Origin of the sequence: Jannaschia donghaensis, assembly GCF_001403795.1 — a bacterium.
Taxonomy (GTDB): domain Bacteria; phylum Pseudomonadota; class Alphaproteobacteria; order Rhodobacterales; family Rhodobacteraceae; genus Jannaschia; species Jannaschia donghaensis.
The window spans coordinates 437810-495022 of sequence record NZ_CXSU01000011.1 but is presented as its reverse complement, the minus strand read 5'-3'; the positions used below and the strand labels follow the sequence as shown (position 1 = coordinate 495022).

General features: G+C 65.8%; 51 protein-coding genes and 1 pseudogene (1 of these 52 running past the window's edge). 28 read left to right on the top strand and 24 right to left on the bottom strand.

The window, feature by feature from the left end:
- From JDO7802_RS06905 to JDO7802_RS06890, 5 genes are all read left to right on the top strand, one after another.
- Positions 1-505, top strand: partial view of a tetratricopeptide repeat protein gene (locus tag JDO7802_RS06905; protein ID WP_055083931.1) — the 3' portion only. The gene continues 413 nt to the left of window position 1, outside the view; the window shows 505 of its 918 coding nt (coding positions 414-918); its start codon lies off the left edge, out of view; the stop codon is at positions 503-505.
- Positions 506-532: 27 nt separating this feature from the next.
- Positions 533-1177 carry an LON peptidase substrate-binding domain-containing protein gene (locus JDO7802_RS06900; protein ID WP_055083929.1) on the top strand — a complete coding sequence of 215 codons (645 nt, stop codon included), beginning with the start codon at positions 533-535 and terminating at the stop codon, positions 1175-1177.
- Entirely contained in the window at positions 1174-1362 is a 189-nt protein-coding gene (locus JDO7802_RS06895) for a Trm112 family protein (protein WP_055083927.1), read from the top strand. Before JDO7802_RS06900 ends, JDO7802_RS06895 begins: the two co-directional genes overlap by 4 nt.
- Before the next feature lie 155 nt (positions 1363-1517).
- Positions 1518-1646 carry a hypothetical protein gene (locus JDO7802_RS18685; protein WP_275934850.1) on the top strand — a complete coding sequence of 43 codons (129 nt, stop codon included), beginning with the start codon at positions 1518-1520 and terminating at the stop codon, positions 1644-1646.
- Positions 1647-1689: 43 nt separating this feature from the next.
- On the top strand, positions 1690-2481 hold the full coding sequence (locus JDO7802_RS06890) for a hypothetical protein (protein WP_144430546.1): 792 nt from the start codon (positions 1690-1692) through the stop codon (positions 2479-2481).
- A gap of 210 nt (positions 2482-2691) precedes the next feature.
- Here JDO7802_RS06890 and JDO7802_RS06885 read toward each other — a convergent pair whose 3' ends face one another.
- The gene (locus JDO7802_RS06885; RefSeq protein ID WP_055083923.1) at positions 2692-3897 is read right to left on the bottom strand and encodes a UbiH/UbiF/VisC/COQ6 family ubiquinone biosynthesis hydroxylase; all 1206 of its coding nucleotides are present in this window, start codon (positions 3895-3897) and stop codon (positions 2692-2694) included.
- 85 nt (positions 3898-3982) lie between these two features.
- Between JDO7802_RS06885 and JDO7802_RS06880 the strand changes: the two genes are divergently transcribed.
- A complete protein-coding gene (locus JDO7802_RS06880; RefSeq protein ID WP_055083922.1) occupies positions 3983-5308 on the top strand; it encodes an amidase in 1326 nt (441 codons plus the stop codon).
- 10 nt (positions 5309-5318) lie between these two features.
- On the opposite strand, the gene JDO7802_RS06875 is transcribed toward JDO7802_RS06880, so the two are convergent.
- A complete protein-coding gene (locus JDO7802_RS06875) occupies positions 5319-6281 on the bottom strand; it encodes a TIGR01777 family oxidoreductase (RefSeq protein ID WP_055083920.1) in 963 nt (320 codons plus the stop codon).
- A gap of 195 nt (positions 6282-6476) precedes the next feature.
- Here JDO7802_RS06875 and JDO7802_RS06870 point away from each other — a divergent pair, with 195 nt between their 5' ends.
- Together JDO7802_RS06870 and JDO7802_RS06865 are read left to right on the top strand one after the other, a co-directional pair.
- Entirely contained in the window at positions 6477-7652 is a 1176-nt protein-coding gene (locus JDO7802_RS06870; protein ID WP_055083918.1) for an aminotransferase class I/II-fold pyridoxal phosphate-dependent enzyme, read from the top strand.
- 9 nt (positions 7653-7661) lie between these two features.
- Positions 7662-10400, top strand: coding sequence for a DNA translocase FtsK (locus JDO7802_RS06865; protein WP_055083916.1), 2739 nt, complete (start codon positions 7662-7664; stop codon positions 10398-10400).
- A 108-nt stretch (positions 10401-10508) separates the two neighbouring features.
- On the opposite strand, the gene JDO7802_RS06860 is transcribed toward JDO7802_RS06865, so the two are convergent.
- A complete protein-coding gene (locus JDO7802_RS06860) occupies positions 10509-11018 on the bottom strand; it encodes a hypothetical protein (RefSeq protein WP_055083914.1) in 510 nt (169 codons plus the stop codon).
- Positions 11019-11028: 10 nt separating this feature from the next.
- The gene (locus JDO7802_RS06855) at positions 11029-11982 is read right to left on the bottom strand and encodes a YHYH protein (protein ID WP_245624139.1); all 954 of its coding nucleotides are present in this window, start codon (positions 11980-11982) and stop codon (positions 11029-11031) included.
- A gap of 524 nt (positions 11983-12506) precedes the next feature.
- Here JDO7802_RS06855 and JDO7802_RS06850 point away from each other — a divergent pair.
- The gene (locus JDO7802_RS06850; protein ID WP_055083910.1) at positions 12507-13106 is read left to right on the top strand and encodes a LolA family protein; all 600 of its coding nucleotides are present in this window, start codon (positions 12507-12509) and stop codon (positions 13104-13106) included.
- An 88-nt stretch (positions 13107-13194) separates the two neighbouring features.
- A complete protein-coding gene (locus JDO7802_RS06845) occupies positions 13195-13881 on the top strand; it encodes a type 1 glutamine amidotransferase domain-containing protein (protein ID WP_055084797.1) in 687 nt (228 codons plus the stop codon).
- 51 nt (positions 13882-13932) lie between these two features.
- Here the strand turns inward: JDO7802_RS06845 and JDO7802_RS06840 are convergent, their stop codons facing one another.
- The 3 genes from JDO7802_RS06840 to JDO7802_RS06830 all read right to left on the bottom strand — a co-directional run bounded on the left by JDO7802_RS06840 (position 13933) and on the right by JDO7802_RS06830 (position 17868).
- The gene (locus JDO7802_RS06840; protein ID WP_055083908.1) at positions 13933-15960 is read right to left on the bottom strand and encodes an NADPH-dependent 2,4-dienoyl-CoA reductase; all 2028 of its coding nucleotides are present in this window, start codon (positions 15958-15960) and stop codon (positions 13933-13935) included.
- 559 nt (positions 15961-16519) lie between these two features.
- Positions 16520-17122 carry an enoyl-CoA hydratase/isomerase family protein gene (locus tag JDO7802_RS06835; RefSeq protein WP_055083906.1) on the bottom strand — a complete coding sequence of 201 codons (603 nt, stop codon included), beginning with the start codon at positions 17120-17122 and terminating at the stop codon, positions 16520-16522.
- The gene (locus tag JDO7802_RS06830; RefSeq protein WP_055083904.1) at positions 17119-17868 is read right to left on the bottom strand and encodes an SDR family oxidoreductase; all 750 of its coding nucleotides are present in this window, start codon (positions 17866-17868) and stop codon (positions 17119-17121) included. Before JDO7802_RS06830 ends, JDO7802_RS06835 begins: the two co-directional genes overlap by 4 nt.
- Before the next feature lie 73 nt (positions 17869-17941).
- Between JDO7802_RS06830 and JDO7802_RS06825 the strand changes: the two genes are divergently transcribed.
- The 6 genes from JDO7802_RS06825 to lpxK all read left to right on the top strand — a co-directional run bounded on the left by JDO7802_RS06825 (position 17942) and on the right by lpxK (position 24217).
- Positions 17942-19438: a DUF2125 domain-containing protein gene (locus tag JDO7802_RS06825; RefSeq protein WP_055083902.1), complete on the top strand. Its 1497-nt coding sequence runs from the start codon at positions 17942-17944 to the stop codon at positions 19436-19438.
- A 108-nt stretch (positions 19439-19546) separates the two neighbouring features.
- Positions 19547-20890 (top strand): TldD/PmbA family protein, encoded by a 1344-nt coding sequence (locus JDO7802_RS06820; protein WP_055083900.1) that lies wholly within the window; start codon positions 19547-19549, stop codon positions 20888-20890.
- 22 nt (positions 20891-20912) lie between these two features.
- The gene (locus JDO7802_RS06815) at positions 20913-21662 is read left to right on the top strand and encodes a 3'(2'),5'-bisphosphate nucleotidase CysQ (RefSeq protein WP_245624138.1); all 750 of its coding nucleotides are present in this window, start codon (positions 20913-20915) and stop codon (positions 21660-21662) included.
- A gap of 72 nt (positions 21663-21734) precedes the next feature.
- Positions 21735-21977, top strand: a complete 243-nt coding sequence (locus tag JDO7802_RS06810; RefSeq protein WP_055083895.1) for a DUF4170 domain-containing protein — start codon at positions 21735-21737, stop codon at positions 21975-21977.
- Between the two features lie 6 nt (positions 21978-21983).
- On the top strand, positions 21984-23261 hold the full coding sequence (locus JDO7802_RS06805) for a 3-deoxy-D-manno-octulosonic acid transferase (RefSeq protein WP_055083893.1): 1278 nt from the start codon (positions 21984-21986) through the stop codon (positions 23259-23261).
- Positions 23261-24217, top strand: a complete 957-nt coding sequence (lpxK, locus tag JDO7802_RS06800) for a tetraacyldisaccharide 4'-kinase (RefSeq protein ID WP_055083892.1) — start codon at positions 23261-23263, stop codon at positions 24215-24217. The genes JDO7802_RS06805 and lpxK overlap by 1 nt, the downstream gene beginning before the upstream one ends.
- Positions 24218-24280: 63 nt before the next feature.
- Here the strand turns inward: lpxK and JDO7802_RS06795 are convergent, their stop codons facing one another.
- Positions 24281-24946 (bottom strand): DsbA family protein, encoded by a 666-nt coding sequence (locus JDO7802_RS06795; protein ID WP_055083889.1) that lies wholly within the window; start codon positions 24944-24946, stop codon positions 24281-24283.
- The gene (locus JDO7802_RS06790; protein WP_055083887.1) at positions 24943-25494 is read right to left on the bottom strand and encodes a DUF721 domain-containing protein; all 552 of its coding nucleotides are present in this window, start codon (positions 25492-25494) and stop codon (positions 24943-24945) included. The genes JDO7802_RS06795 and JDO7802_RS06790 overlap by 4 nt, the downstream gene beginning before the upstream one ends.
- Before the next feature lie 44 nt (positions 25495-25538).
- Between JDO7802_RS06790 and mutY the strand changes: the two genes are divergently transcribed.
- Positions 25539-26555 (top strand): A/G-specific adenine glycosylase, encoded by a 1017-nt coding sequence (mutY, locus tag JDO7802_RS06785; RefSeq protein WP_055083886.1) that lies wholly within the window; start codon positions 25539-25541, stop codon positions 26553-26555.
- Between the two features lie 80 nt (positions 26556-26635).
- Positions 26636-27781 carry an alkane 1-monooxygenase gene (locus tag JDO7802_RS06780; protein ID WP_055083884.1) on the top strand — a complete coding sequence of 382 codons (1146 nt, stop codon included), beginning with the start codon at positions 26636-26638 and terminating at the stop codon, positions 27779-27781.
- Here the strand turns inward: JDO7802_RS06780 and JDO7802_RS06775 are convergent.
- From JDO7802_RS06775 to JDO7802_RS06750, 6 genes are all read right to left on the bottom strand, one after another.
- A complete protein-coding gene (locus JDO7802_RS06775) occupies positions 27778-28377 on the bottom strand; it encodes a DedA family protein (RefSeq protein ID WP_055083882.1) in 600 nt (199 codons plus the stop codon). The two genes, JDO7802_RS06780 and JDO7802_RS06775, sit on opposite strands and share 4 nt — an antisense overlap.
- Positions 28378-28439: 62 nt before the next feature.
- Positions 28440-29273, bottom strand: coding sequence for a 3-deoxy-8-phosphooctulonate synthase (kdsA, locus tag JDO7802_RS06770; RefSeq protein ID WP_055083880.1), 834 nt, complete (start codon positions 29271-29273; stop codon positions 28440-28442).
- 1 nt (position 29274) lies between these two features.
- Positions 29275-30054 (bottom strand): 3-deoxy-manno-octulosonate cytidylyltransferase, encoded by a 780-nt coding sequence (locus JDO7802_RS06765; RefSeq protein WP_055083878.1) that lies wholly within the window; start codon positions 30052-30054, stop codon positions 29275-29277.
- Positions 30051-30992, bottom strand: a complete 942-nt coding sequence (locus tag JDO7802_RS06760; protein ID WP_055083876.1) for a KpsF/GutQ family sugar-phosphate isomerase — start codon at positions 30990-30992, stop codon at positions 30051-30053. The genes JDO7802_RS06765 and JDO7802_RS06760 overlap by 4 nt, the downstream gene beginning before the upstream one ends.
- A gap of 37 nt (positions 30993-31029) precedes the next feature.
- The gene (locus JDO7802_RS06755; protein ID WP_055083874.1) at positions 31030-32271 is read right to left on the bottom strand and encodes a glycosyltransferase family 4 protein; all 1242 of its coding nucleotides are present in this window, start codon (positions 32269-32271) and stop codon (positions 31030-31032) included.
- Between the two features lie 2 nt (positions 32272-32273).
- Positions 32274-33578: a UDP-glucose dehydrogenase family protein gene (locus JDO7802_RS06750; protein ID WP_055083872.1), complete on the bottom strand. Its 1305-nt coding sequence runs from the start codon at positions 33576-33578 to the stop codon at positions 32274-32276.
- 166 nt (positions 33579-33744) lie between these two features.
- On the opposite strand from JDO7802_RS06750, the gene JDO7802_RS06745 reads away from it, so the two are divergent.
- Positions 33745-34941 carry a glycosyltransferase family 4 protein gene (locus tag JDO7802_RS06745; RefSeq protein WP_055083870.1) on the top strand — a complete coding sequence of 399 codons (1197 nt, stop codon included), beginning with the start codon at positions 33745-33747 and terminating at the stop codon, positions 34939-34941.
- A gap of 3 nt (positions 34942-34944) precedes the next feature.
- Here JDO7802_RS06745 and xrtD read toward each other — a convergent pair whose 3' ends face one another.
- From xrtD to JDO7802_RS06730, 3 genes are all read right to left on the bottom strand, one after another.
- Positions 34945-36501: a VPLPA-CTERM-specific exosortase XrtD gene (gene xrtD, locus JDO7802_RS06740; protein WP_055083868.1), complete on the bottom strand. Its 1557-nt coding sequence runs from the start codon at positions 36499-36501 to the stop codon at positions 34945-34947.
- Between the two features lie 3 nt (positions 36502-36504).
- Positions 36505-38934 (bottom strand): tetratricopeptide repeat protein, encoded by a 2430-nt coding sequence (locus JDO7802_RS06735; protein WP_187298108.1) that lies wholly within the window; start codon positions 38932-38934, stop codon positions 36505-36507.
- Between the two features lie 105 nt (positions 38935-39039).
- Positions 39040-39759, bottom strand: coding sequence for a sugar transferase (locus JDO7802_RS06730; RefSeq protein WP_245624136.1), 720 nt, complete (start codon positions 39757-39759; stop codon positions 39040-39042).
- A gap of 256 nt (positions 39760-40015) precedes the next feature.
- Between JDO7802_RS06730 and JDO7802_RS06725 the strand changes: the two genes are divergently transcribed.
- The 4 genes from JDO7802_RS06725 to JDO7802_RS06710 are packed head-to-tail and all read left to right on the top strand — an operon-like array spanning position 40016 to position 43884.
- Positions 40016-40909, top strand: a complete 894-nt coding sequence (locus JDO7802_RS06725) for an ExeA family protein (RefSeq protein WP_055083864.1) — start codon at positions 40016-40018, stop codon at positions 40907-40909.
- Between the two features lie 24 nt (positions 40910-40933).
- Positions 40934-42460 carry a GumC family protein gene (locus JDO7802_RS06720; protein WP_055083862.1) on the top strand — a complete coding sequence of 509 codons (1527 nt, stop codon included), beginning with the start codon at positions 40934-40936 and terminating at the stop codon, positions 42458-42460.
- 25 nt (positions 42461-42485) lie between these two features.
- The gene (locus tag JDO7802_RS06715; RefSeq protein ID WP_055083860.1) at positions 42486-43349 is read left to right on the top strand and encodes a CpsD/CapB family tyrosine-protein kinase; all 864 of its coding nucleotides are present in this window, start codon (positions 42486-42488) and stop codon (positions 43347-43349) included.
- Complete coding sequence (locus JDO7802_RS06710) at positions 43321-43884, top strand: acyltransferase (RefSeq protein ID WP_055083858.1); 564 nt, start codon at positions 43321-43323, stop codon at positions 43882-43884. The genes JDO7802_RS06715 and JDO7802_RS06710 overlap by 29 nt, the downstream gene beginning before the upstream one ends.
- Here JDO7802_RS06710 and JDO7802_RS06705 read toward each other — a convergent pair.
- The 3 genes from JDO7802_RS06705 to JDO7802_RS06695 are packed head-to-tail and all read right to left on the bottom strand — an operon-like array spanning position 43881 to position 46977.
- On the bottom strand, positions 43881-44684 hold the full coding sequence (locus JDO7802_RS06705) for a glycosyltransferase family 2 protein (RefSeq protein ID WP_055083856.1): 804 nt from the start codon (positions 44682-44684) through the stop codon (positions 43881-43883). The two genes, JDO7802_RS06710 and JDO7802_RS06705, sit on opposite strands and share 4 nt — an antisense overlap.
- Positions 44681-45844, bottom strand: a complete 1164-nt coding sequence (locus tag JDO7802_RS06700; RefSeq protein ID WP_055083854.1) for a polysaccharide pyruvyl transferase family protein — start codon at positions 45842-45844, stop codon at positions 44681-44683. Before JDO7802_RS06700 ends, JDO7802_RS06705 begins: the two co-directional genes overlap by 4 nt.
- Positions 45841-46977 carry a Coenzyme F420 hydrogenase/dehydrogenase, beta subunit C-terminal domain gene (locus tag JDO7802_RS06695; RefSeq protein ID WP_083481055.1) on the bottom strand — a complete coding sequence of 379 codons (1137 nt, stop codon included), beginning with the start codon at positions 46975-46977 and terminating at the stop codon, positions 45841-45843. The genes JDO7802_RS06700 and JDO7802_RS06695 overlap by 4 nt, the downstream gene beginning before the upstream one ends.
- A 218-nt stretch (positions 46978-47195) precedes the next feature.
- Between JDO7802_RS06695 and JDO7802_RS06690 the strand changes: the two genes are divergently transcribed.
- From JDO7802_RS06690 to JDO7802_RS06675, 4 genes are all read left to right on the top strand, one after another.
- Complete coding sequence (locus JDO7802_RS06690; protein WP_055083852.1) at positions 47196-48533, top strand: oligosaccharide flippase family protein; 1338 nt, start codon at positions 47196-47198, stop codon at positions 48531-48533.
- 158 nt (positions 48534-48691) lie between these two features.
- On the top strand, positions 48692-50608 hold the full coding sequence (locus tag JDO7802_RS06685) for a right-handed parallel beta-helix repeat-containing protein (protein ID WP_055083850.1): 1917 nt from the start codon (positions 48692-48694) through the stop codon (positions 50606-50608).
- Positions 50605-52020 (top strand): O-antigen ligase family protein, encoded by a 1416-nt coding sequence (locus JDO7802_RS06680; RefSeq protein WP_055083848.1) that lies wholly within the window; start codon positions 50605-50607, stop codon positions 52018-52020. The genes JDO7802_RS06685 and JDO7802_RS06680 overlap by 4 nt, the downstream gene beginning before the upstream one ends.
- Positions 52017-52955, top strand: coding sequence for a glycosyltransferase family 2 protein (locus tag JDO7802_RS06675; RefSeq protein ID WP_055083847.1), 939 nt, complete (start codon positions 52017-52019; stop codon positions 52953-52955). Before JDO7802_RS06680 ends, JDO7802_RS06675 begins: the two co-directional genes overlap by 4 nt.
- Positions 52956-52958: 3 nt before the next feature.
- On the opposite strand, the gene JDO7802_RS06670 is transcribed toward JDO7802_RS06675, so the two are convergent.
- From JDO7802_RS06670 to JDO7802_RS06660, 3 genes are all read right to left on the bottom strand, one after another.
- A complete protein-coding gene (locus tag JDO7802_RS06670; RefSeq protein WP_055083845.1) occupies positions 52959-53645 on the bottom strand; it encodes a fumarylacetoacetate hydrolase family protein in 687 nt (228 codons plus the stop codon).
- A gap of 69 nt (positions 53646-53714) precedes the next feature.
- Entirely contained in the window at positions 53715-54719 is a 1005-nt protein-coding gene (locus JDO7802_RS06665) for an NAD-dependent epimerase/dehydratase family protein (protein ID WP_055083843.1), read from the bottom strand.
- 72 nt (positions 54720-54791) lie between these two features.
- Positions 54792-56720 carry a nucleoside-diphosphate sugar epimerase/dehydratase gene (locus JDO7802_RS06660; protein ID WP_055083841.1) on the bottom strand — a complete coding sequence of 643 codons (1929 nt, stop codon included), beginning with the start codon at positions 56718-56720 and terminating at the stop codon, positions 54792-54794.
- A 196-nt stretch (positions 56721-56916) separates the two neighbouring features.
- Between JDO7802_RS06660 and JDO7802_RS18235 the strand changes: the two are divergent.
- Positions 56917-57213: pseudogene (locus JDO7802_RS18235) on the top strand (polysaccharide biosynthesis/export family protein); the annotation flags it as partial.

The window sequence follows — 57213 nt, the reverse complement described above, 5'->3', positions numbered from 1 at the left end:
GGCGGCGGACGAAATGCTCGAGGCGGGCGAAGCCGAAGACGCCCTGCAAACCTACGCAGCCGTGCTGGGCGAGGAGCCCGAGAACGCCGGGGCGTATGGCGGAATGATCCGTGCACATCTGGCCCTGGACCAGATCGACGAGGCCGAGGCGATGGTGGATGCGGCACCGGCCGCACTGCTGGGCACCTCCGACCTCGAAGCCGCCCGCGCCCAGATCGCCCTGGCCCGTCAGGCCGCCAACGCGGGCCCGGTCACCGATCTTACGGCGGCGGTCGAGGCGGACGCCGACGACCACCAGGCGCGCTTCGACCTTGCCGCCGCCCTGCAAGCCGACGGTCAGACGGAGGCCGCCGTCGATCACCTGCTGGAGCTGTTCCGCCGTGACCGCGATTGGAATGACGGGGCCGCGCGCACGCAGCTTTTCATCATCTTCGACGCATTGAAGGCAAGTGATCCGATTGTTCTCAAAGGACGACGCAAGTTGTCTTCGATGATCTTTGCCTGACTGGACCGGAGCGCTAGGTCGCCTTTTATGTATCGATTGAACGACCTCCCCCCGACCATCCCCGTGTTCCCGCTTCCCGGGGCGCTGATGCTGCCGCGTGCGCGCCTGCCGCTGCACATCTTCGAGCCGCGTTATCTTCAGATGATAGACGACACGCTCAAGACCGATCATCGCCTGATCGGCATGATCCAGCCCCGCGCGCAGAAAGCCGGCGACGGACGAGAACTTCAGGCCATTGGCTGCGCCGGGCGTCTAACGCAGCTGTCAGAGACCGAGGACGGACGCTACATGGTCACGCTGGCCGGTGTCTCCCGCTACCGGATCACCAAAGAGGTGTCCGGCTTCCAGCCCTATCTGCAGGCCGACGTCAGCTGGGACGGGTTCGAGCGCGATCTGGGCAAGCCCGAGGTGGACAAGGGCTTCGACCGACCCGCCTTCCTCGATCTGCTCAACCGTTACTTCGAGGCGCAATCCCTGTCGACTGATTGGGACAGTCTCAAGGACGCCGAGGAGGAGTTGCTGATCAATTCGCTCTCGATGCTCTGCCCGTTCGAACAGGAAGAGAAACAGGCCCTTCTGGAGGCCCCCAGCCTGGCCACGCGACGCGAGACGGTCGTGACCCTGATGGAATTCGCCCTGCGCGGCGGCGAGAGCGAGAACATCCTGCAATGACCGATGCAAAGACACCCGACCACAGCGCCAGGATGCTTGAGGCGCTGGTCTGCCCGCAGACGAACGCCACGCTGTCCTATGATGCCGACGCGCAGGAACTGATTTCCAAAGCGGCCCGACTGGCCTTCCCCATCCGCGGCGGCATTCCGATCATGCTGATCGACGAGGCCCGCAAACTCGACTGAAGCACGTCGAATTGCGGATCGCAGCTTGAACGCATCCCATTAGGGGCGCAGGTCCGGTTCGAGCCCATTCTACCTGTTGCCGCGTGCTGCAGGCATGTCCGGTTCGGGGTAAGAGACTGCTAAAAGCGGTCAACCAGTTTCTAGAAGCACCTCCGGTGACAGATCAGTCGCCACCCGACATCCGACCGCAGGCGACGATCTGTGGTGAGGTCTGGATCGTCTGCATCATGTTCGTCATCTCGCTTGGTTGGGGCCGTGCGCGGATCACGGCCTTGATAGAATAGCCCGTGAAAACAGGCAGAAGAGGTATCGATCTTTCACGATCAAATGGGCACCTACAATTCCCCTAAAATTTCTATTTCATTTGAATGCTTTGGAAAACTGGGCCAAAGTGTTTTCCTGGTATTAAGAGGTACCGTCATGCTCACATCGTTACGAAAGCACCCTATACTTCTGGGGTTCCTTCTCATCCTGATGTCCGGATCTCCCGCACTCGCTGCCGACTGCACCGCGCCCGACGCCCAGGAGATCGCTTTCTCGAACGGCTTGTCGTTCTGCGTTCGGGGGGCGGAGCTTCGACAAGCTGGCGCGGTCGAGGGGTTCGATGGCACCCCAAGCTCGATTAGATGGGGGATCGGCGACCTCTTCTTCGGCCCGCGAGGTGGTCACAAGGTTCGCCCCGACACGCCGCCCGACCTCGCCGCCGCCTGGCCGCCGGGCGTAACGACGATCAATATCCTTCCCCGAAAGATACGACCCCGTCCGGAAGGCTTGCCGATCGCATCCGATATTCCAGACATGAGGGTTGAACACGCGGGACGGCCAATCCAGTTGCTCTGGCCTATCGGACTGGACTTCAGAGGGCATGACGCGATCTCCGTCAGCTGTACGGCGATCACGTACTGGTGGATGACGATCGAGAATGCCGAAAGCTGCATCATATACGTGGATGCCGGTACATACGGCATCCGACTGCTCACTCTCACGCAAGCGTACGACAAGAGCGTCGGATGGCCTCGCGTGCTGATGGCCTACGACCGCGCTGCGTGGCAGGCCGCGCTCGACACCGTGGATACCTTCCTGCGACTGACCGCCGCTTCCCCACCAAAGGATCTGTAATGGACCGCTATTTTGTCTCGCGAACCTTCCTGCCTTCTGGCGAACTCGACCCCAGTAGCGAATGGGGCCGCCTAGTGTCTGCATTCAGCGGTTCAGATGGGTCTACCCAATCGGAAAAGCGGGCTTTCGATATAACTTGATAAGGGACAGCTAAGTCCGCACAGCGGACACGCGTCCTTCATAAGCGAGACGCGACAAAAAACTTTTAGTTCAATCCTGCATGAGTCGCGGCAGATCGCCCGAGATACCCGCCGCCTCGGCGATGAACCGGCGGCGCAGGACCGGCATCGCCGAAATCGCGCCCATCCCCAGGTCGCGGCCCAGTCGCAGGATCGGATTGTCGTTGGAAAACAGCCGGTTCACCGCATCCGTCGCAACGCCCATCACATTGGTGTCGAACCGCCGCCAGCGCTGATACCGGGCCAGCACATCCGCCGCGCCGATATCCTCGCCCCGCCGCCGCGCATCCCCCATCACATCGGCCAGCGCGGCGACATCCTTGATGCCAAGGTTCAGACCCTGTCCCGCAATCGGATGGATACCGTGGGCCGCATCGCCAACCAGACCGACCCTGTCCGCAACGAAGGACGTCGCAAGGCTCAGCGACAATGGATAGGAATGGCGCGCGCCGACCAATTGGATGTCGCCCAGAAAATCGCCGAACCGGGGGCGCAGAACGTCCAGATAGGCGTCATCCGGCAAGGCGTTCAAATCGGCCGCCGCGGCACCCGTCTCCGTCCAGACGATGCTGGACCGATCGCCGCGCAGGGGCAGGATCGCCAGCGGACCCGACGGCATGAAGAACTGATGCGCGATGCCCGCGTGGGGAAATTCGTGTTCGACCGCACAAACCAGCGCGGTCTGGTCATAATCCTTGCCCGTCCGCCCGATGCCGGCGCGCGTCGCGACACCGCTCCCGCGCCCGTCGGCCCCCAGCAGAAGGCGCGCGGTGAACGTCTCGCCCGCCTCGACCTCGACGCCTGCCGATGTCGCCCGCTGATCGGTGACGGCGGTGTCGAAGCGCATTTCGATCAGATCGCTGGCATCGCAAGCCGACAGCAGCATCGGGCGCAGATACCGATCCTCGACCATCTGGCCCATGAACGCCTCGCCGATTTCCGACGCGTCGAACGACAGGTGCAGCGGCGACGCGCCTTCGCCCGCGCGGCCGTCGCTGGCCCGGATACCCGTCATCGGCTGGGCCGTCGCGGCCAGAGCGTCCCACAAGCCAAGGTTGCGCATCAATCGCACCGATCCCAGCGCCATGGCATAGGACCGCCCGTCGAACCCCGTCGCATCGAAGGTCGCGCGCGGCCGCGCGTCCAGCACAAGCGACCGAAGCCCGGCATCCGCCAGGGCCAGGGCCGTCACCGGCCCGGTCAGGCCGCCGCCGACGATAATGACATCTGTATCCATGGGTTCTGATATGACCGCCTGCCCGCCATTGTCCAACCCCCACACCCTGTCTAGCGTGGTCCGCGACACTTTGACGGAGGCGACGATGCAGGACTGGCTTTGGGCGACGGCAGCGGACCTGGGCCGGGGCATCGCCGCGGGCGACATCGACGCGGAGGCGCTGTGCGATGTGTATCTGGCCGAAATCGCGTCCCATGCGGACACCGACCGGATCTATGCGCGTGTCACCGCCGACCGCGCGCGCGCCGAAGCCGCCGCCGCCGCCCAGCGCGCGAAGCTGGGCCTGCGACGCGGGCCCCTCGACGGGGTGCCCATCAGTTGGAAGGACCTGTTCGACAGCGCGGGTGTGGCGACCGAGGCCGGGTCCGCTCTGCTCGAAAACCGCGTGCCCCAAGACGACGCCGCCGTGCTGGCCAACGCGACTCACGGCGGCGCCGTTTGCCTGGGCAAGACGCATATGTCGGAGCTTGCGTTCTCCGGCCTGGGCCTCAACCCGGTCACCGCGACGCCGCCAAACCGCTACGACCCCGCCCTGGTGCCCGGCGGGTCTTCGTCGGGGGCCGCCGCATCGGTCGCTCTGGGGTTGGCCCCGGTCGCCATCGGGTCCGACACCGGCGGATCCGTGCGCAATCCGGCCGCCTGGAACGGGTTGGTCGGCCTCAAGACGACGCTGGGCCGCGTCGATGCGCGCGGAACGGTTCCCCTGGTCGAGACGATGGACACCATCGGCCCGCTGACGCGCAGCGTGGAGGATGCGGCCCTGACCCTGGCCCTGCTGGAAGGCGGCAGATCGGCGGACCTGACGGGGGCCACGATTCGGGGCAAGCGTCTGCTGATCCTGGCCGATTATGCAGACACCTCCCGCGACGCGCCCCGCGCCGCGTTCGAACACGCGGTCGACCGGTTCAAGGATGCGGGTGCTACGGTCATGCGCGACACCGTGTCGGCGGTGCAGGACGCGATGGACCTGACCCCGCTGCTGTTCGCGCCCGAAGGCTACGCGATCTGGCGCGATGTGATCGAGGCTGATCCCCACCTGATGTTCGACCGCATCCTTGAACGGTTCCGGCAAGGACGCGACGTGCCCGCGGCCGATGTGCTGGACGCTCATCGCAAACGGGCGGCGGCGCAGGCCGCCTACCTGCGCGCGACCGGGGGGTACGACGCCGTCATCCTGCCCACCGCCGCCATCCTGCCCCCTGACCGGGACCGGCTGATGACGGACGAAGACTACTACGTCAGCGAAAACCTCATGGCGTTGCGCAACACCCGCGTCGGCAACGTGCTGGGCCTGTGCGGTCTGACCATGCCCACGGGCGTGCCGATGTGCGGCGTGATGGCCCTGTGTCCGCCGATGCAGGAGGAGCGGTTGCTGCGTTTGGGGGCCGCGATGGAAGTGGCGTTGGGGTAGCGGGCTGGCGTCAAATGACCTTGCGGACAAGGTCGGACATCGCCACGTCGATGGTCGGGAACGTGAACCGGTAGCCCGACTCGAGCGTCCGTCGGGGCCGGACACGCTGCCCCCGCAAAAGGATCGAGGATCGCTCGCTGCCGACGATCGCGCGGACGATCCACTCCGGGACAGACCAGACGACGGGACGGCCAAGCGCCCTCGCGAAGGCTTCGGTAAAGGTCGCGTTGTCGACGATGCCGGGCGACACCGCATTGTAGCGTCCCTCCGTCTGCGGACGGTCGAGAACGTGCAGGATCACGCCGACCATGTCGTCGACATGTATCCACGGAAACGGTTGACGCCCCGTTCCGATCTTCGCCCCGAGACCCAGGCAGAACGGAAGGCGGATGATCGGAAGGAACCCCCGGCTGCGCCCGATCCGCCAGAGCTTTCCGATGTCGGATTTGCGTTCGATCTTGCCAAGGACGACGCCGATCCGCAGCTGGATATGGCGAATACGGTCCGTGTCGACGCCTTCGGAGGCCGCTTCCCACAGGCCGACCAGCTCCGCGGGAAAATCCATGCCGATCGGCACGGACGTCTCGTCAAGGTCGACCGTCGCCTGATCCACCTCCATCTCGGTCGTCCCGTAGAAACACTTCCCGGCGGTCGACACGAAGACTTCGGGCGGGTTCCGCGCTTCGTTGATGGCGGCTACAAGGGCGCGGGTCGTATGAACACGTGAGTCAATGACTTCGGCGCGATAGGCGTCGGTCCAGCGACGGCGGACATCCAGAATGTGCTGACCCGCAAGGTTCACGACGGCATCGCAGTCGGGCAATCCGGTCTGTGAAAGATCGTCCCAGGTGATGCGGTTCGGCCCGGCGTTGCGGGAAATCCAGGTGACGCGGTCACCCCTTTCGCGCAGCGCGATGGTGAGCATGTCCCCAATGAAGCCGCTGCCGCCACCGATCACGATATGCTTCGTCATTCCATGCCCTTCGGTATCAGTCCCCTAACTGACATGTCGAAAGTGGCGATTTCGAGGAATACCCTGAACCAGACCCCGACCCCAAAGCCACACCCCCGCGACCCGCCGCAGGTTTTCCATAGACCCCTGCCCCGTCCCTTTGCTATCGTGACGGGAAATGGGGCCGTCAGAGCACCCGACACGAGGCTACAGGCAATGAATTCTCCGCAGCGGTTCTCCGAACTGCCCGAATATGCGTTTCCGCGTCTGCGCACGCTGCTGGGCGATCGTGCGCCGGGCGGCAACGCGCCGATCCAGATGACGATCGGGGACCCGCGCCATGCGCCACCTGCGATGGTGGGCGAGGTGATCGCGCGGCACACGGCGAAATTCATGTCCTATCCACCCAACGACGGCGCGCCCGAACTGCTGTCGGCCAGTGCCGGGTGGGTGTCGCGGCGCTATGGCTACGCGGCCGATCCCGACACCGACATCCTCGTGCTCAACGGCACGCGCGAAGGGCTCTACAACACCTCCATGGCGCTCTGCCCCGAGGCGAAGAACGGCCAACGCCCCGCGATCCTGACGCCAAACCCGTTCTATCAGGTCTATGCCGTCGCCTCCCTGTCGGTGGGGGCGGAGCCTGTTTATCTGAACGCGACCGAAGAGACCGGGCATCTGCCCGACTACGACGCCGTGGACCCGGCCCTGCTGGACCGGACGGCCATCGTCTACATCTGCTCCCCCGCCAATCCGCAGGGGGCGACCGCCTCGCTCGCCTATTGGTCGAACCTGCTGCGGCTGGCTGAAAAGCACGACTTCATCATCTTCGCCGACGAATGCTACGCCGAGATCTATCGCGACAAGCCCCCCGTCGGCATTCTGGAAGCGGTGCATGCGACGGGCACCGACCCCGAGCGTGTGGTCGCCTTCCACTCCCTGTCCAAACGCTCCAACCTCGCTGGGCTGCGGTCGGGTTTTGCCGTGTCCGGGCCCAAGAACATCGCCCGCATGAAGCAACTGCGCGCCTATGCCGGTGCGCCCCTGCCCCTGCCGCTGCAGATGGCCGCGGCGGAGGTCTGGGCCGAAGACACCCACGTCGACGCCAACCGCGCGCTTTATGCCGCGAAGTTCGACGCCGCCCGCGACATCCTGCCGAACCACCACATCCCCGACGCCGGGTTCTTTTTGTGGCTGCCCGTGGACGACGGCGAACAGGCGACGCTCAGGCTCTGGGAACAGACGGGCGTCAAAGTCCTTCCGGGCGCGTACCTCGCCCGCGATACGCCCGCCGGAAATCCCGGCAAGACATTCATTCGCGCGGCCCTCGTCGGCCCGCTGGACGAGACGATCGACGGGCTGACGCGCCTGCGCGATTGTCTTTATTCGTAGGAGGTTTCCATGGCCTATCAGGTGCGGCAACGCGATCCCCTTCTGGACTCACGCGTGCAGATTTCCCTGGCCCGGCGCGGCCGCGAAGGCCTGGGCGTTCTGATGATGCTGTTCGGGCTGGCACTTGCCGTCCTGCTGCTCAGCTATCATCCCGACGATCCCAACTGGCTGGCGGCGACGGACGCCGCGCCGCGCAACTGGCTGGGCCTGTTCGGCGCGTCGCTGGCCGCCCCGCTCTATCTGATCCTCGGCTATGGCTCGCTGGGGTTGGCCGCCGGGCTGATGGTCTGGGGTCTGCGTTTTGCCGTCCATGCAGGCTCCGAACGCGCGCTGCCGCGTGGCCTGTTCGTGCCCGGCTGGGTGCTGGCGCTCTCGCTTTATTGCGCGTCGCTCGTGCCCGGACAGGGCTGGACCCACGACTTCGGCCTGGGCGGCCTGTTCGGTGACACGGCTCTGGGCGCGCTGCTCCAGATCCTGCCGATCACCGCGTCGATCGGTCTGAAATTCCTGTCGATGGTGATTGCCGCAGGCGCGGTCCTGTCGGGGGCCTGGGTTCTTGGCTTCACGCGCGAAGACCTCGCCAAGGCCTGGGTGCTGTTCCTGACGGGTCTGGGCAACGCGACGCACCTGATCAAGCTGGCGACCGGGTCCGCCGCGCGCGGGGCCGCCGTCGGCACCCTGAAAAGTGCTGCCGCCCTGCGCGACGCACGCGCGGCGCGCGCCGTCGACCCCTTGGAGGAGGAGGACATCCCCGACGACGATCACGCCCCCAGACGGTCCTTGATGTCGTGGCTGCCGCAGCGCCCGATCACCGACCCCCTGGCGCATGACGACCTCTATGCGGACGGCGACGACCGGGTCAGCGCCCGCACCGCCAGCGCCGTGCGCCCCCGCGTGCGCCGCGCCAATATCGCACAGGCCCTGACCGCCGCGCCCGCCGCCGCCGTGGCCCCCGCCGCACGGGTGGAGCCGACGCTGGCCGCCACCCCGCGCGAAGAAGCGCCCCTTGCCCCGGCCCCCGCCGCCCGCGTCGAAACGCAGGCCCCCGATCTGGCCGAAGACGCCCTGATCGAGCCGGTGACACCTGCCGTGCATCCCGCCTATGCCGCGCAACCGGGCATCCGCCCGGCCCTGTCGCGCAAGGTGGTGCAGCCCACGGTCAAGCCCGCTCCGACCTCCAGACAAGCGAAGGCCGAGGCCCAGCCCGCCCTGCAGTTCGAGGAAAGCGGCACCGCCTACGAGATGCCGCCCCTGAACCTGCTGGCCGATCCGTCCACCGTCGAACGCCATGTCCTGTCGGACGAGGCTTTGGAGGAAAACGCCCGGATGCTGGAGACGGTGCTGGACGACTACGGCGTGAAGGGCGAGATCGTGTCGGTCCGTCCGGGGCCCGTCGTGACGCTCTACGAACTCGAACCGGCTGCCGGCCTCAAGGCGTCGCGCGTCATCGGCCTGGCCGACGATATCGCCCGGTCCATGTCCGCCCTGTCGGCCCGCGTCTCCACCGTGCCGGGCCGCACCGTCATCGGCATCGAACTCCCGAACGAGCGGCGCGAAAAGGTCGTGCTGCGCGAAATCCTGTCGGCCCGCGACTTCGGCGACAGCAGTCAGGAACTCCCCCTTGCCTTGGGCAAGGACATCGGCGGCGCGCCCATCGTCGCGAACCTTGCCAAGATGCCCCACCTGCTGATCGCGGGGACGACCGGTTCGGGCAAATCCGTCGCCATCAACACGATGATCCTGTCGCTGCTTTACAAGCTGCCGCCCGAAGACTGCCGGATGATCATGATCGACCCCAAGATGCTGGAACTGTCGGTCTATGACGGCATCCCCCATCTGTTGTCCCCCGTCGTCACCGACCCGAAAAAGGCCGTCGTGGCCCTGAAGTGGACGGTCGGAGAGATGGAGGAACGATATCGCAAGATGTCCAGAATGGGCGTGCGCAACATCGCGGGCTACAACGGCCGGGTGAAGGACGCGCTCGACAAGGGCGAGATGTTCAGCCGCACGGTCCAGACCGGCTTCGACGACGAAACCGGGGAGCCGGTGTTCGAGACCGAGGAGACGGTCCCCGAGAAGCTGCCCTACATCGTCGTCATCGTGGACGAGATGGCCGACCTGATGATGGTCGCCGGCAAGGAGATCGAAGCCTGCATCCAGCGTCTGGCACAGATGGCCCGTGCCTCCGGAATCCACCTCGTCATGGCCACGCAGCGTCCGTCGGTCGACGTCATTACCGGCACGATCAAGGCGAACTTCCCGACGCGGATTTCCTTCCACGTCACCTCCAAGATCGACTCCCGGACCATTCTGGGCGCGATGGGGGCCGAGCAGCTGCTGGGCATGGGCGACATGCTCTACATGGCCGGCGGCTCCAAGATCACCCGCGTCCACGGCCCCTTCTGTTCGGACGAGGAGGTCGAGGAGATCGTGAACCACCTGAAGTCCTTCGGCCCGCCCGATTACGCGTCCAGCGTTCTGGAAGGCCCGGAAGAGGGCGGCGCGGACATCGACGCGGTGCTGGGCCTGACGGGCGGAAACACCGGCGGCGAAGACAAACTCTATGACGAAGCCGTCGCCATCGTCGCGCGCGATCGCAAATGCTCCACCTCCTACATCCAGCGCAAACTGGGCATCGGCTACAACAAGGCCGCCCGCCTGGTGGAGCAGATGGAGGAAAACGGCGCCGTCACAGCCGCGAACCACGTCGGCAAACGCGACATCCTGCTGCCCGACCCCAACGGCTAGCGGCTGGCATGCCGACTTTCGTCAATGAGCGGGACGGGCTGCTATGCGGACCAAGCTGCCGTTTGGTACAATTGCCGCGCGGGTCCGAGTAGAGGCCGAATTGCCCGATCACTTCGCATCATCCGCACCTTGGATGCGAACAACGGATGCAATGGGTCTGCCGCCTATGGCCCATTCACTGTGATCGTTCGCGTTGAGCGATACTCTGACGGTGTTCTCACCGGGCTGTAACGACGCATCCGGCAGATGATACCAATCGGAATAGATGCGCGCGATTTTGACGCCATTTACGTAAATGTGCGCGTGACCCTCGTTATCCTTGGGAGGACGATTGATGCCGACCGGGGTGAACGTGAAATTGCGGGTCAGGATCTGCACGTTGTAGCCGTCAATCACGTCCGGGAACATCAGATGGGTCACGCCGGGCATGGGCAAGTCAGGCGATATCTCACGCGGGGGATGTTGATGCACGGCCCCCATCTCGGACATCGCCGCCTGTTCCATCGGCATCTCCGCGTCGCGCATATCCGAAGACATATCGATGCGACCCATGGGCAGCAGCGTCATCGCAATGACCGCCACAGCCCCACCGATGACGAGATAGGCGATCTTCTCCACGTGCCGGGCCTTACTGACCTGGGGCCGGCATCGCTTCGCGCAGTTCTTCTTCGCTGATGCCCAGCAGGTCTGCCGCCCCGGCGAAGTCCGGCGGCCGCGACTCGCCCAGGGCATCGATCAGTGCGGCTTCGCTGACGCCATATTGCGCGGCGATTGCGCTAAAATCCGGTCCGCCGCCGCCGGGCCCGGCAGAGGCGGTCACTTCGATCTCTCCGTGATAGCAATCGACCATGTAAGGCGCTTCGTCTGCCGTCAGGTGATAGTGATAAATGCCGTCGGGAAATTCCGGCGTCGGACCGAAATGGCCACTGCACTCATCCAGATCTTCATTGACCACGACGATCCCGCCAACGTCGTAGTTGCTGTAGACCGGGAACCCATCCGAGAGCACACCGATCATCGTCGAATGCTGCCCCGCCCGCGGCATCGCTTCGGCGATGCAGACCGGAATACCATGATAATGATAATCCGTGCCGTCGACGAGCGTGTGACCGTTGCAGTTGTCGAGGAAAGCAACATGGTCATGAACGACCTGATCGTCCTGTGCCGTGACGGCCCGCTCGAAATCCTCGTAGTCGTTGAAGATCTGCGCACCGCTGATGGCAACGCCGATCATTCCAAGCGAGGTATCCGTCGTCGTGTCCGAATAGACGGGCCCCAGGGTGATAGTCGTATCAATGTCGGATCCGGAGAAAAACTCAGCCGAGTCGACCACGTCGAAGAACTCGGCCGGTTTATCCGCAAACGGCTGGTCGGTCGGATCCGATGGGATCAGGTAGCGCTCTGCAAATCCATGGCTGGGAATGCCATCGGATTCGAACCGGAATGTGTTGTCGGCCGCGTCGATCGTGATCGTCACATTATCCGACCAATTTGCCGCCTCGATGGCTGCGGTCGTATCGGCAGAACGGCTCGTATTTTGCGCCGAGAGGGGTGAATAGGTGACGGCGACACCGGCACCCATGACGGATATCACTGCTGCCGCGAACAAACCTCTATTCGACATCTTTCGCGGTCTCCTTTGCAGTGTTCGGCCAGCCGTTCCTCTTCTCAGAAAATCTGGAAAGGCAGCATCTTTCGTCGTGTCGGGTCGTGTCGTGTCAGGAACGGCCTTTCGACACCGTGGCGGATCAACCAAGCCATTCTCTAGCAAACGTAGCAGAGGTCCGTCTGATGGCAACGGCCGCTAAGAATGCGGGCTCGAAACGGATGTTTTCCGCAAGCTGCATGGCGGTCCATGCTTCTCCGCAAGATACCCGAACCGCTGCGCCGCGAAACGTCGCTTTTCCGTGGGCCTCTCAACCTCCTGATCCAGAACCATATCCGCTCCATATCCGACGTAGATCACCCGTGGGTCACCCACGCATCACCCATCGGTTCAAACACGCGCGGCGAACCGCCTGACACGCGGATGACATCGCATAACGGCGGGTAATCCGGCATTCCTTCCCTATATGTCCCCAAACGGACCAAGGAACGGAAAGCCCCATGCGCAGCTTGCTCACCGCCATCGCCACGACATTCACCTTCGTCGCCCCGGCCTTCGCCGAGATTCCGGTGACTGAAATCAGCAACTATCTCAACAGCTTCCAGACCGCGAAGGCCGACTTCACGCAGGTGAATTCCGATGGCTCCATCTCCACCGGAGAGCTTTCGATCCGACGCCCCGGACGCGCCCGTTTCGATTATGCCGCCCCCAACAACGGCCTCGTGATCGCCGGTGGCCAGCAGGTCGCGATCTTCGATCCGGTCTCCAACACGCCGCCCGAACAATACCCCCTGTCCCAGACACCGCTGTCCATCATATTAGCGCAAAACGTGAATTTCGGCCGGTCCGGAATGCTCGTCGCCCATGGCGGGGATGCGACGCAAACGGCCGTCACCCTGCAGGACCCCGAAAACCCGCAATACGGCAACATCCAGCTTGTCTTCACGCCCAGCCCCACGACCCTGCGCCAGTGGGTCATCACCGACGACACCGGCGCGCAGACGACCGTAATCCTGGGCGATATGCAGACCGGTGTGTCCATCGGGGCCAGCCGCTTCAACATCCCGCAGGAAATGCAGCGCCGCGGCTTGTCGGACTGATGCCCGCCTGACGCCGGGTCGCAGGGCGGGAATGGACCCGGACGGCCGCGCGTCGCGTTTGGCTGCGACACCAAATCAGGAGGCCTTCATGGCATCGGTTCTTTTCATTCTGACATCGCACGACAAACTGGGTGATACTGGCAACCCCACCGGATTCTACATCGACGAGATGGCGGCCCCCTACTGGGCACTGACCGACGCGGGGCACGAGGTCACGATCGCCTCGGTCAAGGGTGGCAAGCCCCCGATCGATCCCAATTCCCTGGACGACGATCCCGACAAGCGGCCCGAACCGGTGACGCGTTTCCTGGGTGACGCCACGGCCAGCGCCAAGCTGGAGGATACCCCCGCCGTCGCCGATGTGACGATCGACGGGTTCGACGCGGTGTTCCTGCCCGGCGGACACGGCACCATGTGGGACTTTGCCGACAACGCCGACATCGCCCGCCTGGTCAGCGGTGTCTGGGCCAAGGACGGTGTCGTGGGCGCGGTCTGCCACGGACCGGCCGGCCTTCTGGGGGCGACGAAGCCCGACGGATCGCCGCTGGTCAAAGGCGTGCGCGTCAACGGCTTCACCGACAGCGAGGAAAAGACCGTCGGCCTGACCGATGAAGTTCCCTATCTTCTGGAATCGCGCCTGCGCGACCTGGGGGCCGATTTCGTCGGCAAGGACGATTGGGAGGCGTTTACCGTCACCGATCAGCGCGTCGTGACCGGTCAGAATCCGCAATCGGCCGAAAAGGTCGGCGCGGCGCTGGTCAAAGCGCTGGCGTAAACCCCGCGACAGAATTGGAATCGGCGGGCCCTCGGGTCCGCCGCTTTCGTGTCAAAGCGTCGCCGCCAGACGCGTGCCCTGATCGATGGCGCGCTTGGCATCCAGTTCTGCGGCGACATCCGCGCCGCCGATGACGTGGCAGGGGGTGCCCGCCGCCTCCAACGCGTCGGCCAGGCTGCGGTCGGGCAATTGGCCCGCGCACAGGACGATCGTGTCGGCCTCGATCACCCGGGGGTCTTCCCGCGCTTCGCCGGTCGAGATCATCAGGCCGTCATCGGTGACGCGTTCGTAGTTCACACCACCCATCATCTTGACGTCCTTCATGCGAAGGTTCGCGCGATGGATCCAGCCGGTCGTCTTTCCCAGACGCTTGCCCGGTGCCTCGGCCTTGCGCTGCAGCAGCGTGACCTTGCGGGCCGGGCCGGACGGCTGCGGCCCTTCGGGCGCGATGCCGCCACGATGGTCGGCGGGGTCCGTGACGCCCCAGTCGGTCATCCATTCGGGCAGATTTTCGGTCGCGGAATGGCCGTCGTGGACCAGATAGTCGGACACGTCGAACCCGATACCGCCCGCCCCGACCACGGCGACCCGATCCCCGATGTCCACACCGCCGCGCAGCACATCGATATAGCTGACGACGCGTGCGTCATCCTGCCCTTCGATGCCCGGATCGCGGGGCACGACGCCGGTGGCGATGACGACTTCGTCGAAATCGGCCAGCATGTCGGCGGTCACTTCGGTCCCCAACCGGGTCTTGACCCCCGATATTTCCACCATGCGGGCGTACCAATCGACGAAGCCGATGAACTCCTCTTTGCCTGGCACGACCTTGGCCATGTTGAGCTGACCGCCGATTTCCGCGGCACGGTCGAAGAGCGTGACAGCGTGCCCCCTCTCGGCGGCCGTGATCGCCGTCGACAGCCCCGCCGGACCGGCACCGACGACGGCAATCCGCTTGGGCATTTCGGTCGGGGCGACGACAAGCTCCGTCTCGTGGCAGGCGCGGGGGTTCACGAGGCAGGAGCTGATCTTGCCAGAAAACGTGTGATCCAGACAGGCCTGGTTGCAGGCGATGCAGGGGGCGATGGTCTCGGGCGTGCCGGCGGCCGCCTTGGCGACGAACTGGCTGTCCGCCAGGAAGGGTCGCGCCATCGACACCAGATCGGCGCAGCCGGTGGCCAGAACCTCCTCGGCCACTTCGGGCGTGTTGATCCGGTTCGACGTGATCAGCGGAATGCCGACCTTGCCCATCAGTTTCTTCGTCACCCAGGCAAAGGCGGCGCGGGGCACCGATGTCGCGATGGTCGGAATGCGCGCCTCGTGCCAGCCGATGCCGGTGTTGATCAGGGTGGCCCCCGCCGCCTCCACCGCCTGGGCCAGTTGCACGACTTCGTCGTGGGTCGACCCGTCGGGGATCAGATCGATCATGGAAAGACGGTAGATGATGGTGAAATCCGGGCCCACTGCCTCGCGGCAACGGCGCACGACCTCGACCGGCAGGCGCATCCGGTTTTCGTAGCTGCCGCCCCAGCGGTCGGTCCGCTTGTTGACATGGGTGACGAGGAACTGATTCAGGAAGTAGCCCTCGGACCCCATGATCTCGACCCCGTCGTACCCGGCTTCGCGGGCGCGCGTGGTGGCGGTGACGAAATCGGCGATCTGCTTCTCGATCCCCTCCTCGTCCAGCGCCTTGGGCGGGAAGGGCGAGATCGGGGATTTGATGGCCGACGCGCTGACGCATTCGGGACCGTAGGCATAGCGCCCGGCATGCAGGATCTGCATCGCGATCAGCCCGCCAGCGTCGTGCACCCGGTCGGTGACGATGCGGTGATTGGCTATGTCGTCGTCGGTGAACAGGCCCGCAGCACCGGGAAACACGCCACCCTCGCGGCTGGGGGCCATGCCGCCCGTCACCATCAGCGCCACGCCGCCCCGCGCGCGTTCAGCATAGAATTCGGCGACGCGGTTCCAGTCCTTCGTCTCCTCCAGCCCGGTGTGCATCGACCCCATGATGACGCGGTTCTTCAGCGTCATGTGGCCCAGATCCAGGGGCGACAGCAGATGGGGGTAATTGGTCATGGCGCGCGTCCTCCCGACGTTTGACGCAGGGTCGTGCATGACGCCCGGCGGGGCAAGGTCAACGTCGCGTCGTCAGTGCCAACACCGCCCGCGACCTTTCGCCGTAAGCCACGCGCCTCACGACCACGGTCCCGGTGTATCGGCAGGATGAGCGCCAGGAATGCGGCCAGCACGGCAAGGTCGACCACCTGATTACGGTTCACCGGAATACCGCGGTCGGTCAACGCAACGGGGTCGAAGACCCGTCCCGCCGGTGGGTAACGGTGAACAGATGCATGAACGTCTGGGCAGGATTGGCACCCCAACACAAAAGGCCGATCGCCATCAGAAAGCACAGCGCGATCTGCACGCCGTCCATCGCGTAAACTTGCCGAGCGCCGGACTCACGCCGTCGAAATGCCGGGTCAACCGACCGTATTGGTCCGGCGTGATCAACTTGTGCGCGGTCCAAAGGAAGATGAACTTGCCCAAGCCGAGGCGAAGGATCAAAAGGGCAAGCCCGTCTCGCGTTTCATGTCTTAACTATCGGTCAACGGCGGGGCAGTTGGACGCGCGCATGTCACGTCCCCGTGGACACCATCGCCTTGATCGCCGCCATGTGGTCCGCTGTGCCAACGGCCAGATCCCGCGCCGCCGTCACCGGGTCGATCACCACGCGGTCGACCAGACCGAAAGACAGCGCCTCGGACGCGTCGAGCCGTGCGCCCCCAGCCAGGATCATCTTGGTCCGCGCCGGCCCGATCAGCCGGGCCATGCGTGCGGGGTCCGACGGTTGCGGCAGGAAACCCAGCTTGGCCACTGGATAGAAGAAAGACGCCTGCGGAACCGACAGCCGGAGATCGCAGGCCAGCGCCATGCCGAAGGCCCCGCCCGCCAACGTGCCGTTGAGCGCCGCAACCGTCAGACAGGGCAGCGCTGCTATCGCACCCGACAGATCCTCCCACAAAGCTGAGGTGGCGAGGCCGGCGCGCGCCTCCTCCAGATCGGCCCCGGCGCTGAACACCGACTCCCCCGCGCCTGTCAGGATCAGCAGGCGCACATCACCCGCACCCCGCACGGCGCGGATCAGGTCGGACAACATCGCGGCGGTCAGGGAATTGGCCTTGTCCGGGCGGTCGATCGTCAGGGTCAGGATGTCGCCGTCCCGGTCGGACCGGATCATGCCAGACCGATCCGCTTGCGGATGGACTCGTCGCGCAGCGAAACCTCGGTGCCGCGCAGATCGTCCGCATCCGGCCCGCACATCCACACCAGCGCATCGGCCACCCATTCGGGCGGAATGTGATCTTCCCACTCCAGTTGCGCCACCGGGCCGACGCCCGATGCCTTGATCTCGCGTTGCATCTGGGTGGCGACCGTTCCGGGCGACAGTCCCATCACGCGCAGTCTTTCGCCGTGTTCGGCATGGGCCGCTTCGGTCAGCATCTTGGCCGCCGCCTTGGACGTGCAATAGGCCGACCAGCCGGGCAGCGCGCGGTGCGCGGCCCCGGAACTGATGGTGATGATCGTACCGCCGCCCTGCGCCTCCATCACGGGAAGGGCCGCGCGCAGGCCATGGAAAATGCCTTTCACGTTGACGTCGATGACGCTGGACCAACCGTCGACATCCACCTCGGCCAGCGGCCCGATCGGCTCGATGATGCCGGCGTTGCCGATGATGACGTCGAGCGTGCCGAACGCTTCCACCGTGGCATCGACGGCGCGCGCCATCTCGGTCCAGTTGGCGACGTCGCAGGGGATGGCCAGCGCCGTCTTGCCGATCTCTCCGGCAAGGTCGGCAATCGCCCCGGTGCTGCGCGACAACAGGGCGACATTGGCGCCCTTGGCCGCGAAAGCCCTGGCGGCGGCGGCACCGATGCCGCGGGACGCGCCGGTGATTAAAACGGTCCTGTCTGTCATGTCGGGCATGGTTTTCCTCCGGTTGACCCCTTGGCCGGGGTCCGGTTTGGTGTCTGCAAATAATGTTAAAGGAACCGACCCGATGCTGAAACCGATCATTGCGTTTCCGAAACTGGCCGGAGCGGCCGCGATCGTACTGACGACCGCGCCCGCAGCCTTCGCCGATCTGCAGGCCACCGCGATCTGGGAGGACTGGCAGGATGTCTACAATCGCTTCGGCGGAACGCTGGGGGCAGAATCGGTCGATTATTCGGACGGAACGCTGACGCTGGACGGCGTGACCTACCGGACCGAACTGGGCGGGACCGTCAGCGCGGCAAGCTATGGCACGATCAAGATGGTCGAACAGGCCGACGGCAGCGTCGTCATCGAGATTCCCGCCGAAATGGAAACCGACTCCACAAGCGTGACCGACGGGGTCGAAGTCGAACAGACGATGCGTCTGCGGCACGCGGACCTGTCGATCGTGGCGCGCGAGGATGGCGGGGAACGGATTTACGACATCGCCGCCGACACGATGACCATCGAAGTCGACACCGTTCTGGACGCCGGGGACGGCACGACGGACCCCAATACCGTAACGATGCGCCTTGACGGGTTGGAAAGCGTCTATCGCTCCGGGTTCGGCCCGGATGGGCAGGGCTTTGCCCAGACATACGCCGTCGACGGCGTGGACATCGGCTCCACCTTCGCGAACGGCGACGATGAGGTGACCTTTTCGTATGCAATGACCGGAGTGAGGTCGGAATTCGACGGCACCTACGGGGAGGTGCCGACCGGACCGGTTTTGGGCCTGTCGGACATGAACATCTTCTACGACGGCTCGATCGACCACAGCGGCAGCACCCTGACCGTCGCCGGCACTACCCCCGACGGACCACTCGACATTGCGGGCACGTCCGAGAGCGGCACCATCGAGTTGGACATGAGCCGGGATGCGCTGACCTATGCCCTCGGATCCGTGGGCGGGCAGATCACGGCCCAGGTGCCCGGTTTCCCCTTGCCCGTGGACGTCTCGATGCAAGAAGTCCGCAGCGCCTTCACCCTGCCCATCGGAGCGCCGGGCAGCGAAAAGCCGTTCGGCCTGCAAATCATCCTGCGCGAGCTTGCCCTGGACGAGACGCTCTGGGGCCTGTTCGATCCGACCGGGCAGTTGCCCCGCGATCCGGCAACCGTCGTGGTGGACATGGACGGCACCGCGGTGATGAACGTCGACATGTTCGGCGACCCCGACGCGATGGCGGCGATGACCGGCCCTCCGGGCAGCCTGAAGACCCTGACGCTTAACCAACTGCTGGTCACGCTGGCGGGCGCGGAATTGCGCGGGACGGGCGACGTCGACTTCCCCGAGGAAACGATCATCCCCGAGCCTGTGGGCACGGTGGAACTGGCGCTGGACGGGGGCTTTGCCCTGATCGACCGGATCGTGGCCCTGGGCTTCATCCCGGCAGAACAGGCCGCCTTCGTGAAAGGCATGGCCGGGGCCGTCGCGCGACCCGTGGGCGACGATCAGCTGGAATCGACGATCGAGTTCACGCCCGGCGGCGGCATCACAGCCAATGGAATGCCGCTGAAATAGGCGTCGGCCGCACCCGCATCGACCCCGAAATTTCCGCCGCGACCACGTGGTAGCCTTGTTCCCCTGGGGGTGCGGGGCTACCTGCGGGGGGTGCAAACGAGGTGCCCGATGACTGAACTTTCCGATCTGACCGCGGCGCTGCTCAAGGCGGCCAAAGCGGCCGGGGCCGATGCGGCGGATGCGCTTGCCGTGGACGGGACATCCGTGTCGATCGACGTTCTGAAGGGCAAGTTGGAGCATGCGGAACGCTCCGAAGGGGTGGAGATCGGGCTGCGCGTCCTGCTGGGCAAGCGTCAGGCCTGCGTGTCCGCGTCGGACATCAAACCCGAAACATTGGCGATGATGGCCGAACGCGCCGTCGCCATGGCGCGCGAAGCGCCCGAAGACCCCTGGTGCGGGCTGGCCGAGCCCGATCAGTTGGCCCGCGACTGGGACGTGGCCGCACTCGACCTGGTGGACGACAGCCCGGCATTGTCGCCCACCGACCTACAGGACATGGCCGCCCGTGCCGAAGCCGCCGCCCTTGCGGTGGGTGGCGTCAGCCAAGTGTCCGGGGCCGGTGCTGGATACGGCGATCGACGCATCCACCTTGCCGCCACCAATGGGTTCGAGGGCGGATACCGTCGCACGGGCACGTCGCTGTCCTGCGTGGCGATCACCGGGTCTGGCACGGGGATGGAGCGCGATTACTACGGCGACAGCCGCATTCACCGCGCCGACCTTGACAGCCCCGAAGACGTGGGTCGCATCGCGGGGGAGCGGACGATTGCGCGATCAGGGTCCGCCAAGCCGCCCACCGGGGCCTATCCGGTCATCTATGACGAGCGTGTCGCCGGACAGTTGATCGGTCACCTTCTGGGGGCCGTGAGCGGGTCGGCCGTGGCGCGCGGCGCGACCTATCTGCGCGATGCCCTGGGCGAAGCGGTGCTGCCATCGCATCTGTCGCTTGTGGAAGATCCGCTGATGCCCCGAATTTCCGGCTCCCGCCCGTTCGACGGCGAAGGCCTGCCGGTGGCCGCGCGCGACATCGTGCGCGACGGGGTGCTGATGGGCTGGACGCTGGACCTGGCGACGGGGCGCAAGTTGGGGATGGCCAGTACCGGCAACGGGGCACGCGGCACCTCCTCACCGCCGTCTCCGTCGGTGACGAACGTTCGCCTGACGTCTGGCGATGCCACCCGCGCAGATCTTCTGGCCGACATGGGAAGCGGGCTTCTGATCACGTCGATGATCGGGTCGTCCATCAATGCGACGACCGGCGATTATTCCCGTGGGGCGTCGGGTTTCTGGGTCGAAAACGGCCAGATCGTGCGCCCGGTCAACGAATGCACCGTGGCCGGCAACCTGCGCGATATGTTGATGTCGATTCGGCCCGCGAACGACGCGCGGCTTCACGTCGGTCGCCAGGTTCCATCGCTGCTGGTCGAAGGGCTGACGATTGCCGGCGCATGATCCGAAGGCAGACCTGACCCTGTTGCGAGACGCCGCCCTGGCGGCGGGCGATATCGCGCGTCGGCATTTCGGCAACGGCCCGAAGACATGGGACAAGGGCGACGGGCAAGGCCCCGTCACCGAGGCCGATCTGGAAATCGACACCATGCTGCGCGACAGCCTGCGGGCCGCGCGCCCCGCCTATGGCTGGTTGTCCGAGGAAACGGCCGACGGGCCGGAGCGTCTGGACACCGACACGGTGTTCATCATCGACCCGATCGACGGCACCCGTGCATTCATCGAAGGATCCCGCAGCTTCAGCCATTCGCTCGCTATCGTGCGATGTGGTGTGCCGATCGCGGCGGCGGTGCATCTGCCGATGCTGGACCGGATGTATCTGGCGCATCAAGGCGGCGGTGCGACGTTGAACGGGGCTGCCATCGGGCCGACGGGTCGCGCCGCTCTGGCGGGAGCCACGGTTCTGGGGGCGAAATCGAATTTCGACAACGACCGCTGGACCGGGGGCACCCCGCCGGTCGAGCAGTGCTTCCGATCGTCGCTGGCCTACCGCCTGGCTCTGGTCGCGGGAGGGCGGTTCGATGCGATGATCACCCTGCGCATGGCCTGGGAATGGGACATCGCGGCCGGGGCCCTTTTGGTGGCCGAAGCGGGGGGCCGGATCGCGTCGCAGCGCGGGGCAACCTTGCGCTTCAACAATTCGCATCCGCAACTCGACGGGGTCGTCGCGGGATCGCCCGCGATCGCGGAGGCCCTGCTGGACCGGCTGATCTGAATCGACCTGCGCGGTTTTCGCGGCGCGCCGGACGCGCTAACAGGCGGTGACACAATCCAACAGGAGGCCCCAATGGTCCAACGCCTGCACCTCGTCTTCGGTGGCGAACTGGTGAACCCCAGTTCAACGCAATTCGCCGACATGGACAAGATCGACATCGTCGGCATGTATCCCGACTACGCCAGCGCCTACGACGCCTGGAAGAACGCTGCTCAGCGCACCGTGGACGACGCCCACGCGCGGTATTTCATCGCCCACATCCACCGCTTGCGCGACGAGGAAAAGGAAGCCTCCCCGACGGAAGAGTTGGGCTGACACGCCATGGCAGGTTCGGCCGTCGTTGCCGCCTACCTCGCCCTGACAGGCCGCTCTGCCTTCGGAGAGCGGGTCCTGCGCGGGCGGTTGGCGCGCGGCAAGGAAGATCGGGACCGCCTTGACGAACGGCGGGGCATCGCATCCGTCCCGCGACCCGACGGGCCGCTGGTCTGGCTGCACGCGGCGAGCGTGGGAGAAAGCGTCTCCTTGCTGGAGATGATCCGGCGCATGGGCGACGAATGGCCCGAGCTTCGGTTCCTTGTCACCACCGGCACCGTCACATCGGCGCAGGTTCTGGCCGGGCGGTTGCCGCTGCGCTGCATTCACCAGTTCGTGCCGCTGGACGTGCGACCGTGGATGCGGCGCTTTCTGGATCACTGGAAACCGGACCTTGTGGTCCTGGCCGAAGGAGAGATCTGGCCCGCGCTGCTGACCGAGGTCGCGCGGCGCGGGACCAAGATCGCGATGATCAACGCCCGAATGACCGAAAAGGCCTATGGCCGTTGGCGGTTCGCGCGGGGGGCGGCGCGCGCGTTGCTGACGCAGATCGACCATGTCCAGGCGCAGGACCAGGAGACCGCCGACCGGCTTCTGGCACTTGGACTGCCGGAAGGCCGGCTGGAGGTGACGGGCACCCTGAAGGAAGGGTCCGCCGCCCTGCCCCACGACGAGCTGGAACGCCAGCATCTGGCCAAGGTCCTGGGCGGGCGGCCCAGCTGGCTTGCCGCGTCCACCCACGAGGGCGAGGAGGTCTTGGCCGCCGAAGCCAACAAGGAAGCGCTGCGGTCCTGGCACAAGCTGCTGCTGGTGATCGCGCCGCGCCATCCCGACCGGGCACCGGGCATCGTCGCGGGCCTGCGCGCCGGCGGCTGGAAAGTGGCGCAGCGATCCGCCGGAGAGGAGATCACCTCGGACACGCAGATCTACGTCGCCGACACGATGGGCGAGATGGGCCTGTGGTATCGGCTTTGCCCCGTCAGTTTCGTCGGCGGATCACTGGTCGACATCGGCGGTCACAATCCGTTCGAGCCGGCGGCGTTGGGCAGCGCGATCCTGCACGGGCCCTACGTCGCGAATTTCGCCGACATCTATGCCCGCCTGGCGGCCGCCGATGCCACGCGCGAGGTGACGGGGGCGACCATCGGCGCGGCCGTCGCCGCCACGCTGGAACCGGATGCGGCCGCCCGCATGGCACATGCCGCCTGGAACGTCTGCTCCGAAGGAGCGGACGTGACGGAACAGGCGATGGATCTGCTGCTGGCGATGCTGGACGGCGTCGCCTGATGCGCGCGCCCGGCTTCTGGTCGCGACGACCCGGGGTCGCGTCGATGCTGCTGTCACCGCTGGGCGCGGTCTATGCCGCCGCAACGGCCCGTCGTGTCGCACGGCCCGGCGTGCGGGTCGGCGTGCCGGTCCTCTGCGTCGGCAATCTGACGGCGGGCGGGACGGGCAAGACCCCGACCGTCATCGCCCTGGCCCAACGATTGCGAGACCGGGGCACGCAAGCCCATGTCGTCACACGCGGCTATCGTGGAACCATCACCGACCCCACGCGCGTCGATCCATCCGTCCATGGTGCCGATGACACCGGGGATGAGCCGTTGCTTCTGTCGGCCTTCGCGCCCACCTGGGTCGCGCGCGACCGGGCCGCCGGGGCGCGGGCCGCAGTGGCGGATGGGGCGCAGGTCGTGCTGCTGGACGACGGATTTCAGAACCCGACCCTGACGAAGGATCTCTCGATCGTCGTGATCGACGCCGGTGCGGGGTTCGGAAACGGACGGGTGATCCCCGCCGGGCCTTTGCGCGAACCTGTGGCCACGGGGCTAGCGCGGGCGGACTTCACGCTGACCATCGGGGCGAAACATGTCGATCTGCCGGCGGGGCCACCACGCCTCTATGGGCATCTGGAGCCGCTGAAAACCGGAATGGATTGGAACGGCTTGCCGGTCTTCGCATTCGCGGGAATCGGCCGCCCCGAGAAGTTCTTCGACACCCTGCGCGCTCTGGGTGCGGACGTACGCGGGACCGAGGCGCTGGCCGATCATCAACCCTTGACCCGGTCCCTGTTGAAACGGTTGGGCGAGCGGGCGGCGGCCCTGTCGGCCCAGCCGGTGACGACGGAAAAGGACGCCGTGCGCCTGCCCGCATCCTTGCGCGGGCAGGTCATGACGGTGCCGGTGCGCCTGAAGCTAGACGATTGGGGGTCGTTGGACGCTGCGCTGGCGGACCTGGGCCTCTGACGAAAACGGGCCGGGCACTCAAAGCGCCCGACCCGTCCGTTGCAATGTCGAATAGGGCCCGTCTCAGCCGGCGGCTTCGTCGACCAGCGCCCCGATCTGGTCAAGGCTCATATTGCCGGTGTGCATGTCACCGTTGATCAGGAACGACGGGGTGGACCGCACGTTGTCGGATTCGGAGTTCTCCTCCCACCAGGCGACCAGGCTCTGCGCCTTCGCGGCATCCTGCAGGCAGGCATCGACCGTGTCCTGCGACAGACCGGCCAGCGCGCCGATCCGCTTGAGGCTTTCGGCGACCGAGGCGGCATCGGTCTGACGCGCCCATTCGCCCTGCTTTTGATACAGAAGGTCGGCCACGCCGAAGTACCGGTCGTTGCCCGCACAGCGCGCAACCATTGCCGCCCAGAGGCCGTAGCGGTCGAAGAACACCTCCCGATAGGTGAAATGCACCTTGCCCGAGTCGATGTAGTCGGCCTTGAACTGCTTGAACGTATCGTTGTGGAACGACGCGCAGTGCGGACAGGTATAGCTGGCGTATTCGACAACCTTTACCGGCGCATCCGCATCGCCCAGGGTGACATCCTCGATGGCCGAGGTGCCCTGCGCATTGGCCGCACCGAAGTCGGCCAGACCGGCCACGCCGCCCGTGTCGCCGCCGCGCAGCAGTGTGAAACCGCCGCCCGCGACCAGTCCGATGCCCGCGAGGGTCAGAGCCTTGCGTCGAGTGATCATTGGGTATTCTCCGTCTTCGACCCGTGGGCCCTTTGTTTCGATATGATATTTGCGGCCAGCCGTTCAAGCGACTGACGCAATCCGTCGTCACCCACGTCGGCGGTTTTTTCGCGGGCCTCGGCGATGGCCTGGGGGCCAGGCTCGGCCCGGACCTTTGCCTTGGGCGCGAAATCGACCTGTCCTTCGGCGAACCCCGTCGGCGCGGTCTGCGTGATGTCGACCCGGCTGATCGCGCGATAGCCGTAGCAAGCATTCACGCGGTCGATGATCTGCGGCAGGCGCATCTGCAACATCGGGGCCTGCGCCCCCGTCGTCAGAAGCGTCAGGACCGCACCGAACCCGCCGCGTGGAAAACCGATCTTGACCGGGCGGCAGATGCCGGCGGTGTCCGGCCCTGCGATTTCCGCCCAATGCGTCAGCAGCCGCGTCTCGCTAAACCCACGCTTTTCGCCCATGCGCTTGATGTCCCGCTCCACCAGGGAGGAGACGCGGCGCGCGTTTTTACGGAAACGGGTGGGGGGCAAGGGTTTCTCCTGTCTGGCGTTCATCCTACATCACGGGTCCGGCCAGGGAACAGGGAGCATTGTCACCAATGCGTGATATCAGAGCGCAGGCGTTGCAGGACTGGTATACCCACCAGGCGCGCGATCTGCCGTGGCGCGTCCCGCCAGGATCGAACGCGACGCCCGACCCTTACCGCATCTGGCTGTCCGAAGTGATGCTGCAACAGACAACCGTCGCTGCGGTGAAGGCATATTACGCCAAGTTCACCGAAATCTGGCCCACCGTTCACGACCTGGCGGCCGCCGAAGATGCGGCGGTGATGGCCGCTTGGGCGGGTCTTGGGTATTATGCCCGCGCCCGCAACCTGCTGAAATGCGCGCGGGCCGTCGTGACCGATCACGACGGCACCTTCCCGCGAACCGAGGCTGACCTGCTGACCCTGCCCGGCGTCGGCCCCTATACCGCCGCCGCCATCGCCGCCATCGCGTTCCAGCAGCGCGCGGTCGTTGTCGACGGCAACGTGGAGCGGGTGATGACCCGGCTGGGCGCGATCACGACGCCCCTGCCGGCGGCCAAGCCGGAAATCCACGCGTTGGCCGACATACTGACGCCCGAGGACCGCCCCGGCGACCATGCCCAGGCGGTCATGGACCTTGGCGCCACGATCTGCACGCCGAAGTCGCCGGCCTGCGTGCTCTGCCCCCTGCGCGACGCCTGTGCGGGACGGAAAGCTGGCATCGCAGAGACCTTGCCGCGCAAGGCGGCAAAGGTGCCCAAGCCGGAACGGCGCGGATATGTCTACCTGGCGAAGAACGGCGCGGATTATCTGGTGGAGACGCGACCGTCGAAGGGTCTGCTGGGCGGAATGCTGGCCTTTCCGACGTCCGACTGGTCCGATCGCCCCCTGCCCGCCGCACCGTTCGACGCCCGCTGGCGCGATGCCGGGGACGTACGCCACACGTTCACGCATTTTCATCTGACGCTGAAGGTCATGGCGACGTCGAAGCGCGGCAATCCGGATCGCGGAGAGTGGACGACGCTTGACCCGGCGGCCCTTCCGACCGTTTTCGCCAAGGCGTTTCGCGCGGCGTTCCCCGAACCGTGACGCGGCGTTTCCGCACGGGCGCTTGAGCGAACGATACCCGGTGGAGTATCGTTGGCCCGACCATTCGGGAACGACCGTCCATGACCATCACGACCCTGCCCGACGCCGTCGTGCGTCGCCCGCTAGCCGCCCTTCCGTTCTGGGTGTCGCTGACGCTGATCCCGATCGTCGTGATCGGCGCGTTGCAAGGTGGTTGGTGGGTGGCGCTGACGCCGCTTTATTCCTGGGGGCTTTATTCAATTCTCGATGCCCTTGCCGGGCAGGAGGAGACGAACGCCGACCCCAATATGGAGCGGACGGGCCTGCAGTGGTACCGCGCGATCACGCTGATCTGGGCCCCGGTGCAATTCGTCACGCTTTTCTGGCTGATCTGGTACGTCACACGCGCAGATCACCTGTCGGGGCTGGAAATGTGGGGTCTGTTCTTCGGCATGGGGATCGCGTCGGGCACCGTGGGCATCAATTACGCGCACGAATTGATGCATCAGAAACCGAAGGTCGACCGTTGGATGGCGGACATCCTGCTGGCGATGGTCCTTTATTCGCATTTCCGGTCCGAACATCTGCTGGTGCATCACCGCTATGTCGCCACGCCCCGCGATCCGGCGACGTCGCGCTATAACGAAGGGTTTCCGCGCTTCCTGATCCGGGTGCTGCGCGACAGTTTCCTGTCCGCCGTGCACGCGGAAAAGGCGATGCTGGCCCGCAAGAAGCTGCCGGTGACGGATCGATCGAACCCGTTCTGGCGCTATGCCGCGTTGCAACTGGGGTTCCTGACGCTTGCCGTCATTCTTGGCGGGTGGGTCGGCCTGCTGCTGTTTATGGTGCAGGCGATCACCGCGATCTGGCAGCTGGAGCTGGTCAATTACATTGAACACTACGGCCTGACGCGCCGCCATCTGGGGGACGGAAAATACGAACCGGTGCGCCCGCATCATTCGTGGAATTCGGATCAGAAGGCGTCGAACTGGCTGCTCATCAATCTGCAGCGCCATTCGGACCACCACTACAAACCCGACCGCCCGTTTCCCCTGTTGCAGACCTATGACGCGGACGAGGCACCGCAGCTTCCGGCCGGGTATCCGGTGATGACGGCCGCCGCGATGGTGCCCCCGATTTGGCGACGGATGATGAACCCGAAGGTCCGCGCCTGGCGCAAGCAGCACTATCCCGACATCGAGGATTGGTCGGCCTACAAAACCGCGACGAACCCGCTGCCGCGCTAGGCGGTGCCGCGCCGCTGGACCAGACGCCAGATGTAGTATCCCAGACCGGCGGCCAGCATCACATAGATCATCGGGTCGAGGTATTCGGCGACCCGGTCGTATTGCGATTGCAGAACATAGCCCAGCACCGCAAGGAACCCGACCCAGATCCCCGTGCCCAGGAAGGTGGCGGTCAGGAAGGGCAGCATCGGCATGTGCGCCATGCCCGCCGGGACCGAGATCATGGAACGCGGGCCGGGCAGCATCCGTGCGATGAACACCGCCCAGATCCCCTTGCGCCGGAACCACGCACCCGTCGCGTCCACATCCTGCGGCGTCATCGTCAGCCAGCGTCCGTGCTTTTTCGCCAGCTTGCGCAGCCGGCGCTCTCCGACCTTCCACCCGACCCAGTACCAGAAGACGGCCCCGATGGTGGACCCCAGCGTGCCGACGATGACGACAGCCACCAAGTTGAACGTCCCTTCCGCCGCAAGGAAACCCGCCAGCGGCACCAGAACCTCGGACGGGATCGGCGGGAACACCGTCTCGATGAACATCAGCCAGCCGAAGGCGAAATACCCGCCCCGCGCCAGCAAGGATACGATCCAATCGAACATCGGCTTCTTTCTCTGGTCGGAAATACGTGCGGGTACCAGCGGGGATGCCCCCGCCGGGAACCTCAGCCTTTGCGCAGGTCGTCGAAGGCGCGCAACTCCCCGATCAACTGCTCCATCCGCTCCACGGGGATCATGTTCGGCCCGTCGCTGGGCGCGTTGTCGGGATCCTGATGTGTTTCGATGAACAGCGCGGAGACGCCGACCGCGACGGCGGCACGGGCCAGAACCGGTGCGAACTCCCGCTGACCGCCGGATGTGTCGCCTTGACCGCCGGGCTGCTGCACCGAATGGGTCGCGTCGAAGACGGTGGGGTAGCCCGTCGCCTCCATGGTCGGCAGGCCCCGGAAATCGCTGACCAGAGTGTTGTAGCCGAAAGATGTGCCCCGATCGCAAAGCATGATCGTCTCGTTGCCCGTACTGGCGACTTTCTTGGCGACATTTGCCATGTCCCATGGGGCCAGGAACTGTCCCTTCTTGATGTTGATCGCGCGCATCGTCTCGCCGGCGGCCAGCAACAGGTCCGTCTGGCGCGACAGGAACGCCGGGATCTGAAGGACATCGCAGACTTCTGCCGCCGGTGCGCAATGATCGGGCAGGTGGACGTCCGTCAAAACGGGGCAGCCGAATTCCGATTTGATCTGATCGAGGATGCGCAGCCCCTCCTCCATCCCCAGTCCCCGCTCGGACCCCAGAGACGACCGGTTCGCCTTGTCATAGCTGGCCTTGAAGATGAACCGCGTGCCTGTCGGCGCGCAGGCGGCGGCGATGCGTTCGGCCATCATGCGCGAATGGTCGAGGGATTCGAGTTGGCACGGGCCGGTGATCAGGGCGAACGGCTCCGCCCCGCCCACCTTGATGCCGGAGACATCGATTACCTTGGATTTCAGCGGGTCCATGTCAGGCTCCTAGCACGGCTTCGATACGGGGGACGTCCTCGGGGTTGTTCAATTCCCAGAAGACGCGGCCCCGGGCGTCGACTTCGACGCAGGCGACGGTGGCGCCGTTTTCCATGAACCGCAGCTGCTCCAGCCCCTCCCGCGCCTCCAGCACGCCTTCGGGCCAGTCGACATAGGCCTTCAGGGCTGACGGGCGGTAGGCATAGACGCCGACGTGGTGAAACACCGGCACCGGGTCGGGCACCTTGCCGGGCGCGATGTAGGGGATCACTTCCTTGGAGAAATACAGGCCGTGCAGGTTCGTGTCGAAGACCGCGCAGGTGCCACCGACGCGACCCGCCTTCCGGTCTTCGACGAACATGTCGTAGGTTTGCCGGTCGCAGCGCAGAACCGGGGTCGCGACCTGCGCCGCCTCGTCCGAGCGCATCCGTTCGATCAGCGCTTCCACGAACCACGGTGGGGTCAGGGGCGCGTCGCCCTGAAGGTTCACGATCAGATCGGCATCGACCTGCGCCAACGCTTCGGCACACCGCTCGGTGCCGTTCGCCGCCTGCGGGGAGGTCATCAGGACGGAGGCCCCGAACCCCTGTGCCACATCGCGGATCCGGTCGTCGTCGGTCACGACATGTATGGCATCGACGCCGCCCACCAGTTGCGCCGCGTCCCACGTCATCTCGATCAGGGTCTTCACCGTCCCGTCCTTTTGGCGCAGCTCGGCCAGCGGTTTTCCGGGATAGCGCGTGGAGGCATAGCGCGCCGGGATCATCAGAACGGTCTTCATGCGACACCTGCCCGGAGTAGGTCGTGAATGTGAAGAACGCCGACGGGTTTCGGCCCGTCGCAGACAATCAGCACGCTGATCTTGCGTTCATTGAGCAGCGCCAGCGCCTGCGCAGCCAGCATGCCGGGCGGAACCGTGAGCGGATCACGCGTGGCGACATCCAGTGCGGCGTGATCCATCAACCCGTCCATGTTGCGCCGCAGGTCGCCGTCGGTGATGACACCCATCAGCGCGTCGTCCGCGACGACCGCGCCGATGCCGAACCCGCCTGCCGTCATCGTCAGAAGCGCCTCCGACATCGGCGCGTCCGGGTCGATACGCGGGACATTGGGATGCATCAACCGCTCCACGCGCACCATTTGCGCGCCCAGCTTGCCGCCGGGATGGAACACGCCGAAATCCTCGGGTTTGAAGTTCCGCCGCCGCAGCAGCGCCACCGCCAGCGCGTCCCCCATGGCAAGCGTCAGCGTGGTAGAGGTCGTCGGCACCATCCCGATCCCGCAGGCTTCGGGCAGCGCGGGAATCGTCAGGTGGTGGTCCGAGGCCAGCATCAGGGTCGATCCGGGCTTGGACGATATTCCGATCAGGGGCACCGAGAAGCGGCGCGTATGTTCGATCACGTCGCGCAACTCCGCCGCCTCGCCGGAGTTGGACAGCATCAGCACCACGTCGGCCGACCCGATCATGCCCATGTCGCCGTGACTTGCCTCGGCGGGATGCACGAACATCGACGGCGTGCCCGTCGATGCCAGGGTCGCGGCGATCTTGCGCGCGATATGGCCCGATTTGCCCATGCCGGTGACGATGACCCGACCCGCCAGCCCTTCGATCAGGTCGACGACGCGGGTGAAATCGTCCGGCATCGCCTCCGCCAGCGCGATTAGCGCGTCGGCTTCGGTTCGCAGGACTTCGCGGGCGGTTTCCAGTGCATCACTCATGGCTCAAGCAGATAGGGCCGGGGCTGGCGCGGTGCAACTAGACTTCGATGTGGCGATCCGCCGGGACCAGCGCGTTGATCTGTGCGATGTGCCGGGGCAGGCACCGGGTCAGGAAATCGTACTCCGCGACGACGTGTTTACGCGCCGCCGGGCCCAGGTGCGCAAACTTCCCCGGCTCGGCCAGAACCTCCGTCACCTGACGGGCCAGGGCCAGCGGATCGAGGAAATCGACCAGCAGGCCGGTTTCGCCGTGGGTAATCGCCTCGCGAACGGGAAGGACGTCGCTGGCGACGATGGTGGCTTCCATCGACATGCTTTCCAGAAGCGACCAGGACAGAACGAAAGGCATCGTCAGATAGATGTGGCAGCGGCTGATCTGGATGATCTTCTGATACGATTCGTAGCTGACCTGCCCCAGAAAATGCACGCGGCTCCAATCGATCAGGTGACCGACCTCCCGCTCCAACTCGGCGCGGAAGCCGCCTTCCGCCTGACTGGCCTTGCCATAGGATGCACCCGATCCCCCGACGACAAGGACCCGCGCGTTCGGCCGGGCCTTCTGGATTTCCGGCAAGGCGCGCATGAAGGTGTGGAAGCCGCGCGTCCGCTCCATGTTGCGGGCCAGATAGGTGAACACCTCGTCCTCACGGCTGATTTTGCCGACGCGCCCCAACTCCAGCGTGACGTCCGGGGCGGGCTTCAATTGGTCGGTGCGAATACCGTCGTGACAGACATAGAGCTTGTCGTGGAACGATTTCGGGAATGTATCGCGCTGCCATCTGGTCGGCGACAGGCCGCGATCGACGACCTGGATGTTGGTGTTGGGAACGGCGTTTCGTGCTTGCAGCAGGAACGGCGTCGCTTCGCCCGCCGGATCCTCGGGGTCATAACCGACCGGCCCGCCTTCGTTCAGATAGTAATATTCGAAGAACCCCAGGATCGGCACATCCGGCAGGACCTGCTTCATGAACAGAAGCTCCCCCCACCCGGTGTGACCCAGAATGATATCCGGCACGAACCCCTCGTCGCGCAGACGCGCGGCCGCTTGGGCAGCGCCGTAGCCATAGCCTGCCGCCTCCTCCCATGTCTTCGACAGGCCGTAGGCGTCCTTGGACGGAACATGGTGCGAGGTGTAAACGACCTTCCGGACACCGGGCATGTCGGGGAAATTGCGCCGCTGCGTCAGGAAGACGAGGTCATGCCCGCCCTGATCGATCAGCCACGTCAAAAGTTCCCGGTACTGGCCGGGCATGTTCTGGTGAACCAACAGGATCTTCATGTTCAGCGCCCCACGGCCTCGTATGCTTCGAAACCGGCCTGCATCACGTCCGATCGTTCGTAGATATTGCGCAGATCGGCCATCCGCGCCACAGCCATCGCAGCGGAAATCCGGTCGAGGTTGAGGGCGCGGAATTCGTTCCATTCGGTCATCAGCACCAGAAGATCGGCCCCCTCGCAGGCGGCATAGGGATCGTCGTGCCATTGCACCCCGGGCAGCAGCGCCTCCCCTTCGCGGAATCCTTCGGGATCGACGACGCGCACGCGTGCCCCACCCCCGACCAACGCGGGTACGATGGTCAGGCTCGGGGCTTCGCGCATGTCGTCGGTGTTGGGTTTGAACGTCACCCCCAGGACGGCGATCGTCTTGCCGTTGAAGGTGCCGTCGCACAGGTCGCGTAGCTTTTCGATCATGCGGGCCTTCACACCCGCATTCACGCGCATGACGGTTTCGGTGATCTGCATCGGCACGGCATGTTCCTGACCGATACGGGCCAGCGCGGCCGTGTCCTTGGGAAAACACGACCCGCCATAGCCCGGCCCTGCGTGCAGGAACTTGGCCCCGATGCGCCCGTCCATGCCCATTCCCTTGGACACCTTCTTGATGTCCGCGCCAACCTTTTCGCACAGGGCCGCGATCTCGTTGATGAAGGTGATCTTCGTGGCCAGGAAGGCGTTGGCCGCGTATTTGATCATCTCTGCCGATTCCAGATCGGTGACCATGACCGGAAAATCGCGCAGATAGAGCGGGCGATAGATATCGGACATCACGGCGCCGGCCTTGTCGGTCTGAACGCCGACGACGACGCGGTCGGGACGCATGAAGTCGTCGATCGCGGCCCCTTCGCGCAGGAATTCCGGGTTGGACGCGACATCGAAATCGGCATCGGGCGCGGCGGCGCGCACGGCGTCGGCCACCTTGCGGTTCGTGCCCACCGGAACGGTGGATTTCGTGACGATCACCGCATAACCCGTCAACGCCTGTCCGATTTCAGCGGCGGCAGCCATCACATAGGTCAGATCGGCATGACCATCGCCCCGGCGGGTCGGGGTGCCCACGGCGATGAAGACGGCCTCGGCCCCGGCGACGGCTGCCCGCAGGTCGGTCGTAAAGGTCAACCGCCCCGCATTCACGTTACGCGCCATCAGATCGTCGAGGCCCGGCTCGAAAATGGGGACCTTCCCGGCCTCCAGCATCCGGATCTTGGCGGGATCCTTGTCGACGCAGATCACCTCGTGCCCGAAGTCCGAAAAGCACACCCCCGACACGAGGCCCACATACCCCGTGCCGATCATCGCAATACGCATGGCAGATTCCCGTCCTTCGTCTCAGTCGCGCGCGTCTTGACGACCGATCGTGGCAGGGTTGTGGCGACAAGGCCATGGACGTTCGGTAATTCCCCCCGATCCCTTGCGTTTGTTGCCACCGCACGGTCCCTTGCATGCAAAATCGCGCCCCTCGAGAGGCCATGGCATGAGCAGCTTTCCCACACCCCGCCGCGTGTTGATCGTGGTCGAGAACCTTCCGGTCCCGTTGGATCGTCGCGTCTGGCTGGAGGCGACATCGCTGACCGCCGCAGGCTATGAGGTTTCGGTGATCTGCCCCATGGGACGCGGCTGGGACCAGGCCTATGAACTCATCGATGGCGTCCATATCCACCGCCACCCCGCCCCGCCCGAAGCCCATGCCGGGGCCGTCGCCTATGCCCGCGAATATCTGCACGCGATCCGGCACTGGTTCCGGCTGGCGCGGGTCGTGCGGCGCGAACGCGGGGTCGACGTGATCCACGGCTGCAATCCGCCGGATCTGATCTGGCTGCTGGCTCTGCGTTATCGCCTGGCCGGGGTGCGGTATCTGTTCGACCACCATGACGTCTGCCCCGAGTTGTTCGAGGCGAAGTTCGGCAAGCGCGGCCTGCTCTATGGCGTCATGCGGTTGTGGGAACGGATCACCTTTGCCTGCGCGCAGGTCTCGATCGCCACGAACGAGAGTTTCGCCCGCATCGCCCGCGACCGCGGCGGCATGGCGGCGCCGGACGTGTTCGTGGTGCGGTCGGCGCCCCGGATCGAAAAGTTCCTACCGGGCCCCGGTGACAACACCTATCGCAAGGCCGGCACGGTCCTGGGCTGGATCGGGATCATCGGCCAGCAGGAGGGGCTTGATCTGATGGTGGAGGCCATGGGCCACCTGCGCGAAGCGGGCCACCCCGACGTGCATGTCGTCGTCGTCGGTTTCGGCCCGCATCAAGACGTGATCGAGGCGGAGGTGGCACGCGCCGGGCTGACGGATCATTTCACCTTCACCGGTGCGCTTTACGGCGATGACATGCTGGGGGCGCTCAATGCGATCGACATCGGGCTGGCCCCCGACCCGAAGAATGCGATGAACGACATATCGACCATGAACAAGGTCATGGAATACATGACCCTGGAAAAGCCCCTCGTTCAGTTCGACCTGACCGAAGGGCGGGCGTCGGCGGGCGACGCGTCGCTTTATGCGCGGGCCAACGATCCGAAGGATTTCGCAGCGAAGATCGCCTGGTTGATCGACCACCCCGAGGAGGCGCGCGCGATGGGGCGACGGGGGCGGGAACGGGTGCTGACGGCCCTCAGCTGGGATCATTCCGTCCCGAACCTTCTGGCGGCCTACGACCGCATCTTCGACAAATAGGCGTCAGTCCGGGATCAGCGGCGTCAGCGCGGGCAAGGCTGCCTGCGCCATCTGCTGAAGGCGCGCTTCGGCCGCGGCCTCCGTCTCCTCGGGGTGGAGCGGCGTCGTGAACCGCACCATCATCCCATCGCTGCGCCCTGTCAGCAGCCCGTCGCGCACGGCCGAGAACTTGGCCTGCCAATCGCTGGTCAGGCGCGTGCCCCGCTGCTCGAACCAATAGATCACCATCTGCTTATCCAGGCCCTTCTGGATGATCGCACGGTTCACCGCAAAGGTATTGCCCCCCGCCGTCAGGCGCGATTGGGTCAACGAAGCGATTTCCCATCCGGCGGCGGGCAGGCAGATTTCGGGCGAATGAATCCCGGTGCCGTCGGCCTGCCGGGCGTACCAGGCGACGAACATGCCGACGGGTGTAACGGCGGGCCCCCGACTGAAATCGGCAGCCATATAGTCGCTGGCCGCAAGGATGCGCGTCACTTCCGGGTCCAGAAAGGCGCGCTGGCCCTGCCAGTCGCCGACGGCCATCGGAAAGGCGGCAAGCCGCGCCTTCGGATCGATCTTGGGCCCGTTGAATTGCAGGTTGAGGATCGTCACGACAATCGTAAGCGCCGTCAGCGCGATCAGCGGCACGGTTCCCCCGATGCCGCGAAGACGCGCCGCCTGTCCCGCCAGACCGCCGGTTTCGAGGTCGAGGACCGCCCCCCCCGTGCGCCGCAGCCGGGCAAGACCCCAAGCCAACAGCAGCAGGATCGCGATGCACAAGCCGAACACGACCCACCCCTCGAACACATGCAGGAATCCCTGGGCCTGCGCGATGCCGTAGCGGTCGACCAGGATGCCGATGATTCCGATGCGGACAGCGTTCAGCAAGATGGCAAGCGGGGCCGCCATGGCGAACAACCCGACGCGGTGCGCCATCGGGCCGCGATAGAGAATGGCGGTCAGATAGGAGAACGACAGGATCGGGAATAGGTACCGCAGGCCGGAACAAGCTTCGGCGACCTGCAACTGCCAAACGCCCAGATCGATGATCTGACCGTCCAGGAGGACCGGGACACCGGCCGCGTCGACCAGCGCGACGCCGATCTGGGCGGAGATGCCCTGCAGCGCGGTCGACAGCTTCCAGTACAGGACCTGCGGCAGCGGCAGCATGAAGACGAGGTGGAAGACCGACGCCCAGTGCCGCCGACCGCGCGCCCAACCCATCGCGATCAGGACGACGGCCATCGTCCACAGGATGATCGAATAGGTCACCAGATCGGGGATGGATGTGCGCGCGCCCGCAAGGGCAAGGACAAGTGCGAAGATCCCCAGCATCAGGCCCGGCCAACGGCGGGGTGCCGCGTCGGGTGCTGCGGGCCGATCGCGCATTTCGCGCAGGAACAGGAACAAGGAGATCAGCGGGATTAACGGCCCGTGGCTGTATTCCGGCGTGGCCCAGGCCGCCCCGAGCGACGCCAGCCCCGGCCAGAAGAGCGGCAGCGCGGCAAGAGTGGCCGCCAGTAGGGCGAGCGGGGCAATGGCGATCGGATCGCGCGTTCGGATGTCGGTCGACGCCACGGGTCAGCCGCCCAATGCGGTAAGCTGCGTGCGGGCGGCGCGGGCGACGGGATCGGCCGCGTCGGTCATGTCCAACACGGTTTCGAGCGTGGTTCGCGCCCCCGCTGTCTGTCCCAGTTCGGCCTGGACACGGGCCAGTCGCAAGTGAACCGCCGGATCCCGCGGCAGGCCCCGGACGGCCCGCTCCAGCAGCGGCAGCGCCCCTTCGGGATCGCCGCGCCGGAACGCGATCCAGCCGATGGTGTCCGACACGGCCGGGTTCATCGTGCCCTGCAACGGCGCGATGATCCGCGCCGCACGGCGCAGCAAATCCGGATCGGACGTGTCCTCGGTCAGCAGGGACGCCAGATTGTTGGCCGCAATCGCATCCATCGGATCCTCGGCGTGGAGGGTTTCGAGCACGGCGATGGAACCCGCCCGATCCCCGGCCAATTGCAAACGGTTCGATTCGATCAGGCGCAGCGACCGGGACGTCGGCACCGCGATGAGCCCGGCGGCCAAGACGGCGTCCGCCTCCTCCTGGCGCGCCTGGCCCGCCAGCAAGCCGAACAGACGCAGGATCGGGACGTCGCCCAAGCGGCCGTCGGCGATCAGATCGCGGTACGCGGCTTCGGCTTGCGATACATCGCCGTTCTCCCGCGCGAGGTCGGCATCCATCAGGCGCAGCGCCAGATCGTCGGGGCGGTGCACCAGCGCAAGGTTGAGTTGCGTCCGCGCAATCTCCAGATCGCCCCGCGCGATCAGACCCGCGACAAGGCGCGCGAACGCCGCCTGTCGGTCCGGGTCCGCGTCCAGCATGCCACCCAGCGCCGTCGCCGCTGCATCGTTGCGACCCTGCCCCAGAAGATACGCAGCCTCGATCGGCTGTCGGACGGCGACGGCGTCTGCCGAATCGATCCGACGCAATGTGGCAAGGACCTGTGCGACGCCGCCCCAATCGGACCGCGCGATGCGCAGGTCGGCCAGCGTCCGGGCGAGATCAAGATCGGTGGGATGCGCCTCGAACGCGACGGCCAGGACCCGAAGGGCCACGGCCTCTCGCCCCTCATCCAAAAGCGCGTCGGCGTAGCGCTGCGCCTCGCGGGCGGCATGTCCCGACACTTCGGCGGCGGCGGCCAGCTGCTCCAGCGCCAATCCACGCGTACCATCCTGTTCGTGCGCCACCGCCAGAAGCGTCATAAGTTCGGCATCACGCGGCGTTTGTGCCAGGGCACCGCGCAGATCGACGATGGCCTGCTTCGGACGTTCCTCGTCGATGGCCCATGTCGCGCGAAGCTTCAGCGCCCCGACGTCCCCCGCATCGTCGGACAGAACCCTTGCGACAAGCGTCCGCGCCGCAGGCCGATTGCCCAGCCGGTCGTGCATCCGCGCAAGAAGGACGCGCAGGATGCGACCCTCCGGCGCGTCGTCGACGGCATCGACAAGGGTCTGCATCCCGGCGATCGCCCCATCCCGGTCGCCCATGTCGAAGCGGATCGACCGATCCATCGCGGCGTAGAGCGTGCCGGCCGGCGTTTCGCCCGCGTCGTCGCGCAGGCGGGCCAGTTCGGCCAGCGCCGCCTCGGGTCCGCGAACGCGCTGAATGAAACGGACGAGGACGCTGCGCATCTCCGTATCGCCTTGGGGCGCGCCCCGCGCCAAGGCGCGCAGCACCGCTTCGGCCTGTTCCGTCCGTCCGGTCGACATGTGACGCGCGACCAGAAGGCCCGCGATCTGCGGATCTTGCGGATAAAGCTCCGCCAGTTCCATCAGGCGCATTTCGGCCACGTCAGCCTGCTGCGTCTGGGCCAGAAGCCGTATGCGCAGCAGTTGCAGCTTGGCATCATGCGGATCGACGGCTAGCGCCGCGTCTAACACGGGCAGCGCCTGCGCAGGGTCGTCGCCGGTGGTGAGATGATCGAGGACGACACGCGTCAGAATCGGATGATCCGCCCGACCCTGCAGCAATTCAAGCGCCTCGCCGGCGATGCTATCCTGGGCTGCGCGGTCCGATTGGCTGCGCGCGACGCGAAACCGCGCGGCCAGACGCAGGGCGCGGGCGTCCGGTGCCTCGGCATCGATCGTGTCGGCCGCGTCCGCCTGGCGGTCCAGCGCGCGCCAGTTGGCGCTGACCAAGGCGATCTCGCCCAGGCGGGAGCGGAACTCCAACGTCTCGGGGAAGCGTTCGGCAAGCAGCGTGAATTCCTGCTCGGCCTGCCGGACATCGCCTTGCGCCAGATAGGACGCGGCGATGGCCGCCCGTGTTTCCGCGTGGTCCGGATCGATCTTGAGCGCGTTGCGATACTGGATGACAGCACGGGCATGATCGCCCTGTTCGGCGAAGGTCTGGCCGCTGATCAGGTAATCCGACAGCCGCTCCCCTTCCGACCTGCAACCGGAAAGGACCAGAACCACGGCCATCGCGACCGCGCCCGTCCGAAGGACGTTCTTCATCGTCATATACCTGAACCCGTTCTGCTCGGTTCTTGTTTTATTGACCTGATCCTGCCTCAAGCCACGTTTTCGGGCAAACACCACGGAATGATGCCGTCGGATAAGTCACCGACCTGTGGCGCGCAGGACAACACCGAACGTAGCCACGATGATGCTGATGTCGGTCAGAAGCGACAGGGCGCGATCATAGGTCAGGTCAAAGTCGGCGCGGGCGGCGAAGGTCGTCGCATTGCGATCCGACACCTGCCAGGCCCCGGTCAGACCGGGCCGCAGGCGATCATAGGCATGACCGGGATAAAGCGCGCGCTGATCGGGCAGCATGGGACGCGGACCGACCAGACTCATGTCGCCGGTAAGCACGTTCCACAGCTGCGGCAACTCATCGAGCGAAGTGCGACGAATGAAGCGCCCGATGCGTGTGATCCGCGGGTCGTTGGCAAGTTTCTGGTCGCGGTCCCATTCGACGCGGGCGTCGGGGTCGCGGGCCAGGTGACCGCCCAGGGCCGCATCGGCATCCATCACCATGGAGCGCAGTTTCCACATGCGGAACCGGCGTCCGCCGCGGCCCAGGCGATCCTGACTGTAGAAAGACGACCCGCCATCCAGCGCGACCAGCAGCGCCATCACCGCAACAAGCGGAAGAACGAACGGGGTCGCGATCAGCACGAGCATGACGTCCAGGCCGCGCTTGAGATTGTCGCGGTACGTCAGACCCGTGGAAACGCGTTCCGTCGGGGCAGGCACCGCCGTGGCACCGGCCATCATCACTTTGGGGTCGAACTGCATGGTCATCTGGCGTTTCCCGTCGAAGTCAGTCGGGAACATGCGCCCCGGTTGACGTCTGTATGACGACCGGGGACGGCTGGTTTATGGCCGATTAACCGTGAATCGTGGCGAGGCCGGTGTCATTTCGAGACGGATTGCGGCAGCGCCCCGATCACGCCCTTTCGTGCCCCGAAGTCCCCCGACCTCCGCCTTAGTCCTGTCCAATTTACATTGAATAAGAGGGTTAACGATGTGCGCGCCGTCCAGTGCGGGGAAACAATCCGCACCATGCAGGAAACAACGATAGGAACACGCGATGAGCCAGCTTCAGAGCCTCTACAAGGAGCATTTCGGAATGGCCGGCCGCCCCTTTTCGGGTCTGGCGGATGCGAGTGTGATCCATTGGGGCACCGCGCAAGTCCGGGCCCACGCAGCCCTTGAATACGGCCTTCTGGCAGGGGCGGCCTTTACGGTTGTCACCGGGGATGCCGGGTCGGGCAAGACGTCCCTTCTGTTGCACATGGTCGAGACCGCCCCCGACGATCTGAACGTCACGCTGGTCGCCGGCCTGCGCCGGGGCGGCGGATCTGTCCTGCCCTGGATCCTTCAGGCGATGGGACAGGACGTGGCCGCCGCCGAGACCGAAACCGCGCTCTACACACGGATCCAGGATCTGCTGATCGGCGAATACGCCGCCGGCCGCCGCGTCGTCTTCGTCTTCGACGAAGCGCAGAACCTGAGCATCGCGGCCCTGGACGAGCTTCGGGTGCTGACAAACATCAATACGGCACGCGATCAGCTGCTGCAGATCGTCCTGTGCGGTCAGCCCGCGCTGCGCGGGCTTTTGCAATCGCCCGAACTCGGCGGTCTGGCCCAGCGCGTCGCCGCCTGGGGTCGACTAACCTCGCTGGGTCGCGAAGACCTCGACGGCTACATCGGGATGCGCCTCGCCTCTGCCGGGGGACCCGAAGACCTGTTTACCGAAGATGCGCTGGACCTGGTGCACGCCGCGACCGGCGGGCTGCCGCGCCCGATCAACCAACTTTGTGAACTCGCGCTTGTCTATGCGATGACGGGCGGCGGCGCGAAGATCGGGGCCAATGCGATCCAACAGGTGCTGGAGGACGGTCTGTTCATGCCGCCCGCCCCGCCGGTGCCGCCAGAACCCGTCAGATCCCGCGACGGGCGCCTGCGCCTGGCCGTGGGTTGATCGGGTCAGGGTGGGGACACTGACATGATGAACGAAATTCGCTTCTACGGATCGCTCTTCCGCCGTCGCCTCGGTTGGTTCCTCTTGACCGTGATGGTCCTGACGGGAACGGGCTTGGCCGTCGCCGTCAGCCTGCCGCCGGTCTATGCGGCCAAAGCCAGGCTGGTGGTCGAATCCGAGAAAATTCCCGACGAACTGGCTGCATCGACCGTCCAGACGCAGGCGCTCGAACATCTGCAGATCATTCAGCAGCGCCTTCTGTCGCGCGAAAATCTTCTGGATATGGCGAACCGGCTTCAGGTCTATGGATCCGACCGCCCCGCACCCGATCAGGTCGTGTCGGACATGCGCAAGCGGATCACATTGGACATCACGGGTGGCCAGCCGCGGCCCCGCGACCCGGTCAAAGCCACGATCCTGCTGGTCGGCTTCGAGGCCGACACGGCCGTGATGTCCGCCGCCGTCGCAAACGAACTGGTGACCCGCGTGATGGCCGAAGACGTCGACATGCGCACGACCGTCGCCCGCCAGACCCTTGAATTCTTCGATCAGGAAGTTTCGCGCCTGAACCAGCAATTGTCGCAAAGCGGAGCTGTTCTGTTGTCGTTCCAGCAGGAAAATCAGGATCTGCTGCCGGCCACCCGCGATCTGCGCCAGACCCGCTTGGCCGCGATCGAGGCCGAACTGTCGCGCATCGATCGCGACACGGGCGACATGCGCCGCGAACGTGAACGTCTGACCCGGTTGCACGAATCGGTGCGCCGCCGCGAGGGCCGCCCCGACATCGGATATGAGGCCCGCCAGATCGCTGCCCTGCGCGAAACCCTGTCGAATCTGCCGGCCGACGACCCCGGAGCGGATGAGATCGCACGGCGGATCGACGCGCTGTCGCGCCGGTTGGACGCGACCGGCGGCACCGAAGTCGGGCGCACGGCCTATCACCGGCACCGCGACGAGATCGACGCTCGCATCGCCGAGGAAGATGCCCGCCGCATCGCCTTGATCGACGAGTTGGAGCGGCTGCGCACCGGCCTGGCCCTCGCCCCGGTCAAGAGCGCGGAGCTTGCCAGTCTGGAACGCGATCACAATAACCTGCAGTCGCTCTATGAGCAGGCGCTGGATGCCAAGGCGCTGGCCGAAACGGGCGACGCGATCGAGTCGCTTTCCAAGGGTCAGCGGATCGGCATTGTCGAACAGGCCTCCATCCCGCGCGTGCCCGACCGCCCGAACCGCAAGTTGGTGGCAGCCGCCGGGGCGGCCGGTGGCATCTTCGTCGGCCTTCTGGTCGTGATCCTGCTGGAACTGCGACTGGGGTTCCTGCGGCGGCCAGTCGATCTGGAACGGCGGTTGGGCATCACGCCCATCGCCACGCTGCCCATCATCGACGACAGCCGGCCAAAGCCCATCCGCGCGGGTCGCAGCCTGCAACGCAAACTCTGCGTCGGTGTCGCGGCCCTGATCGCGGTCGCGGTCGCCGGGGGAATCGTGTCCGGGTATCTGCCCGCGCCCTCCGAAATCGCCGCGCGCCTCACGTCCACGGACGTTCTCTGACGCTCTTGCCCGAAAGGATCACGACATGGACCGCATTCAGGCCGCCATCGCCCGGGCCCGCACCGAACGCGACGCCCTTCTGGCTGGACATCGCCCCGAGCCAAGCGCCGTAGCGCCGCAACCCGACGCGATTGTGACCCCGACGCCCGGTGCAGCGGACGCCTGGTCGGCGCTGCCGATTTTCAAACCGGACGCGGCCCATCTGGAGAAGAACCGGATCGTCACGCGCGACAGCGGCGCGAAGAGCGCGCCATTCGACGTGCTGCGCACCCGCGCGCTGCAGCAGATGTCGGCGGAAGGCTGGACCCGTCTGGCGGTCACATCGCCGGGTCCGGGCTGCGGCAAGTCGACGGTCACGATGAACCTGGCCTTTTCGCTGGCACGCCAGCCCGATATCCGCACGCTTGTCATCGACCTAGACCTGCGTCGTCCGATGCTGGCGAACCTGCTGGGTCTGACGGATCGCCACGAGATCACGGCCGTCATTCGCGGCAAGGCCGACGCCGCGACGCAGATCGCGCGTGTGACGGACAACCTTGCCTTCGCCACGACACGCACGCCGGTCCACGACCCGGCCGAACTGCTGCAGGGACGACGCATCGGCGACATGCTCCGGTCGCTGGAGGAGCGGTTCGCCCCGGATGTCATCCTGTTCGATCTGCCGCCCATAATGGTCAGCGACGATGCGATCGCCTTCCTGCCCAATACCGATTGCGCTTTGATGATCGCCGCCGCCGAGCAAAGCACGCTGGGTCAGGTCGATATCTGCGAGAAGGAACTGGCGGCCCAGACCTCGGTCCTGGGTGTCGTGCTGAACAAGTGCCCCTATCCCGGCGATGGTCAGCGGTACGGATATGGCTATGGATACGGTGCCGACGCCGATGGCTGACCCGCGGTCCGGGCGCGCCGCGCGCGGTCTTGTGGCCGCCGGCCGCCTTCTTGACCCGCGCGTCCTGCTTCACGGGATTCGGATGCTGAATTACTACGGTTATGCTCACGTGCGCCCCCGCGGCAGGATGACCTGCGGCACCGGGGTGCGCATCGCGCCGAACGCCTCTTTTCGGAGCGGGGAACGCATCGAACTGGGCGATGCGGTCCAGTTGGGCGAGCGGGTCTCGCTCTGGGCGGGCAAGACGACCGCGCGCGTGATGATAGGGGCCCGCACGACACTTGGCCCGGATGTCTTCGTCACGGCCGCCGATTATGGCTTGGCCGCCGCAACGCGCATCGTGGACCAGCCGATGGAGGAGCGTGACGTCGTCATCGGCGCGGATTGCTGGATCGGGACGAAGGCCGTCATCACCGCCGGCGTCACGCTGGGGGACGGATGCGTCATCGGGGCCGGATCGGTGGTGACGCGGAACGTTCCCCCCGGTGCCATAGCGGCAGGCGTGCCCGCACGGGTGATCCGACAGCGGGCTTAGCCCAGCAGCATCCAGACCATGCGGGCAAAGCGCAGACGGATCAACGTGCCGAGCGCGCGCAGCCGTTCGGTCTTGGAAAGGTCCGGGGCCGTCATCACCTTCGGCGCATGGAAAACCACCGAGAGCGGCATCGCCAATGCCTTGAACGTCCACGCCGCTGCATCCTGGTCCAGCCCCCGCGCCTCCCGCGTGAGACGCCTCCATTTCTTGGCGAGAGAGGCCCAATCGCCGCGCGACGGATGCGCGACGCGCAGATCGGCGCGGTAGGTGACGGGATACCCTGCGGCCCGTGCCCGCAGGCCCCAGTCCCGATCCTCGGCCACGGCACCGCGAAACGGGCCCACCATTTCGAAGATCGCGCGCGTCACCACCAGGTTCGCCGTAACAGAGAAGCGGTCCTGCGCGATGTAGCGGGCGTTGTCGAAGGCAAAGACCTGCTCGAACGCCTGCGCGCCGGTCAGGGGACGCGCGGTTTCGTGGAAAACGTCGACCGCGCCGCCCACAGGCCCCGGCCCGCAGTCAAGCGCGACGTCGATCCAATCGGCGGCCGGTACGCAGTCGGCATCGAGAAACAGCAAGAGCGGGGCGCGCGTCTCTGCCACGCCCCGGTTGCGCGCGGCAGCCGCGCCGGCCTGCGCCTCCACGATCAGGCGCGCCATGCCTGCATCGACGGGCGCGCGGGACGCGTTGTCGACGACCACGACTTCAACGTCATCGGGCACCTTCAATGCCGCCATACAGCGGGTCAGCCGGGCCTGATCGTCCTTATGGGGAATGATGATCGCGGCGCGCGGGCTCACGTCTTGGCCAAAACGCCCCGGAGCGCATCCTCGTAGCGGCGCAGGCGCATCCGGCCACGGTCCGCCGCCTGCGCGACTTCGCGGGCGACCGTGGCACGAGCGACCCATGCCGCGCGGACCGCCGCCATGATCTGTGCGCCATCCTGCGACGTGCAATCGACGGTACGGCCATAGCCGAGCGATCCGAACAGGCCCGCGAACTTGCGGCTGTAGGCCATGGGCACGACCGGCACCCCGGTCGAAAAGGCCGCAATGCACGCGTGCATCCGCGCGCCCATAAAGAAATCCATCGCCGCGATGTAGCCCTTGGCTTCGGGCGGAGAGGCGAACGCAGGTGCCAGGATCGTTCCGTCGTGCTGTGCGGCAAGGGCTTCGCAGGCGCGGAAATCATCCTCGCCCACCATCGGACCATCCGGGACGATCACATGCGGGATCAGATGCACCTCTGCCCCCTGCCCCTGAAAGAAGACGATCAACGCGTCGATCAAGGCCGGATAATCGACGGCGATCCCGAATTCGTTCTGGCCGGTGTATCCGCCGCCCATCAACAGACCCGACACGTTCAACCCGACCTTGGTTCGTCGCCCTAAGTCGGGTGCATCGCCCGCCGGCATGCGCAGCGCGACGTCCGACGCCAGGATCGGTTCGGCCTTGACGCCGAGTTCGGCCATGTGGTCGCGCGACGGCTCATCCCGCACCGCTACGAGGGCGCAGCGGTTCAGGTGCATCTTCGCGGCGATGCGGGACGTTTGCCGGGTGAACGGCCCCACCGTCTGCGGCGCGAAGACGTATGGCTTGCGCGCCAGATGGGCCAGCGCCTTGAGCGCGAACATCAAGCGCAGTCGCTTGCGCCCGTAGATGTCCGCAAAACTGTCGCCGCCCCCGATGTCGATCACGACATCGGTCTTGCGCAGTTCCGCCCAATAGCCCTTGCGCGATTTGATCCACGCCCCGGACAGCGGCACGATCCGGATATCGTCGCCGTCGATATATGGATCGCGCGCGTCGGGATAATCGGCCAGCGTGATTTCGAGCTTGCGACCCAGTGTGCGCGCGATGTCGCGCAGAATGGCGATCTGCGCCACCGACAACGCGCCGACGCCCAGATTGTGCGACCGCGTCGAATGCAGCAGCAAAAGCGCCCGAAGCGGACGGCTCATGACCTCAGGGCGCGGCGCAGCGTCCCGACGAAGTTGCGCAGGTTCACCCGCAGCCCGTTCTGACGCGACACCGCGCGGATGTGCAGGCCGTGGTAGCGCGGCACGGGACGCCCCAGCAGGCACAGGGCGGCAAGGCGCGCGCGCAGGGCACGGCGGCGATTGCGTTGTCCGGGCTGGATCGCGCCCAATGTATCCATGTCGAAGGGACCCAGATGCAGGCGACCGGCGGCCTTTGCCCCCTGCGCGATCTGTTCGCCCAGAACGGTGCGCGCCAGGATAAGGCTGACGCCCTCCTCCTCCTCGAACAGGGGATAGCCGCGCGCGTCGACCTGCCAGGCATCCGCACAAACCAGATCGGCGGCCATGCCGGTGCCGTCGGCGCAGATCTTGCAGCGGTGCTGGACGTGTTTCGACAGGATGTCACCCCAGCTGTCGGCATAGCTCATCGAGCGTTCGGTGCCATCGGCCAACGTCGCGGTCGCCCGCCCCGGCCAGCCCTTGCCGCGGTACCGGAACGCGGTGACATCCCGTTCGGCGACGTCCATCGCCTCCAGGATGCCTTGTGCGCCCCTGGCGGACGGCACGCCCGCGCAAAAGAAGGACACGATCACCGGAATGGCGCGGGCGACGGCCGGATCCCTGGCCCGGATCGCGGCCAGCGCCGCGGCGTCGCAGGGCTTGCCCACGAAGGCGACGCGACGACCGTCGGCCAGAATGTCCGGCAGCGCGTCAAGCGGCGCGGACGGCGCATAGCGCGACCCGGCGGTCGTGGCGAAACAAGCCGGATCGTCGGTCAAAACCGTGCGGTTGGCGGTGGGATCGTCGCGCGCCGGTGCATTCTGGACCACGGCCTGCACGACGCCGGCGCGCAGCAGATGGGTCAGAAGCGCAGTCAGTGCACCGCCGGACGCACCGCGGTGCCGTTGATCGGCGTCCGTGGACCATCCGCTCCACGCCTTGCGGTAGGGCCCCCACATCGTGTCGTCGGTGCCGCCCGACGGCGTGACCGTCACGCCCAGACCGGGGCAGACCGCCGCAATCGCGTCGTCGCCGCCGACCGGAAGGGGGGCCACCTGTTGGGGGCGCAGAAAGCCTTCGTCCTGCATCCGCATGGCGATGGCGTCGGGGAACATACCCGAACAGCCACCGCATCCCGCGCACAGGTTGCCACGCGCGACACGGTCCAAGGGTTCGGATGTGCCGCTGGCATCACCCGAAAGGGGGGGTCTGATTGTCTTCAACGTCCGCTCTGCCTGCCGCGTTATGCCTTCTTGTGGGCGTGCGACTTGACCGCAACATCGCAAGACCCGCACAACCGCGCAAGTTTTTTCGCCCCGAGGAGAGATTTGCGATGTTGCGCAGCGTGCTGCTCCTGCTTTCGGGCAACATGGCCACGTCCGGTCTTCTGTTTGCGCGAAACCTGGTCGTCGCAGCCCTGATCCCGGTGGAAGATTACGGCATCGCCGCGACGTTCGCGCTGGCGATGGCGGCGGTTGAGATGGCATCATCCTTCGGTCTGCAGCAACAGATCGTCCAGGCGCGTGACGGCGACGATGCCAGACTGCAGGATGCGTTGACGGGGTTCCAACTGCTGCGCGGCGTGCTGGCGTCGGTCGTGTTGTTCGCGGTGGCCGGGCCGCTGGCAGCCTTCCTCGGCATTCCGGAGGTGACATGGGCCTATCAGGTACTGGCCGCGGTGCCGCTCCTCAAGGGCCTGCAACACCTCGACATTCACCGCTTCAACCGGGACGGGCGCTTCGGGCCGCTTGTCGTCACCAACGCGATCCCGCCTGCCGTATCGCTGGTGCTGATCTGGCCGATGGCGGTCTGGTTCGGGGATTGGCGGGCGATGCTGGGGGCGATCCTGATCCACGCGGGCCTGGGCGCGGTGGTGTCGCATGTGGTGGCGGACCGGCGCTGGCGGCCAGTGTTCGACAGACACCTCTGGGCGCGCACCATGACCTTCGGCTGGCCGATCCTGCTCAACGCCGTCGTCCTGTTCGTGGTGTTCCAGGCCGATAAATTGGCGGTGGGGCGCATCATGGGCCTGGCCCCGCTGGGCGTGTTCGCAATGGGCGTCACCCTGACGCTGACGCCGTCGCTGGTGGCGGCACGAACGATCCAGACGGCCGCATTGCCGCGGTTGAGCGCATCGGCCGGCACACAGCAATTCACGCGTCAGGCCAACAGGACGTTGGTGGCATCCATGGCGGCGGGCCTGGCGATCGCGATGGCCGGCATCGTGACCGGATGGGCCTCGGCCAAGGTTCTGACGGGAACGGACTGGGCAGGTCTCGCCCCGCTGCTCGGCCCGCTGGGGATCGTTCAGGGCCTGCGCATCGCCAAGTCGGGCAGCGCGATCGTCGGCCTGGCGCTTGGCCGGTCGGGCAACGCCGTCCTCTCGAACCTGCCGCGCGTCGCCGCGTTGATCGTCGGGGTCGCGGCCCTGTCACAGGGCAGCGGCCTCTTGGTCCTGATCTGGTTGGGCGCGGTCGGCGAGACATGCGGCTTCGTGTTGTCGGCCGCCATGGTCACGTGGCGGGACGGGGTGCGATGGGACATGCGGGCCGTGGCGATCTTTGCCGTCGGGACGGGACTGTCGGTTGCCGCGCTGGTCTGGCCGCCCGCGGCCCTGGGCGCGGTCGGGGCGGTGGTGGCACTCCTGGCGCTTCGCCGGGGCCCGGCCTGACCACGCGACCGATTGGCGACACATCGGGGGAAAACCGCGGCGCGCAGGCCACATAAATCTTTCGCAACGCCCCCCTGCAGGGCTAGCCTGCCCTCGAATGGCCACGTCAGAGGGCCACCCTGAGCAGCAGACCGGCCTTCGCCGGACCGGAGCAGGCAATGACCGTGCACGCGACCTTTCGCGCCAGATTGGCGTTGGCCGGGGCCCTGGCCCTGTTTCTTGCCGTCTGGACCCAGGCCGCCTTGGCGGGGCGCACCGTCTGGGTCGACCCCGCCACCATCGGCACGGCCCTGCGGGACGCGGGGCCGGGCGATCTTCTGGTGCTGACCCCCGGCGACTACGAGACCCTGCTGATCGAGTCGGGTGGCGCGCCGCAACAACCGGTCACCCTGCGGGCCGCCGACATGGACGACCGCCCGGTGTTCCCCGCGCTTTTCGTGAAGGGCGCGCAGCATGTCACGCTTGACGGGCTGGTGTTCCGGATGCGTCCACGCTCGGACACGCGGGAGCGCAACTTCCACATCCGCAACGCCCTCGACATCACGCTGAGCCGTATTCTGTTCGATGGCATCGACCGGCCGGACAAGACAGGGTTTTCCCGGCCCTGGGGTTTTGCGCTGACCATCGACGACAGTGCGGACATCGCCCTGTTCGACAGCGAGCTTCGCGGCTTTGCGCGCGGTCTGGTGACGCGCAACGTCGATCGCATGGTGGTGGCGCGCAACGATATCCACGCGATGCGCGTGGACGGAATGAATTTCGCGCAGGTGACCGAAGTTCTGATCGAGGATAACGTGATCCGCGACTTCGACCGCGCCCCGGGTCAGGGCGATCATCCCGACATGATCCAGTTCTGGACGCGCAACACCACCCGGCCGTCGCAGGGGATCACGATCCGTCGGAACATCCTGAATTCGGGCGAGGGGTATTTCACCCAGTCGATCTTCATGCGCAACGAACTGGTCGATACCAACCGCGCCGGAGAGGAGATGTTCTACCGCGATGTCGTGATCGAGGAAAACGTCGTCATCAACGCGCATCTGCATGGCATCACCGTCGGCGCGACGATCGGCCTGACAATTCGGCGCAACACGGTCGTGCGCAATGCCGTATCCCAAGGGGACGACGGGAACGTGGGCCGCTGGACCCCGCAGATCGAAGTCGATGCCGCCGCGCGCGACGTCCTGATCTTGGGCAATGTCGCGCATGCGATCCCCGAACCGGGCTGGCAGCCGGGCTGGGTCATCGCGGGCAACCAGATCGTGCAGGACCGTATTCCAGGCGTCGACACCCACTACGATCGCGTCTTCTTCGGCGTCTCTCCGGTCCGGCCCGCGAGGGTCGGCGATTTCGCCGCCCGCCCCGGTGGCCTGCTGGACGGGCGCGACGTCGGTGCGCCCCGGCTGGTCGCGCTGTCCACGCAGATCGCGCGCGATACCGTTCTGCCCGATCCAGGGGCGTCTGACCTGCGCGGCGTTATCCGGTTGGACGCCGAAAAAGGGGCGATCCTGGCCGATGGGGGGGCCGGCGCGCCGCCCCTGGTGCACGAGTTGGGCGGGCCGGAAATCCTGATCGGCGACACGTTGTCCCCCCATGTCCTGAGCCGGGCGATGACCGGCGCATTGTTCGACGCGACACGATTCGTCGTCCGGATGCGGCTGCGGCCCACCGGCGACTACCGCACGGCGGGCGAGGTGCTGCGGCTGCACGAATCCCTGAAGGTAAGCGTTGACGGGCGCGGGGTCTTCAACGTTGAGGTTTTCAGCGACCAAGGGGGCGTCGTTCGGTTGAAGACCCGCGCGACGTCGCTGTATCGCGGGGACCAGCCTGTCGACCTGACGATCGCTTATGACGGCCCCGTGGGGCATCTGACGGTGATCGCCGACGGCGAGACGATCGGGCGCAAGCCGTTTGCGGGCCATCTGCGACCGCTTGCCAAATGGGGCCTGTCGTTCGGCAACCCCTTCGGCACGCATCTCAGCTTCGACGGCGTGATCGAGGCGTTCGAGCTGCGAACCGACCCGGCCGATATGGCCGATGTCTTCGATATCTTGGACACGAGCTTCCGACGATGACGGCCACTTTGACGGATGCACCGGGCCCTGGACGCGCGCGCGCCGCGGCAACCTCCGACCCGACGGACAGACTGTCGTTGCTGACGTTTCTCTATCTTTTGTGCGTCGTCATCCCCGTCACCATGAAGCTTGGCAGCGTGTATCTGTCGACCTTGCGTATCCTGCTGTTGCTGGTCACGCTGCCGATGCTCGTCAATCTGCTGACCGGTCGCTATGGCAAGACGATCCCGACCGACTGGCTGTTCCTTGGCCATGCCATGTGGCTGACGCTGGCGCTGGCGATCAACAATCCCGACAAGGTGATCCAGCAGGCCCCGTCGGTGGGCGTGGAATTCCTGGGCGGCTACGTCCTTGCGCGTGCGACGATCAGGTCACGGGCGCAGTTCGTGACGATGTGCAGATTTCTCGTCCTCATCGTGCTGACGCTGTTTCCCTTCGCCCTTCTGGAGACGCAGACGGGCACCCCGCTCATCATTCAGGCAATCCGGTCCATCCCAGGCATCACCAGCGTGGAGATCACCTATATCGGCAAGCGCCTGGGGCTGGAGCGGGTGCAGGGCGTCTTCGCCCATCCGATCCACTTTGGCCTGTTCTGTTCGGTCGCCTTCTCGCTTGCCTTCGTCGGACTGCGCGACGTGACCGGCACGACGCGGCGCTTCGCGACCTCCGCCGTCGTCGGCTTTTCCAGCTTCCTCGCCCTGTCCTCGGGGGCGATTCTGGCCATCGCGCTGCAACTGGGGCTGATCGTCTGGGCCTTCGCCTTTCGCAAAGTAGAGGGGCGTTGGTGGCTTCTGGTGGGGCTGTTCGCGCTGATGTGGGTCGCCATCGACCTGCTGTCGAACCGAAGCCCCTTCGACGTCTTCATGAGCTATGCGACGTTTTCCGCGCACAATGCCTATTGGCGGTCGATCATCTTTGAATGGGGGATGATGAATATCTTCGGCAGCGTCGAAAACAATGTCCCGGCAAGTCCGTGGTTCGGGATCGGACTGAACGACTGGATCCGGCCATCGTTCATGTTCTCGGGGTCGATGGACAATTTCTGGCTGGTGATGGGCGTGCGCTACGGATTTCCGGGGTTCCTGCTGATCGCCGCCGGCTTTGCCGTTCAGGTGGCAAAACTTATCCGGTTGAAGCTGCCACCGGGGCATCCGGCGCTGTTTTTGCGCCGCGCCAGCGTCTTCACCTTTCTGGGCCTGTCGTTCACGCTGGCGACCGTTCACGTCTGGGGCAACGTCTATTCCTTTGTGATGTTCTTCGTCGGTGCGACGGCCTGGATGGTGCAGCCGGGGGCGATGGACGACGACGCGCCACGCCCCCTATCGCCGCAAGGCCGGGCCGGACCGTCCTACAGCCGCTTCACCCCGAAAGCGCGTAACGCGACGCGCCCCTATGCGCGGACGGTGCGATGACGACCGATCTGCCGCGGCTGGGCGTCGTGATCGTGACACATGGGTCCGGTGACGTGGTGGGCGATTGCCTGGAGTCTCTGCTTTCCTCCGACGATGTGGCGCTTTCGGTCGTCGTAGTCGACAACGCGTCGCGGGATGACACGGCGGACGTCGTCGGCAAACATACCGCCCCCGCCCCGCACGCATTGATCTGGCGCCCCACGGGGCGCAACGGCGGGTTCGCCGCCGGGGTCAATGCGGGCCTCGACATCCTGTTGAAGGACCAGGGCCTGGACCGGTTCTGGGTCCTGAACCCCGACACGATCGTCCCGCCCGGAACGGCACGCGCCTTCGCCACGCATGCGCCGTCACGGGATTTCGCGATGATCGGCGGACGGGTCATATATGCGGAGCCGCCGCATGCCATCCAGATCGACGGCGGAACGATCGACTGGAAGACGGGCCAGACGCGGAACCTGAACCAGGGCAAGCCGGGCGATACACCGCCGCCCGACCCCGACGACGTGGACTTCGTGACCGGGGCCAGCCTGGTCGTCAGCCGCCTGTTCCTGAGCCGCGCGGGCAAGATGCCCGAAGATTACTTCTTGTACTACGAGGAGGTCGACTGGGCGCTTCAGGCGGCGGATCTGCCGCTGCTTTATTGTACGCGGGCCGTAGTGCACCATCAGGCCGGAACCTCGATCGGGTCACCGAAACCGGGACGGCACGCCTCGCCATTCTCGGAATGGTTCAAACACCGCGCGCGGATGAAGTTCGTGCGTCGCCACCGGCGGGTCAGCTACTACGGAGCGGTCGTCTTCACCTTCGCCAAGGCCATGCAGATGTTTCTGAAACGCGATTTTCGCGCGGCGGAGGCCATTTTGCGCGGGGGGCTGGGAATGCGCCCACCAAAGGCCGTGGCCGCCCGGCTGGCGCGGGGCGGCGTGGCGCTTTGATCGTCAGGTCAGCGTCAGATCGACCGGATCGCAGCCCGTCACTTCGCCGTGCAGGACATCGCCCGCAACAACCGGGCCGACACCGGCGGGCGTGCCGGTCAGGATGATGTCGCCGGGAGCAAGGTGATAGAACTTCGACAGGTCCGACACGATCCCCGCGCAATCGTGGATCATCTCCGACAGGGCCGCGTCCTGACGGATTTCGCCGTTTACGGTCAGGTGGATGCGTTGATCGGCGACCGGTCCGAAATCGACCGCGCGTGTCAGCGGGGCCAGCACGGCGGACCCTTCGACATCCTTGCCCAGATCCCAGGGTCGCCGCTTGTCCTTTGCCGCCCCCTGCAGGTCGCGGCGTGTCATGTCCAACCCGGCCCCATACCCGAAGATCGCCGCCCCTGCCGCATCGCGCGTGCCCTGAAAGATGGGGGCGCCGATGGCGATGACGAACTCCATCTCGTGGTGGTAGTCCTGCGTTCCCGGCGGATAGGGCAGCGTCGCGCCCGTAAGGGCGACGTGAAACGGACTTTTGGTGAAATAGAACGGGGCATCGCGGTCCACCTCGTTTCCCATCTCGGCGGCATGGGCGGCGTAGTTGCGCCCCACGCAAAACACCCGGACGACCGGATAACGATCGGCACTGCCGCGCACGGCAAGACGTGGCAGATCGGGGGCGGCAAAGAGATCGGGCATCGGCGGCTCCTGATAGGTCGGGTTGAGTAGACGTGGGATGGGGCGCGGCAGCAATCGCCCGGTTCGGGGTCAGGCGGCGTATTCCGTCCGGTACCAGTCGACGAAGGCGCGCACGCCGATATCCAGATCGGTGCGCGGCAGCGACGCGCCCAGCAGATCGGTCAGAAGCGTGGTATCGGCCCAGGTCGCGGGCACATCGCCGGGCTGAATATCCATCAGGTTGCGGATCGCCGCCTTGCCGGTCGCGGCCTCGATCGCGTCGATAAAGCGGCCCAGTTCCACCGTTTGACCATTGCCGATGTTGACGATGCGGTGCGGGGCGACGGGTGACAGGCTGTCGTGCGGGCCGACGGGCGTCTCTCCCGGTGGCACGTCGATCAGGTCGGCAAGGCCGGCGACCAGATCGGTGACATAGGTAAAGTCCCGGCGCATCTTGCCGTGATTATAGACGTCGATCGGATCGCCCTTAAGGATCGCCTTGGTGAACTTGAAAAGCGCCATGTCCGGGCGCCCCCAAGGGCCATAGACGGTGAAGAAGCGAAACATCGTCGTGGGGATGCCGTAGAGATGGGCATAGCTATGGGCCATGACCTCCGTCGCTTTCTTGGTCGCGGCGTAGAAGGACATCTGCGCGTCGGCCTTCATCGTCTCCCGGTAGGGCATGTCGGTATTCGCCCCGTACGCAGAGGAGGTGGAGGCCAGAAGCAGATGCGCCGGCGGATGGGCGCGCGCCGCTTCCAGAACCTCGAATGTGCCCAGAAGATTGGCCTGCACGTAGTCGCGGGGCGCGTCGATGGAATGGCGCACCCCCGCCTGCGCGGCCAGGTGGATCACGGCGTCGGGTCGATGCTTGTCCATGAGAGTGCGGACCAGATCGGGTCTGGAGACGTCGTCGATCACGGGGGTGAATTGCCCGGAGGTCTGCAGCAGGTCGTGGCGGCGACGCTTGAGCGCGGGATCGTAGTAATCCGACAGACAATCCAGGCCGACGACGCGCCACCCCCGCGCCAACAGCAGGGAGGACAGATGATAGCCGATAAATCCGGCCGAGCCGGTGACGAGGGCGCATTTCATGGGCTTGTCGTGGCGGCCGGATGCGCCCCTGTCAAACGGCGATTGCGAAACGTGCCCGACGCAGCCGCGCAATCACCGCTTTTGCGATGGGGGGACGATCGTCTGGTCCAGGGCCGGATCGGGGCTTCCGAAGCCCGGCACCCGCCGCGCGATGGCGTCAAGCGCCCCTTGCGGCGCGCCGCTGGCCATGGCGTGACGCAGCGCACGCAGCAGTTCCGCGACCTCGAATTCGCTAAGGCCGCGTTCGCGCAGCCGGAAGATCTTCTTGTCCGCCGTCGGGCGTTCGGTGCCGTCAAAGAACAGCTCCTCGTGCAGCTTTTCGCCGTCGCGCAGACCGACGAATTCGATGGCGATGTCGCCACCGGGATTGGCCTCGGTCTGCGCGGAGTAGCCGGCCTGTTCGATGGCCTGTATCGCCAGGTCGATGATCCGGACCGGGTCACCCATGTCCAAGACGAAAACCTCGCCGCCCTCGGCCATCGTGCCCGCGCGCAGGACCAGCCGGGCCGCTTCGGCAATGGTCATGAAATAACGCGTGACATGCGGGTGGGTGACGGTGACCGGGCCGCCGCGCTGGATCTGGTCGGTGAAGATGGGCACAACCGACCCGGAAGAGCCGAGGACGTTCCCGAAGCGCACCATCGACAGGACCGGACCCCCTTCGGGCACGCGGCTGGCCATATCCTGAACGACGAGTTCCGCCAGCCGCTTGGACGCGCCCATGACGCCTCGCGGACGCACCGCCTTGTCCGATGAAATCAAGATGAACCGACCGACGCCCGCCTGGACGGCGGCACTGGCAAGGGTGTGCGTGCCCAGAACGTTGTTTGCGAGACCGGCGAGCGGATTCTGCTGCACCAGTGTGACATGCTTGTAGGCGGCGGCATGCAGGATGACCTCCACCCCGTGATCGGACAGGACCTGACGGACGTGGCGCGGATCGGTGACGGACCCCAGGACGGGCACCAGCTCCACCTCCAGCTCGCGGGCGGTGTTCAGAAGTTCCTGATGCACGGTGAAGAGCGCGATCTCGGACAGCTCGAACAGGATGAGACGCCGGGGGCGGCAGTCGATCAGCTGTCGGCACAGCTCGGACCCGATGGAGCCGCCGGCCCCCGACACCATCACACATTTTCCCAGATAGCTTTCGGAGCCTTCGCGCAGCTGCGTGTCCACCTCATCCCGGCCCAGAAGCATCTGGGGCTTGAGCGGCTCGAACCGGTCCAGCAACGCCTCGGTCCCAATCAATTGAGAGAACGACGGCAGCATCTGCACCTCCAGCCCCAGCCGTTGCAGACGCCGCGCGATGCGGGCCTGCTTGGGCGGACTGAGCGAGGGAACGGCCAGCAGGACGCGGTCGATCTGCTTGCGGGCAACGATTTCGGACACGCGGACCGGCGTATAGACGGGCAACCCCGCGATGCTGAGCCCCTGAAGTGCGGGATTATCGTCCACGAAGGCGATCGGTTCGATCCCCTTGTGGCCGCGCAAGGCGCGCACCAATTGCGTGCCGGTCGTGCCGGCCCCGTAGATCAGGACGCGCGTGACATCGTTGCTGCGCCGGTAGATGGCCAATACGATCTGAAGCAAGACCACACGTGATACGGTGATCAGCAGGAACAGACTGGCCGAAAAGACCAGCAGAACCGACATCGGAAGCGTGACGCCGAAAATCCACGCCAGAACGGACCCACCGGCAGCCAGAAAGACCGACAGCGACGCCGCCCGCAGCGTGGCATGCCCATCGAATTCGACCAGTTGCAGCGCCGGAATGCCAAGGGCGATCAGCAGCCCGGCCGCAACGATCAAAAGATAAGGAACCGCGACCGACAACGTGAGGCCGATGGACGGAAGGTCGCCCGACATCGGATTGAGCACGAGGGCGAGGATAAGGGCCACGGCCACAAAAAAGAGATCGAGCGTCAAGAAAATAGTGTATTTTTGACGCCGATTCAAAGACTTGATCAGATTATCAAGCTTCAGGGACGCAAGAGGGTTCATCGGCCATCCATTCAAACGTCCGTCAAGGTTTCCCGAACCTAGAATGTTTTCCTTGAGCGGACAATGGCTTGCCTCTTCTGTTTGTGGCGGTTTGCCGCCCAAAGCCTAAGGATTTGACCCTGCCGAGCCATCGTTTAGTGTGCCAATACGGAGCGTGTCCCGCGTGCCCGTTCGAGACAAATTCCGTATCGGATAGATGATGTTGTTTGCCACGCGCCGCCTTGTGACCGTTCTCGCCTGCCTGATCGTGGTCGCGGGATGCTCTTTGCCGCGGGGGGCTGCGCTGCAATCCGAAATCCTGACTGCGCGGGAGGATGATTCGGTCGATTTCGCCGTCTATCCGGTAACCCGCGCGCTTTTGCCGTCGATCGCCCAATGGCCCCGTGTCGGCGCTCGCAGTCTGGGCTGGATCACGGCAAGCCATGGCGGGACGGGGCGGGTCATCCAATCCGGCGACCTTGTCACGCTGACGATCTGGGACAGTGACCCGAAT

Coding starts and splice junctions, on each gene's coding strand:
- JDO7802_RS06725 (WP_055083864.1), top strand. CDS start 40,016: ATGAGCCAGCTTCAGAGCCTCTACAAGGAGCATTTCGGAATGGCCGGC.
- JDO7802_RS06680 (WP_055083848.1), top strand. CDS start 50,605: ATGACGGCCACTTTGACGGATGCACCGGGCCCTGGACGCGCGCGCGCC.
- JDO7802_RS06695 (WP_083481055.1), bottom strand. CDS start 46,977: ATGTTCCCCGACGCCATCGCCATGCGGATGCAGGACGAAGGCTTTCTG.
- JDO7802_RS06700 (WP_055083854.1), bottom strand. CDS start 45,844: ATGAGCCGTCCGCTTCGGGCGCTTTTGCTGCTGCATTCGACGCGGTCG.
- JDO7802_RS06710 (WP_055083858.1), top strand. CDS start 43,321: ATGGATACGGTGCCGACGCCGATGGCTGACCCGCGGTCCGGGCGCGCC.
- JDO7802_RS06805 (WP_055083893.1), top strand. CDS start 21,984: ATGGCAGGTTCGGCCGTCGTTGCCGCCTACCTCGCCCTGACAGGCCGC.
- JDO7802_RS06670 (WP_055083845.1), bottom strand. CDS start 53,645: ATGCCCGATCTCTTTGCCGCCCCCGATCTGCCACGTCTTGCCGTGCGC.
- JDO7802_RS06820 (WP_055083900.1), top strand. CDS start 19,547: ATGACTGAACTTTCCGATCTGACCGCGGCGCTGCTCAAGGCGGCCAAA.
- JDO7802_RS06895 (WP_055083927.1), top strand. CDS start 1,174: ATGACCGATGCAAAGACACCCGACCACAGCGCCAGGATGCTTGAGGCG.
- JDO7802_RS06885 (WP_055083923.1), bottom strand. CDS start 3,897: ATGGATACAGATGTCATTATCGTCGGCGGCGGCCTGACCGGGCCGGTG.
- JDO7802_RS06735 (WP_187298108.1), bottom strand. CDS start 38,934: ATGAAGAACGTCCTTCGGACGGGCGCGGTCGCGATGGCCGTGGTTCTG.
- JDO7802_RS06840 (WP_055083908.1), bottom strand. CDS start 15,960: ATGACCAATTACCCCCATCTGCTGTCGCCCCTGGATCTGGGCCACATG.
- lpxK (WP_055083892.1), top strand. CDS start 23,261: ATGCGCGCGCCCGGCTTCTGGTCGCGACGACCCGGGGTCGCGTCGATG.
- JDO7802_RS06745 (WP_055083870.1), top strand. CDS start 33,745: ATGAGCAGCTTTCCCACACCCCGCCGCGTGTTGATCGTGGTCGAGAAC.
- JDO7802_RS06890 (WP_144430546.1), top strand. CDS start 1,690: ATGGGCACCTACAATTCCCCTAAAATTTCTATTTCATTTGAATGCTTT.
- JDO7802_RS06795 (WP_055083889.1), bottom strand. CDS start 24,946: ATGATCACTCGACGCAAGGCTCTGACCCTCGCGGGCATCGGACTGGTC.
- JDO7802_RS06720 (WP_055083862.1), top strand. CDS start 40,934: ATGATGAACGAAATTCGCTTCTACGGATCGCTCTTCCGCCGTCGCCTC.
- JDO7802_RS06760 (WP_055083876.1), bottom strand. CDS start 30,992: ATGAGTGATGCACTGGAAACCGCCCGCGAAGTCCTGCGAACCGAAGCC.
- JDO7802_RS06775 (WP_055083882.1), bottom strand. CDS start 28,377: ATGTTCGATTGGATCGTATCCTTGCTGGCGCGGGGCGGGTATTTCGCC.
- JDO7802_RS06755 (WP_055083874.1), bottom strand. CDS start 32,271: ATGAAGATCCTGTTGGTTCACCAGAACATGCCCGGCCAGTACCGGGAA.
- JDO7802_RS06845 (WP_055084797.1), top strand. CDS start 13,195: ATGGCATCGGTTCTTTTCATTCTGACATCGCACGACAAACTGGGTGAT.
- JDO7802_RS06765 (WP_055083878.1), bottom strand. CDS start 30,054: ATGAAGACCGTTCTGATGATCCCGGCGCGCTATGCCTCCACGCGCTAT.
- JDO7802_RS06855 (WP_245624139.1), bottom strand. CDS start 11,982: ATGGGTGCCGGTGTCGCCGTCACCTATTCACCCCTCTCGGCGCAAAAT.
- JDO7802_RS06675 (WP_055083847.1), top strand. CDS start 52,017: ATGACGACCGATCTGCCGCGGCTGGGCGTCGTGATCGTGACACATGGG.
- JDO7802_RS06685 (WP_055083850.1), top strand. CDS start 48,692: ATGACCGTGCACGCGACCTTTCGCGCCAGATTGGCGTTGGCCGGGGCC.
- JDO7802_RS06830 (WP_055083904.1), bottom strand. CDS start 17,868: ATGCCCGACATGACAGACAGGACCGTTTTAATCACCGGCGCGTCCCGC.
- JDO7802_RS06750 (WP_055083872.1), bottom strand. CDS start 33,578: ATGCGTATTGCGATGATCGGCACGGGGTATGTGGGCCTCGTGTCGGGG.
- JDO7802_RS06665 (WP_055083843.1), bottom strand. CDS start 54,719: ATGAAATGCGCCCTCGTCACCGGCTCGGCCGGATTTATCGGCTATCAT.
- JDO7802_RS06810 (WP_055083895.1), top strand. CDS start 21,735: ATGGTCCAACGCCTGCACCTCGTCTTCGGTGGCGAACTGGTGAACCCC.
- JDO7802_RS06835 (WP_055083906.1), bottom strand. CDS start 17,122: ATGATCCGGTCCGACCGGGACGGCGACATCCTGACCCTGACGATCGAC.
- JDO7802_RS06730 (WP_245624136.1), bottom strand. CDS start 39,759: ATGTTCCCGACTGACTTCGACGGGAAACGCCAGATGACCATGCAGTTC.
- JDO7802_RS06875 (WP_055083920.1), bottom strand. CDS start 6,281: ATGACGAAGCATATCGTGATCGGTGGCGGCAGCGGCTTCATTGGGGAC.
- mutY (WP_055083886.1), top strand. CDS start 25,539: ATGCGTGATATCAGAGCGCAGGCGTTGCAGGACTGGTATACCCACCAG.
- JDO7802_RS06660 (WP_055083841.1), bottom strand. CDS start 56,720: ATGAACCCTCTTGCGTCCCTGAAGCTTGATAATCTGATCAAGTCTTTG.
- JDO7802_RS06880 (WP_055083922.1), top strand. CDS start 3,983: ATGCAGGACTGGCTTTGGGCGACGGCAGCGGACCTGGGCCGGGGCATC.
- JDO7802_RS06715 (WP_055083860.1), top strand. CDS start 42,486: ATGGACCGCATTCAGGCCGCCATCGCCCGGGCCCGCACCGAACGCGAC.
- JDO7802_RS06790 (WP_055083887.1), bottom strand. CDS start 25,494: ATGAACGCCAGACAGGAGAAACCCTTGCCCCCCACCCGTTTCCGTAAA.
- JDO7802_RS06780 (WP_055083884.1), top strand. CDS start 26,636: ATGACCATCACGACCCTGCCCGACGCCGTCGTGCGTCGCCCGCTAGCC.
- JDO7802_RS06900 (WP_055083929.1), top strand. CDS start 533: ATGTATCGATTGAACGACCTCCCCCCGACCATCCCCGTGTTCCCGCTT.
- JDO7802_RS06865 (WP_055083916.1), top strand. CDS start 7,662: ATGGCCTATCAGGTGCGGCAACGCGATCCCCTTCTGGACTCACGCGTG.
- JDO7802_RS06690 (WP_055083852.1), top strand. CDS start 47,196: ATGTTGCGCAGCGTGCTGCTCCTGCTTTCGGGCAACATGGCCACGTCC.
- kdsA (WP_055083880.1), bottom strand. CDS start 29,273: ATGGACCCGCTGAAATCCAAGGTAATCGATGTCTCCGGCATCAAGGTG.
- JDO7802_RS06850 (WP_055083910.1), top strand. CDS start 12,507: ATGCGCAGCTTGCTCACCGCCATCGCCACGACATTCACCTTCGTCGCC.
- JDO7802_RS06825 (WP_055083902.1), top strand. CDS start 17,942: ATGCTGAAACCGATCATTGCGTTTCCGAAACTGGCCGGAGCGGCCGCG.
- JDO7802_RS06870 (WP_055083918.1), top strand. CDS start 6,477: ATGAATTCTCCGCAGCGGTTCTCCGAACTGCCCGAATATGCGTTTCCG.